We start from the raw sequence: 57,671 nt of genomic DNA on the forward strand, positions 1-57,671 counted from the left end.
ATCAAGCTGCGGAGAATGTCCTGCGACATCCACCGCAATTCGTTTGGCGCGGATTCGCTCTTTTTTACAGCGACGGAGTAGCGCTTCGATTGATGTGACATCGCCGGAAACCACGGTTGATGACGGGCTGTTGAAAACAGCGAGGGTAATTTTCGCATCATCTGCAGTGAGGAAGGCGCGAGTCTTTTCTTCGGAAAGACCGAGTGTGGCCATGGCGCCGTGTCCTGACTGGCTTAGCATAAGCCTTGAGCGTAACGCCACGATCCTGATCGTATCTTGTAGCGACAAAGCGCCTGCGATGTAGGCGGCAGCGATTTCACCCTGAGAGTGCCCCACGACGGCGTACGGCGTAAATCCGAAAGATTGCCAGAGGCGAGCCAGCGCGGTCATCACCGCGAAAAGTGCTGGCTGTACTACGTCAACTCGGTCTAAAGGTGGAGTGTCTGGGCTACCACGCAGCACGTCAATCAGCGACCAGTCGACATACGTACGCAGCGCGTCATTAACCTCGTCGATAGCCTGCCGATAAACGGCAAAGGCGTTATACAGCTCCATTCCCATTTCAGGCCATTGCGATCCTTGGCCGGGGAAGATGAATAACAGTTTTCCTGATTCGCCAACGGGTGAGGCACCGACGGTGAGCGTCGGGTGATCCTGCCCATTTTCAAGCGATTGTAGCCCTTTTAACAGCGCTTCTTTTGATTGGCCTCTGACGGCGGCGCGGAAGGGAAATTGACTACGTGAGATACCGAGTGAGTAACCTACGTTAATGGGATCAATGGCTTGTTGGGTAGTCAGATACTCCCGCAGTTTCGCAGCTTTTTTACGCAGCGCTGTATCGGTTTTTGCGGCAATTGGCCAGAGCATTTCCTGTGGCGCAGTGGCAGCCTCGGTCTGCATGTGGCTATTCGACATCGATACCGGAGGTTGTTCCACGATAAGGTGACTATTAGTGCCTGAGACGCCAAATGAAGAGATTGCCGCACGATAGGGCCGATCGCCGACCTGCGGCCAAGGTCGCGAAGCTGAGAGTAGCTGTATCGCGCCGCTTGACCAGTCGACTTCGTGAGAAGGTTCCGTAATGTGCAGACTGCGCGGCAACATATTGTGACGGAAAGCCATCAGCATCTTGATCAGCCCGGCAACACCAGCGGCAGCTTGCGTGTGTCCGATGTTGGATTTGATTGATCCCAGAAGCAACGGTTGTTCGGCCGAACGGTGCCGGCCATAGGTTGCCATCAGTGCATTCGCTTCGATAGGATCGCCAAGACGAGTACCGGTGCCGTGCGCTTCTACTACATCGACATCCTGAGGCGTCAGGCCGGCGTTAACCAGCGCGTGTCGAATCACCTGTTGTTGCGCGGAGCCGTTGGGCGCGGTCAGTCCGTTAGACGCGCCATCCTGATTGACTGCGCTACCGCGGATGACGCCCAGAACCGTATGCCCGTTGGCCTGTGCCTGAGACAGCGGCTCTAGTAATAGCATGCCGATGCCTTCCGAGAGCCCCACGCCGTCCGCTGATGCAGAAAAGGCTTTGCATCGCCCATCCGGTGCAAGCACGCGCTGTTGAGAGAAATCGATAAGTACGCCTGGTGTAGGCATAATCGTGATACCGCCCGCTAATGCAAGTTTACAGTCATTGCTGCGTAGCGCTTCACAGGCTGTATGGATAGCAACTAACGAGGAGGAACAGGCGGTGTCAATTGTGACCGCAGGTCCATGCATGCCAAGGCTATAGGCTACCCTGCCAGAGGCGACGCAAGTGGCGGTTCCCATATAGCCGTAGCCTGAAACGTCTTCTGAGGCATGCTGAATCTGGGAACCATACTCTGTAGCCATGATGCCAGCATATACGCCGGTATTGGAGCCATATAAGCTCGACGGCTCGATCCCCGCCCGTTCAATGGCTTCCCACGAGACTTCAAGCAGCAGCCGTTGTTGAGGTTCCAGCGTCAGGGCTTCACGTGGTGAGATGCCGAAAAATCCGGCGTCAAACAGCGGAGCGTCATATAAAAATCCACTGGTGCGTGTGGATATCTTACCTAGTCGGCCCGGTTCAGGATCATACAACCTGGTGATATTCCATCCACGATCCGACGGGTAATCACCGATTGCATCTCGCTCATTAACGAGTAAATCCCATAGTGCTTCTGGGCTGTCTACGTTGCCGGGATAACGACATGCCATACCGATGATGGCAATAGGTTCATCGTGGTTACGTGTCTCTAGGATTTCCTGCTCGTCATCGGATGATGAGAGGCCAAGCGCTTGTCTCAGGTATTCGCTTAATGCACGCGGTGTCGGGTGGTCGTAAACTAGCGTGGAGGGGAGTTCTATCCCTGTGGCGACGGAGAGTCCACGTGAGAACTCCACAACAGTCAATGAGGTAAATCCAATATCACGAAACGCCTGCATGTCTGAGGAAAAGGTTTCGCCCAGTAGCGCGCTGATTTCTCGTGATACGAGCCCCAGCAGGATGTCGTATTGTTCCGATGGGCTACGATCTTGCAGCGTTAACCGATCGATATCGTCGTCTGGCGCCGTATTAAATGAATTAGCAGAAACCAAAGATGGCTCATCGGCCATTGATGCTGTTTCATTTGCGTATGCTAGCGCAGTGCGATAGTACTCCGCATGTTCAGGAAGAAGTTGATTGAATACGCTTGACCAATCAACCGATGCACCGTTGATAAACGCGTGAGTCAACGATTGAAGGAAACTCTCCCGATCGTTTTTCCGGCGATCGAGTGTGGAGATGGCTGCGCCTTTAACGCCGGCGTCGCGCAGATGTTCTTCTATGATGGAGGTCAGAACGGGGTGCGGGCTGACTTCAATAAAAAGACGATGCCCGTCGTTGATCAATGCCCGGATGCTGTTTTCGAACAAAACAGGCTCCCGCAGGATACGATACCAGTAGTCTGGCTGAAAATCTTCCTTGCTGTAGCGCACGCCGGAAACGGAAGAATAGTATGCCGCATGTGCTGAAGAGAGAATATCGCGCGGCGCGTGCGCTATTACCTCTGCTTTCAGTATATCCACCTGAGGGGAATGCCCAGCAACCTCTCCTCCAGGCACTTTCCAGGCCCAAAATCCCGCTTTAGTTAATTTGTTGAGTAGGGCGTCGGTGTCTGCTGTGCCGCCACTTAATGTAACGCTTTTATTGCTGTTGATAGCGGCAATAGTCAGCCTGCCATCCCACTCTTTGAGTAATGGCGTAACATCTTCAACGGATGCTGCGACCGATACCATCGCACCTTGTCCTTCAATGTTTGAGAGCGCTTTTCCCCACAGTGTCACCAGTTTGGTGGCCTCCTCTTGGCTTAAATAGCCAGAGGAATAGGCTGCCGATGCTTCGCCGACAGAATGTCCGACCACGGCTGCTTCACGGATGCCAAAAGCTCTCCATGCATCCGCGAGCGCGGAGGATATTGTGAACTGTATTGGTTGGATTTGTTTCAGACGTGAGAAAGGCTCACCCGCTGCCAGTGCATCTGCTGGGTTCCAGTTCAGATTGTCCTGAAATAGCGCGCCGTTTTTATCCGCGCTTTGACGATAAGCGGGCAGTGCGTTGAGTAATTCTGAAGTCATTCCTGGCCACAGCGGCCCTTGCCCAGAGAAAACCAGCACCGGGTTTTGCCCCGCAGCAGCATTCCCTGTTAAAACGTTGCGCGCTGCGCGGCCCTGCGCAAGTGACGTCAACCCTTTGATCAACCCGGCTTTATCCGTCGCGAAGATGGCGCTACGAATTTCCTCATGCGGAACGGCGAATTGATTCAGACAAAACATCGCTAATTCAGCGTCTGATAGGGATTCAATCTTGGTTCGCCAATGTTCGGCTACGCTGGCGAGCGCCGACGCTGATTCGCCAGAAAGTATAAGTGGCAGGTTTAAGGTATCCATACGTGAACTCCTATTATTGGGTAGCGACGTTTTGACGAGCGGTTTTTCTCCACCCTATGTCTGAAGAGGAATACAGCGTGATAATTTTCGGCTGTTCACTACGGAGCAGAATTTTTCCGAGCTGGCGCCGAATCTCTCCTTCGCTCAGAGCGTTGTCTTGACAATAGACATCCAGCGTGAATTCCACTCCGTTGGTCTCGGCGGCGTCGTTATGTACCCAGGCTTCCGCATGAGAAACTCCCGCAATGGTTTCGGCTATTTCACTGATCGATTTCAAACACACTTTTTCGCCGCGGCTCATGACATAGGTTGGATTACGCTGTTTAAAGAAAAGATAACCGTCCTCATCAATGGTGAAACGATCGCCGGTATGGATGATGCGACGCTCTCCATTGCGTGGTGTATCCATCCCTTCATCCAGACTGCGGATTCGTCGAATCATGCCGGTATAGGTTTCAACGATAAGTTCGCCATCCTTGTCTTCAGGGTTGTCCTTGCCTAGGTAAACGTTAACTTCAGGGAAAGGCTTACCGACGGACGCATATTTATCAGGCGATGCGCGATGCGCAGCCAGTGTTGCAACTCGGGGGCCAGCCTGAGTCAAACCATAGGTGAGATACAGTTCGAGCCCAGGATTACGAGATAGAATCGCTTCAACTGAGCTGGCTGAAAGAGCGTCTCCACCGATGGTCAGACGTCGTAGCGGAGCTGGAAGCTGTTCGGAACCGGATTGTAGCCAGGCATTAACCATTGTCGGCGTAATGGATGACTGGGTAATTTGATAGGTTTCAATCGTTCGCTCGTAGTTGCCCGGCGTGAACGGGGGGCCGGCAATAATAGCCGTATTTCCTAGCGCAAAAGAGGAGAGTAGTTGTGCGACGAAAGCATAGGAGTAGTACATCGGTAGGTTGATCAATATCCGATCTTCCGTACGCTGTTCAACGGCTTGCGCATGATTTCTCGCATTACGAAATAAATCATTGATATGAAATAAGCAGCCGCTGAAGATTCCGGACGTTCCTGATGTGAGAAGAATGATCTCCCCCGGCTGATAACTGTGTTCACGGGATATATCCACGCGAATCAACTGACCCGATTGCGGCAGAGGCTGCACAGGTTGTGCTTGCGCCAGCCCTGGGGGAAGGTGTAATGCGATCAGGTTTCTGGCGCCAACTACCTGCGCGATACGATAAATACGAGACGCTGGTGCAGAAGACGGTAGTAGAACGGGAACCGCGCCAATGGTCAGCAGAGCAAAAATGATTACAGCGAATTGCACGCTATTCGGAATTGCTACCATTACGGGATTGCCGGGTTCAATCCCTTGTTCACGAAGATGTTTTACCAAATCGACGAAAATAAACGATGGTGCATCATGCGGATTGGCATCGACCTGAATAAGCCCATCCAGAAAGTGCTGAGCAGAACTGGGCGTGATTGTGGGTTGGGACGTCATTGGTGTTCCCCTCCGCTCTGAGTGACGACAATACTGCGAATGTGGTGGCCTGATTCGTCGACACGATGATCGGTAATAATGACGTGAGTTGCCGACCCCTCATCCAGCCAGAGTTGCGCTAATGCTGTGGCATAGGGCTGCATGTTGTCCGGTGGCATACTCCATACGATACTCGGACCACTAAATCGTAGAAATTGCGATGGAAGTCCGATGATCATCCCAGGACACGCACCGGAAAAACGCAGTGGTGAAAGGTGTCCTGAGGAAAGTGTTTCTGAGATATCGTGTATGGTCTTGAGCGTACATTGGTCGCTAATCGCGATATGCCCCACAGAAGAACAAGCCGATGTGATGACATCTCGATACTCGTTGATAGCCTGCTCAACGGCTTCAAGAACAAGCCATGACAAAGGGTCCGCATAAAGCGATGCTTTTTGTGCAGGTTTGTACGTACATAAATCAGGCGTACTTGCTATCCCATGACCCAGTATGTTGAGTGATTTCATGGTTAAGGTTTCGACATTGGTCATCGTGCTGCGCTCCCTGCACTTTGGAAAACCAGACAGGTGTTAAATCCGCCAAATCCAAGCGTTATGCTCAGCCCGGCTGTTGCCGTGCAGGGCATGCTTTTTTGATTGGCGATAGGTAAATTGGAGGGTGTTATGGGATCGTACAATCCATGAATGGGGGGAAGCCGTTGTGTTTTTAATGCCTGTAGCACTGCAATGGCTTCAATGGCTCCCGTTGCGCCAAGTGTATGCCCAAATGCACCTTTTGTTGCGAATAATGTCGGCAGGTGTGGTAAGGGTGAAAAAAAAGCTGAATAAGCTTTTGCCTCTACACTGTCGTTAACCTGTGTTCCTGTACCATGAGCGTTTATAATGGAAATATCTTCCGGTTTTAAGCCTGCGCTATTCAGCGCTCGTTCTACGGTAAGCATCACATTTTGCCCTGATAAATCGGGCGAAACTGCACTGGCGGCGTCGTTTGCGGAGCCCGCTCCTGCAAGGATTCCATAAGGCTTAGCACCACGACGTTTAGCATGTTCTTCGGATTCAAGTATCAGAAATGCAGCGCCTTCGCCGAGTACAGTGCCGTTGTGGCTGACATCGAACGCACGTAAACCATCGGTAGACATTGTGCCTAGCCGTGAATGGCTGAGTCGTTTCCCCAGAGTCAGTACATCGGCCCCCCCGCATACACATATTTCGGTAAGACCCGCCTTGATAAAGCTCAGTCCCGTTAAAATTGCATCGGAGCCAGCTGAACAGGCTGTACTTACTGTGATAGGAGGCTTAACACAACCGACTGCTTTGACCGCTTGTGTTGACCATTCCGATAACGACAAAGTATCGGCTGAGTCTAAATGATGACCGTAGCTGGTTCCTAAAACTGGGAGAATATCTGGGTCATCCTCAGGAATAGAAGCATCCTCAAGTGCCTTGCGTAAGGTTTTTACCGTTAATGTATGTTGACGTCTTGCCCCCTCCCATTCTAAGGGGATATCTGGTATGGGGGCAGCAAGGTTACTGCGTAGCGATAATGCCGAGTCCAGTTCGGTTATACCAGAGATACCCTCTAGCAGGTATTGCCAGACCGTGGGTATTTCATCACCTAACGCTGTAGACCAAGCCATACCTGTAACCCAAACAGGGGAGTGATGATTTACCATAACTGCTCTCCTAGCGTGGATATATTCTCGCGCACTAGTGAGCCTTTTAGCATTCCGACCGTTTGACCGGAGACTTCTGCTTTACAGGAAAAGGTCAGGAATTTATCTCGCAAACTTTCGCAATTGAGATTAAAAATAATTTGATCTCCGGGCACAACTACTCGTGTAAATCGAGATTTGATTGAGCCCACTAGCGTGATTTCATCATCAGCTAGTGGTGATGTTGAAAGCTGAAATAAAATAATTGCCGATTGTGATATGGCCTGCACCATATGGCTTGCAGGAAAAATAGCGCGTTCGGGAAAATGGCCAGCGATAGCATCTGTCTGACCCGAAACAGCCATAAGTGTTTTAATATATTTCCCTGGCTCGTAATCAAGAACTCGATCGAGGTAAACCATAGGATGCCTGTGTCTTAGCCATCCTTTAAGCTCCGTAAATCCCATTAAACGTGGCTGACGGTCATCTTTATCTTGGGATTGAACATTCATTGGTTTTCTCCCTGGTTATTTGATTTTAGGATTAGCTCTGAAATCAATTTCGTGAGCGTTTGAATTGAGTCGAAATATTGAGGAGTAAAGTATTCATCTTCAATTTTGATATTAAAGGCATATTCACACTGGGCTCGTAGTTCACTAAACCCTAAGGAATCTAGACCAAGACCATCGCGCATATTGATGTCTGTTTCAATTTCTGAACGAGGGATGCCAATAAATAGATCATCGATTAGGATTCCGATAATGATATTTTCTATGTTTTTCAAGGTTATGATTCCTTTAGGTTGATAAGAGTTTTTAATGCACTAGATGCCATTAGTGTTATCTATTCATGGTTTGTGAATAGATTTCATAAATTCTTTGATGTTTACTGTTTTCTTTTAACATCAAAAACCATTTCTGCCTGATTCTTTAATGAATGGTATTCATTTGATAGTTTCCTACGGCTGATTTTTCCCGTTGTGTTGACTGGTATTTCTTTAATGAAAATGTATTCGGATGGATGTTTGTAATGAGCAAGGTTATCGGATAAGTAGGATGCTATTTTTTCTGCATTAAGTGAGTGGTCTTTTTTGGGGGTAATTAATGCGATAATACGTTCGCCAGCGAAGTTATCTGGGACGCTAAACACTACTGAGGCGGCGATGTCTTCGTGTTGAACAAGGGCATGCTCAATTTCTATTGGGTATACTGGATAGCCCTCTATTTTTATTTGATCTTTTTCTCTCCCAAGAAAAATCAAGTTGCTATTATTTTCCTGTCGAACAAGGTCACCGGTAGCGATCCATCGATCAGAGGGAAATAGCTCAATATCATGTCCATTCCAAATTCCTATGGTTTTCGCCGGAGAGCGAATGAAAAGTTCTCCATTACTTGATTGAGTATTCTTTATTTGAATTTCTACGCCGGGTAGGGGCCAACCAATAGAGGGTTCGTTTGTAGCATAGATATCGTGATGGTATATTACTGGTCCCCCTAGTTCTGTTTGACCATAAGAGCTTTGAAGATGAGAACCAAAACACTCAAAAAATTTCTGGCTTAATTCTGTTGCGCAGGAATCTCCTCCCGCGACACAAACTGTTTCACTAAGATCGAGTGAATTTTTTTTATTCTCTTCTTTTTTAATGATTTTATTAAAGTTTGAAGGTGTTCCTGCAATCCATGCTGGCTTTGTTTCTTTTAATGTTTCTGTAATGTTTTCTATGTCGACTTCTGAAAGTAATAGTACTGGATACCCTTTGTGAAGAGCTGAAAAAGTAATAAGTATACTCCATGGGCTAATGAGATCGACTAAGCTAAGAATAGCTAGTTTATCGACATCTGATTTGGTGGGTTTGGGGTTTATAGTTGCTTTTGTTAAATTTATTGCATCAATTAGCGTTTTTTGTGAATAAACAATCCCTTTGGGATGCCCTGTCGTCCCAGATGTATAAAATATAGATGCAATTTCGTTCGTGTAAGTATTATCTTCTGCATCATCAAAAGGTTGTGATATGATGTCTTCCCAATCAGATGTATTATTTTTTTTGTCTTCACTTTTGAGGCCTACAACCCATTTTTTTTCCAGGATTGTGCATGATTCAATTTCTTTTTTTGCCTCATAGAATCTTTTTTTGTCACCGATGTATGCACAGGATGAGCTATGTTGAATTAGATTTTTTACTTCTTTAGTTGACAGTTTTAGGCTGAGAGGGACAAAGATAGCTCCAATTTTTAGGCAGGCATAATATGTGGCTACAAGTTCAAAGCAGTTTCCCATGTGGATTGAAACTCGGTCTCCTTTTTTTATATTAGCATTCTTCAATCCTGCAGCTATTCCTTGGATTAGAAGAAGTAAATCATAAAAAGATATATTGTTATCAATTGACTTTAATGCTGTTTCCTTTGAATGCAAAAGAGCGTGCTTTCTAAAAGATGAAAAGATATCCATAGTTGCTCCCATTGTTCCATATAAAACTTAATAAAAGTAAGCTAAGTAATTGGGGGGCGATATTTGTGAACTAACATTCAATTTTTATAGATGATACTCATCGGATTAAAAAATGGAAAATAGTCATTGTTATTATTATTTTTTCTCATGATTTATTTTATGGTTTTTTGAGATTATTCTCATAGTTAATGGATCTGAAGTGAGAGATAGCTAATGCGCGTTTATTGGGATGTTTTATATAATGGAGATGAATAAATGGACTGGACTAAGATTCCCCCTCTTTACGCATTAAAAGCTTTTGAATCAGCAGCCAAGCATCAATCCTTCACTTTGGCCGCAAGTGAGTTATTTATTTCACAAAGTGCCATTAGTAAGCATATAAATACTATAGAGATTTTTTTTGAAAGAAAGCTTTTCTATCGTAATGGACCAAAGGTTTTTTTAACTAAAGAAGGTGAGTCTTTTGCTACCGAGCTTAGTCATGCATTCGAAATACTAAGCAAGGCATGCGAAAACATTCACCGTGCTGGAACAGTATTAACTATAAGCAGTCCATATACTTTCTCTATACGCCAGTTCATTCCTGTTTTAAGGAAATACAAAAATCAAGATGGCTTCCCAATAGTCACTGTCGAAACTATAAATGATGAATGTTCTTACCCCCCAGCCAATTCAAAGCATCATGACGCAACAGTAAAATATGGAAATGGTAAGTTTTCTAATGAATGGGATTGTACTTTGCTTTCACCAGAATGTTTAATTGTAGTGGTTTCTCCAAAATTGTTACATCTTTTTGAAAAAGATAATAGAATCCTAATTGATCTTGTCTATGTTAAATCAAGAGAATTAGACTGGTCTTTTTGGTGTGAAGAAGCAAGGTTGAAAGAGCGGTTTCAAGTTATCAATAAGTATGAGTTTGAGTCGATGGATTCAGCTATCAATGCTGTTATAAAAGGATTGGGGATAGCAGTTGTTGATATTGGTATGGTTTATGATGAGTTAATGGATGGTGTTTTGTTAACACCATTTAAATGTGCTTTTTATTCAGGTAAAGGATATTATTTCTTAAGGCAGGTTGATTGTGTTAATAATTATTCTTCCTTGCTAGATTCCGTGAAGTTAGATTTATCTAGTAGAAGGCTTTCTGAGTTGTGTTTTAATGATGGATGTACTGTGAGTAACCATAATTGTCGATTGATGGCGACAGAGGATATTAATAAATAGCCTTGCGTAATCGCGATAAACTTACCACAAGTGGCACTCCGTCAAAACTGAGTTCGCTTGATGGTGGCGTGGTTTAGGTTAATGATATTTTCTATCGAAAAATTATTTATCTGATAAAAATAATCTTTTTTTATTTTTTTAAATTTGGTTAGCAGTTGAATATTTTATCTCTAAAAATTTCCAAAATGAGGAATTAGTTTTTCATGGCGAAAATACGCACTTTCCCGCACTGTGCCAGCAGTATTTTTCACCATGGAGTACAGGCATGGCTTACTCAGATACGCCAGAACAATCGGCTGTCATCAACTGGAAAGGGCGGCATCTGGTCGTTAATGCTTTTACTGGAACGGGTAAAACGACAACACTGGTTCGCTACGCACAGGCCAACCCGGATCAAAGGATGCTCTACCTTGCGTATAATCGAGCCGTTCGTGACGAAGCTGAACGTAAATTTCCCTTCAACGGCGAATGTAAGACCTCTCATCAGCTGGCATGGATGAAATTTGGCAAGCATCTAAAACCGAGATTAACACCCAATCTGCGTGTAAGTAGACCGCTAAACCGAACCATTCACTTTTAGAGATCTTCCGACATACTGAGCATGTTCCCTGAGGAGATCGTCATGCGTAAAGCCCGATTCACTGAACACCAGATCATTGCCGTTTTGAAGTCTGTCGAAGCTGGACGTACCGTCAAGGATGTCTGCCGCGAAGCCGGCATTTCCGAAGCCAGCTATTACAACTGGAAAGCGAGGTTTGGCGGTATGGAAGCCTCTGATATCAAAAAGATGAAAGATCTGGAGGACGAAAATCGTCGTCTCAAACAGATGTTTGCCGATCTGAGTCTTGAGTGTCGTGCTCTGAAAGATGTCATCGAAAAAAAGCTTTAAAACCAGCGATAAAGCGTGAGCTCGTCAGTTACCTGACCGCGCAGTTTACGATGAGCATACGCCAGGCATGCAGGACGTTATCGCTGAGCAGGACGGTGTATTTTTATCAGCCGGACACCTGTCGTGATGAACCGGTGATCCAGGCTCTGTCGGAGGTGGCTGAACGCTACCCCCGTTACGGCTTCAAGAAGCTGTTTCAGGTGCTGCGCAGGCAAGGCAATGCCTGGAATCATAAACGCGTTCACAGGATTTACTGCCTGCTTAAACTGAATTTTCGTCGTAAGGGAAAGCAACGTCTGCCGGTGCGCAATCCTACTCCGTTGGCGACGCCGGAAGCACTTAACCAGAGCCGGTCGATAGATTTTATGCATGATGCGCTGGTCTGCGGCAGACGCTTTCGGACCTTCAATGTAGTAGATGATTTTAACCGCGAGGCTCTCGCAATAGAAATCGATCTGAATATCCCAGCGCAGCGGATGGTCAGAGTACTGGACAGGATCGTGGCAAACCGTGGTTATCCGCTGAAACTGCGGATGGACAATGGCCCGGAGCTAATCTCGCTGACGTTGGCGCAGTGGGCTGAAGAGCATGGCGTGGTGCTGGAATTTATTAAACCGGGAAAACCCACGCAGAATGCCTTTATCGAACGTTTTAACCGAACGTACCGGACAGAAATACTGGATTTTTACCTGTTCAGAACACTGAATGAAGCGAGGGAAATCACAGAGCGCTGGCTGACGGAATACAACAGCGAACGGCCTCATGAATCCCTGAATAACCTGACGCCGGAAGAATACCGGCTGATGACCGAGGAACCGGAAATCTCAAAAAGTGTGTGGAACTAAAAGCGGTCTACTTACACGACCACCATTGCATCATTTCGATTCTGGCCTCCAGATGCTCCGCCTTATGCACATACGCCGCCCGCACGCCGTTGCGCTCTTTGTGGCTCATCTGCCGCTCAATGGCATCCTTTGACCAGCGTCCGGACTCGTTCAGGGCGCTACAGGCCATGGTTCTGAAACCATGCCCACAGACTTCGGTTTTGGTGTCATAGCCAATCACGCGCAACTCCTTGTTGATGGTGTTCTCACTCATCGGCTTGTTCAGGGTATGTGCGCCGGGAAAAACGAAGACCGATTCGCCAGAAATCGCCTGAATCTGTTTCAGCAGGGTGACCGCCTGCCGTGACAGCGGCACCAGATGTTCATCCTTCATCTTGGCGCCACGCTCTGAGAACCGCACGCCGTCTACCGCTTCGCGCTGGGCGGGCACGCTCCAGATATGCGCTTTCAGATTGAATTCATCCCAGCGGGCAAACCGCAGTTCACTGGAGCGCAGGAAAACATGCAGATTCAGCTCCAGCGCCAGACGGGTGAGCATCCGGCCTTTGTAGTTCTCCATCTTCGCCAGCAGTTCAGGCAGGCGTTTCAGCGGCAGAGCGGGGTGATGTTGGGTCACAACCGGGGTCACGACGCCGTCCAAATCGTAAGCCGGATTGTATTTGATGATGCCCTGCTGGACGGCGTGGCGCATGATTTTAGTCAGATGCTGGCGCACCCGTCCGGCGACGTCATGCACGCCTTTATCGTCAATCGCCTTAACCAACTGCGCCAGATGGCGGGTTTCAACCTGTGCGATATCCATCGCGCCAATCGCGGGGAAAACGTAGCGTTTCAGGCAGGTGAGAATTTTATCGGCGTGCGCGTCCGACCAGAGTTTCAGGCTGCTGGTGTGCCACGCCTGAGCGACATACTGAAAGGTGCGGGATTCATCAACGGCGGGCTTGTTCGATTTACGAAGTTGAGAAGGGCTGATATCGGACGCCAATAGCTTACGCGCTGCATCGCGCTTTTCGCGGGCTTCTGCCAGTGTAGTTTGAGGGTAGGGTCCAAAGGCCTGACGGTTTTCTTTACCGCCGAAGCGATAGCGGAAATACCATAGCTTAGCGCCGCTGGGGGATACCGTGAGGTACAGGCCTTGCGAGTCTGTGAGCTTATAAGATTTTGCGAGAGGTTTCGCGGATCGGACTTTGCTGTCAGTTAACATATGAGGGTCACTCCCGTTCATCGAACTGAATGACCCGCAATCTGACCCACAAATTCCCCGATACGAAGGGATAAATCAAAACGCATCGGAAAAGATTTTCACGCCAACTTATTGAATCGCAACAATATAGGGATTGATAAGGAAGCATAAAAAAGGAAAGGTGGTGCCCGGACTCGGAATCGAACCAAGGACACGAGGATTTTCAATCCTCTGCTCTACCGACTGAGCTATCCGGGCAACGGGGCGCATTAAACCGTATTGGCCGCGTGGCGTCAACGGGTTTCTGTCACAAAGCGGAGCGCCTGCGCTATTTTCAGGCAATTGTATTATTTGCTAGCCAGTTTCTGGCGATCCTTTCAGCACGCTTAGCGTGTTAACGTTTCTTCCTAATGCGTGCAGCATGTTTCGTTGCACTTTTTACCGCGTTGAGTCGGGCTGGATTGTTGAATTTGATGGAGAATAATGCCACTATTGCGCTGTTTTTTAACGTCTCGTTCACCTGAACGCCCCTTTAAGCGTAGTTAGCGTTAGTTAAAGAGGATCGCCGATATGTCAGATTCATTGCTCATGGTGCAGCACGCTCGCGCCAGTTCGTTGATGACGTCACTGCGTGTATCTTCTTATCACCCCTGCGCGGTTTACTTTTCTCCCCGTCGATTATCCCCCTTCACCATGCGGTGAGGCGTTCGTTCGCTCACTGTTAGGCATGAGTAAAAATAGAGTACGCCTCTGCTTTTACTGATGTCTATCGGATGGTGCTGGCTCCAGTTTTTCCATTCTTAGCCTACAGTTTACCTGTAGGGATCATGCGCTTGTCGTTATTGATTGGCATTGTGATTGGTCGGGATTGTTATCCCTGAACGGTGTCTTCCAGGCACGTACACTTACCTTTAACCGTTTGGGTTTGGTTACATGAAACAGTTAAAAATTGCGGCGAATGCAGCGGTTGCCACCCGTTTAATCACAACGCGCGAGATTGTCGCGTTGAGCCAGACTGACTTCACGGATGTGGCGGCGGTCGTGGTTTCTATTGAGGAAGCCCGTAGCGGCATTCTGTCGATATTGCAGCACTCCGGTTTTAGCATTCCGGCGTTTGTCGAAGAGCCTGATGAAGATAAAGAGTTAGATGCTCTGCCTGCTGGCAGCGAATGGCTGATTCTCGATGACGAAGGTGAGCACGCGAACGTGCTGGAACGTGCAGCGAAAGCCTATCAGGATGCGCTACTGCCGCCGTTTTTCGATACGCTGACCAAGTACGTTAACATGAAAAACACGACGTTTGCCTGCCCGGGGCATCAGGGCGGTCAGTTCTTCCGCAAGCACCCGGCGGGGCGTCAGTTTTTTGAATTTTACGGTGAGAACGTTTTTCGTTCGGACATCTGTAACGCTGACGTCAAGCTGGGCGATTTGCTGATCCATGAAGGCGCGGCGAAGAAGGCGCAAAAGCACGCTGCGCGCGTGTTTAACGCCGATAAAACCTATTTCGTGTTGAATGGTACCTCTTCTGCGAACAAAGTGGTGACGAACGCGCTGCTGGCGCGCGGCGATCTGGTGCTGTTTGATCGTAACAACCATAAATCTAACCATCACGGTGCGCTGATTCAGGCGGGCGCGACGCCGGTCTATCTGGAAACTGTACGTAATCCGTTCGGCTTTATCGGTGGCATGGATGCGCACTGTTTTGATGAGGCCTACCTGCGCAAGCTGATTGCGGAAGTCGCGCCAGAACGCGCCAACGAGGCACGCCCGTTCCGTCTGGCCGTTATCCAGCTTGGCACTTATGACGGCACCATTTATAACGCGCGTCAGGTAGTCGATAGCATCGGGCACCTGTGTGACTACATTCTGTTTGACTCCGCCTGGGTCGGCTACGAGCAGTTTATCCCGATGATGGAGCAGTGTTCGCCATTGTTGCTGGATCTGAATGAAAACGATCCGGGGATTTTCGTCACTCAGTCGGTGCATAAGCAGCAGGCGGGCTTCTCCCAGACTTCGCAGATCCACAAAAAAGATACGCATATCAAAGGTCAGCGTCGTTTCTGCAACCATAAGCAACTGAATAACGCCTTTATGCTGCATGCTTCAACCAGCCCGTTCTATCCGCTGTTCGCCGCGCTAGACGTCAATGCCAAAATGCACGAAGGGGCAAGTGGGCGTCGGATGTGGATGGACTGCGTTAAGCTGGGCATTGAGGCACGTAAGCAGCTGTTGACGCGCTGTTCGCTCATCAAACCGTTCGTGCCTGCGACGGTGGGCGGTGTGCTCTGGCAGGATCACGATACGGAGACGATCGCGCGGGACGTGCGCTTCTTCAACTTTGAGCCGGGCGAGAAATGGCACGCGTTTGAAGGGTACGCGGAGGATCAGTATTTTATCGATCCTTGCAAGTTACTGCTGACGACGCCGGGTATTGATGCAATTAGCGGCGACTATACCGAATTTGGTATTCCGGCGACGATCCTCGCCAACTATCTGCGCGAGCACGGCATCATCCCTGAAAAATGTGACATGAACTCGATTCTGTTCCTGTTAACGCCAGCGGAAGATGCTGCCAAAATGCAGGAACTGGTGAATGCGCTGGTGCATTTTGAAACGCTGATCGCCCGTGATGCGCCGCTGAGTGAAGTGTTGCCCAGTTTGTATCAGAAATACAAAGAGCGTTATCGCGGCTACCGACTGCGTCGGCTGTGTCAGGAAATGCATGATTTTTACGCGCAGCACAACGTGAAAGATCTGCAAAAAGCGATGTTCCGCAAAACCGAGTTTCCGTCCGTGGTGATGTTGCCACAAGATGCTAATAGAGAATTCGTGCGCGGAAATATTGAACTGATTCCTATCGACGAAGCGGAAGGGCGTATCGCGGCAGAAGGCGCATTGCCGTATCCGCCGGGCGTGCTGTGTGTCGTGCCGGGTGAAACCTGGGGCGGGGCGGTACAGCGCTATTTTCTGGCGCTGGAAGCGGGAATTAACCTGCTGCCCGGCTTCTCCCCGGAATTGCAGGGTGTCTATAGCGTCGCGGAAGACGATGGCCGCAAGCGTCTGTACGGTTACGTAGTAGAACAGTAATTACGGAGCTAGGTAGACTAAGAAACGCAGGCTCGGAGCGAGCCTGCGTTTTTTCTGCCCTAAGATGTTAGTCTCTTAACGCAAATTAGATTCCTGCTGATTGGCGAGTTTCACCGCTTCACGCTGCTTTTTCAGCCCGCGCCAGCCGATCATCAACATGATTGCCAGCACTGGAACTGTCGCAATCGTCCAGGTGCCGTTCGGGTAATCAAACGCCATTAGTCCCAATACGCTCACCAGAAAAGCCAGCGTTAGCCATGATGTCACGGGCGCACCGGGCATTCTGAACGCTACCGGTTTGGTTTTCCCCTGGCGAATCGCTTTACGCAGCTGCATCTGACAGAGAATGATGAACGCCCAGGAGCAGATAATGCCGAGCGAGGCGATATTCAGGACGATCTCGAACACCTGCGATGGCACCACGTAGTTCAGCACCACGCCGATAATGTGGATGCCGACCGTGACCAAAATGCCGGTATAGGGTACGGACTGGCCGCTCATTTTTGACAGGAAAGCGGGCGCTGAGCCACCCAGCGACAGTGAGCGCAGAATGCGTCCCGTCGAGTACAGACCGGAGTTCAGGCTGGACAGCGCGGCGGACAGCACCACGATATTCATGATCGTCCCGATATAGGGAACGCCCAGCTTGCTGAAGAAGGTCACGAACGGGCTTTGTCCGGCCTGATAGGCGTTCCACGGCAGCAGGCAGACTAACAGCGCGACAGAACCGACGTAGAACAGGCCGATACGCCAGATGACGCTGTTGACCGCTTTCGGCAGCACCTGCTCTGGGTTTTTACATTCACCTGCCGTCGTCCCGATGATCTCGATACCAGCAAAGGCAAATATCACCCCTTGAACCAGCACCAGCGCAGGCAGAATACCGTGTGGGAACAGGCCGCCGTTGTCGGTAATCAGGTGCAGACCGGGCGTGTTGCCGTCCAGCGGGCTGCCCGTGCCGAGGTAGACCGTGCCGACCACCAGAAAAATGGTGATAGCCGCGACCTTAATCAGCGCAAACCAGAACTCCATTTCAGCAAACCACTTCACGCCGATCAGGTTCATCAGCGTGACGATGGACAGTGCACCCAGCGCGAACAGCCACTGTGGGACATCGGCAAAGGTGCCCCAGTAGTGCATGTAGAGTGCGACGGCGGTGATGTCGACAATCCCGGTCATTGCCCAGTTGAGGAAGTACATCCAGCCCGCCACGTAGGAGGCCTTTTCACCCAGAAACTCACGCGAGTACGACACGAAGCTACCGCTGGTGGGGCGATGGACAATCAATTCGCCCAGCGCGCGCAGGATGAAAAAAGAGAAGATCCCGCAAACCAGATAGACCAGTGCCAGGGCTGGGCCTGCCATTTGCAGACGAGCCCCCGCACCAAGAAACAGCCCAGTGCCGATGGAACCGCCAATTGCGATCATCTGCACATGGCGATTGCCGAGACTTTGGTGATAACCCTTTTCGTGTAGACGTTGCGCGGCGGCATGATGCTCGTCATGAGGAGAGGAATGTTGTGTCATTGATGTCGGTGTTTTCCTGTCTGTCACGCATCTCTTGGCGACGCGCTCGCTATTATTATTTCGAATTCAGTTGGTTATGTTTTCGCCTGTGACATTTTTATGTCGTACATCCCTGTACGCCACCCTTCGGGCCGTTGCTACGCAACGTTGAAAAACGCTCCCGGCGTTTTTTTATAGTGCGCTGAGTGCGGTTGGCCGCATGGCAGAAAACAACGGCAGCGATGCTACCTTTTCCTGTGTGCTGTGGCAAAAAATGGATAGAAGGAAAGTGTGTCAGAGCATGATGCGTGGGGGAACGCGGTGTGTCAGGTGGGGAACACCCTTCACCGCTCCGGTTAATCGATCAAGACCGGGACGGGATGAAAAGCAAGATGTGATGGGTTACACGCCGATATCTGCGCGCGTCGGACCTTGAAAATGGATGGCGTTGATATGGCAACTGCGCGGCTGGGTGAGCACGAAACGCATGGTTTCCCATATCGAGCGGGCGTTTAGCAGATGCTCGCCCATTTTTTCTCCGCTAGCGGGGCTGCCATCCAAGCCAGTGACCTCAAAATCTGGCGGATAAAATCCCGTCACGCGGATATTTTCCTGTGCGACATGATGCGCCAGACTCAGGCTAAAACCGCTCATGCCGTGCTTGGCGGCGAAGAACGCGGGGTGGGCGATAGAGTCGTGGAACTGTGGTACGCCGCAGACGGAAACCATCGCCAGAATATCGGCACCCTGTGAACGGCGTAAACTCGGCAATAGCGCTTTGGTGAGCAGGATAGAACCGGTCAGGCCAGAGTTGATGGTGCTGACGATATCCGCATCGGTGTCTTCTTCCCCCAATGCGCCTTCCAGCCATTGGGCGGCGCTGAGTACCAGAATATCGACGGGTGTGCTGTCTTCAAGCAGTTGTGCGGAAAAATTGCTGACCGAATCGGGATTGGCAATATCGCACTGATACGCACGCGCCGTGCCGCCTTCCTGATGAATGATGTCGATGCTGGCCTGTGCATCGGCCAGTTTACGGGCGCAAAGATCGACTTTCACGCCTTCGCGAGCCAGCCAGACGGAGACTGCTTGTCCAAAGTCGCGGCCACCGCCGGTGACAACCGCGCGTTTACCTTTCAGCATCATGTGTTCCCTTGGTAAAGAATGTGCTTCCGTTGCTGCGTATCCGGTGACAGGGCGGGAGGCAGCATGAATGCATTCGTTAGGTTTTCTGTGAATCGGCCTGCGCGGCGTCCTCTTCCGCCTGCCGTAAAATGGCTTTGGCAACCCACTGCGTAACATCCTGAATGCTGTCTTCTTCCAAATGCCAGATATCTTTCAGCACCAGAAAAACCTCGGAACCGTAAATGAGCGATAAGGCATAAATCACCCGCTGTTGTGCTTCCGGCGTGATTTTCCCTTCCAGCGGTTCGGTGGCAATCTTGAGCAGGCGTTTACGATTGCCGCGCGTCAGCGTATCTGTATGGAGGCGGTTGGAGCGGCGATCGGCCCATTGTTGAAGCGAAAGATGTAACGCTGCACGCAGCGCACCTTCATGCTCCAGCATTCTTGGGTAGGCAAAGTTCAGCAGTTCAGACACGCGTTCACTGGCATCCGGCTGTGTCGGATGCCACGCTAGAATCGGGCCAAGGCTTTCGCCAACAACTGCGGAGACTAATGCACTTTGCGTCGGAAAATAACGGTAGGCCGTCGCACGCGAAAGTTGAGCCGCAGCTGCAACATCCGTAATGGAAGGGAATATGCCTTGATCGAACATATTCATGGCGGTATCAATTAATAAACGACGGGTTTTCGCCCGTGTTGATGTCAGTTTTTCATCCCGTTCAATCACATAGACCTCATTGAATTTTCGGGCCGGACGCTCTCGGGCAGCACGGCGTTGTCGCCTGAACTATAGCAAATTGCGTGATTCTTGTGCCACGTCAAGCTTTCTTACTGTTAATGTAATGCCATACATAACATTTTGAGACTTTTGTCTCATTTGGGTATTTAATGATTTGTCTTTCTGATACTCAAGTCTCAATATGGCGATAAATTAATCTTATCTGTTTTTGTTTTCTTGTAATTACTATCTATATCAATCTGTTAATTGTTTCACTAACGGTGGGAGGGATACCAGATGGGAAGTGAGGTGGGCAGCGTTTATATTGCAAGTACCGCTGATACTAAAGGAAAAGAGCAGGTTTACGTCCGCGATCTGATTGCCGCGACAGGCTTGAAAACCGTCACGATCGATCTGTCAACGACACCGCCATCAACGGATTCACAGGTGTCACATGCGGCAGATATCAGTGCAGCAACGGTGGCATCTTACCATCCGCAGGGCGCATCGGCGGTGTTTTGCCATGACAGAGGGCAGGCGATTAGCGCCATGGCCGTTGCGTTTGAATACTTCATGCTATCCCGCGAGGATATTGCCGGGGTGCTCGGCCTTGGCGGCTCCGGCGGAACGGCACTGATTACGCCCGCGATGCAGGCGTTACCGATTGGTATGCCGAAACTGATGGTGTCGACGATGGCCTCCGGCGATATCTCCGGTTACATCGGTGCCAGCGATATCAGCATGATGTATTCCGTTACCGACGTGGCGGGCCTGAACCGCATTTCTCGTCAGGTTCTCGGCAACGCCGCGCACCAGATCGCCGGTGCCGTGAAGTTTCATATCCAGGAACATCATGACGATAAGCCCGCGATTGGCCTGACCATGTTTGGGGTTACGACGCCGTGCATTCAGGAAGCCAGTAAATTGCTGGAAGCGGAGTTTGATTGTCTGGTCTTTCACGCGACGGGCAGCGGTGGGAAAGCGATGGAAAAGCTGGTGGATAGCCATTTGCTCACTGGCGTGCTTGATCTCACCACGACGGAGGTGTGCGATTTACTGTTTGATGGCGTGCTGGCCTGCGGGCCGGAACGGTTTGATGCGATAGCCAAGACGCAGGTGCCTTATGTGGCGTCCTGTGGCGCGCTGGACATGGTGAATTTTGGCGCTCCCGCCAGTGTGCCGGAGAAATATGCGCATCGCCTGTTCTACAACCACAACGCACAGGTCACCCTGATGCGAACCACAATAGATGAAAATATTGCGATGGCGCACTGGATTGGGGAAAAGCTTAACCGCTGTGAAGGCGAAGTGCGTTTTCTGATCCCGGAAGGCGGCTTCTCCGCGCTGGATGCGCCTGATCAGGCATTCTGGCACCCAGAAGCACGCGAGGCGTTTATCGGCACGCTGGAGAGCGTCGTTCAGCAAACGGCAAGACGACAGATTATTCGTCTGCCTTTCCATATTAACGATCCTTTATTTGCCCAGGCCGCTGTCGATGCGTTTCGGGCGTTAGTGAAATAAGAAGGGAGAAGCATAATGTCAGGCATGAATCGCCAGGAACTGCTGGCAAAATTCCGCGAAATGATCGCGCGCCGCGAGCCGATTATCGGCGGTGGCGCGGGAACAGGGCTTTCCGCGAAATGTGAAGAAGCGGGCGGCATCGATCTGATCGTGATCTACAACTCCGGGCGCTATCGCATGGCAGGGAGAGGTTCGCTGGCTGGCCTATTGGCTTACGGCAACGCGAATGAGATCGTCGTGGATATGGCGAAAGAAGTGCTGCCGGTTGTGAAGCATACGCCTGTGCTGGCGGGCGTAAACGGGACCGATCCTTTCTGTCAGTTTGATAAATTTCTGGATGACCTGAAAGCGCTGGGGTTCTCTGGTGTGCAGAACTTCCCAACCGTTGGGCTGATTGACGGTAATTTCCGTGCCAACCTCGAAGAAACCGGGATGGGGTATGCGCTGGAAGTGGACATGATTCGTCTGGCGCACGAAAAAGACATGCTGACAACGCCTTATGTGTTCAGTGCGGCAGATGCGGTCGCGATGACGAAAGCGGGCGCGGACATCATTGTCCCGCACATGGGGTTAACCACTGGCGGCAATATTGGGGCGGAAACGGCGCTGAATCTTGCAGACTGTGTGCCGTTGATTAATCACTGGGCGGATGAGGCGAAGGCGATACGTAAGGATGTGATTGTACTGTGTCACGGCGGACCGATTTCAACACCGCAGGATGCCCAGTTCATTATGGATCACTGCCCGCAATGTGATGGTTTTTACGGTGCCAGCTCTATGGAGCGGCTGCCGACAGAAACCGCATTAACGGCTACTACACAGCAATTTAAAAAAATTAAGCGTTAATACACTTATTTGGTTCTATATCCGCTGATGTCCTAAAGCAGGAAGAAGGTGGGTAAATTTTGCGCCAATATCAGGGAATACGGCCAGCTTATGCTGGCCGCAGTTTTTTGGGAATCAGGGAGGTACTACATAGCGTTTTAGGTCGCGTGGGCAATAAAGTCATTGTTATAAATGCTATTTTTCACAGTGCGAAAACTTCGGAGAAATAGATATGACATGGCGTATCACGATAGGATTGATAACGAATTTACTACTCAGCTTTGCCGTTATGGCGGATATGGGGATTGGGTTTCAACAAATAACGCTGGCGGATGGAGCCAATAATAGGCCGCTAGACGTCGCCGTATTTTATCCGGTTTCGTCATCCTCACAGACCACGACCATTGGTGACAATGCCGTCTTTCCCGGCATAGTGGTAAGTAAAAATGCCGTGCCTGAATCTGGTGAGCATCCCTTGATTGTGGTTTCACACGGTTACGGTGGGAGTTGGTTTAATCAGCTCTGGCTGGCACAGGCGTTGGTGAAGCAAGGCTATATTGTTGCTGCACCTAATCACCCAGGAACGACCACTAAAGATATGCGGGTTGAGAAGGCTCAGGAATTATGGCTACGGCCCAACGATATTAGCCGCGTTATTACCGCTTTACTCGCTGCCCCAGAAAAAACGGGGCGTGTTGATGCGCAGCGTATTGCCGCAGTTGGTCATTCGCTGGGGGGATGGACGGTATTGGCGTTAGCGGGTGGGCGTTTTAGCACGCAGCAATTTGAGCGTGATTGTCTGACGCATGCTGCGCTGGCGTCCTGCAAGGCTTATGAAAAGATGCATATCGCAAAGAATGCGTCACTACTTGCGCAGCTTGATAAGCCATTGGCGGATCCGCGTGTCAGTGCGGTGGTCTCGCTGGATATGGGGCTAGCGCGAGGGTTTACTGCGGAGAGTCTCGCGGCAATCAACATTCCCGTTTTGATCGTTGCGGCTGGCTATCCCAATGAGGAACTGCCTGCCGAGCTGGAATCTCACGATTTGGCACAGAAGCTGTCACCAGCGTATTCAGCCTACAAGGAAATTGCCGATGCGACGCATTTTAGTTTCATGCAGCTTTGTAAGCCGGGTGCCATTGAGATCATTAATGCCGAGAATCCGGGAGATGGCATGATTTGTCTCGATGGCGGCGCACGTTCGCGTGAGCAGATTCAACAAGAGGTTGTGAAAGACGTTAGCGATTTTCTTCAGGCGGCGTGGCGGAAGCCGTAGCCTGTTCCCGAAGTGGGTGCTGACTACGCCAGACGCTCGGGCTCATCCCCGTGAGTCGCAAAAACTCGCGGTTGAAGTTTGATTTAGTCTGAAATCCGCTTTCCAGCATGATATCCGTGATTCGTGCATCCGTTTGGCTGAGGAGGCGTTTCGCCTCCTCGATACGGTATTCGTTCATCACCTGCGAGAAATTACGGCCGTGAACGCGATTAATGGTTTCGGACAGGCGTCTTAGCGGTATTCCCATGCGTCTGCTCAGGCGCTGAAGCGTCATGCTGGGGTCGGTGTATAACGCTTGAGTACGAATGAAGTCATCTAACGTTTTCGCCAACTGGTGTTCATCATCGGTAGCGGGTAGCGCTTCCGGCTTCTGGTCATGAGTAACGATAAGCTCAGCCTGTGGGTGTTGTGCAGAGTGCGTGACGATAAGCAGGGTCAAGATTGCCAGCATGATGATGTGGAATACGGTGATAATGGTCGCCGCGCTATTCCCGCTGTAGAACGCGATATCCAGCGCAATGACGATATCGATAGCGCCGGAGATAAGCACATACAGCCCGGCGATAAACGGCGCGCTTTTCCACAGGGGAGAGGGTGTTTGACGATGACGAGCGCTGTAAATCAGCATTGCCCCATAGCCGAAGTAAACACTCACCAGCATCAGATCGATAAGTGGCACGGTTGTTTGGCTCTGGACGGTACTTGCGCCAAGGATGAGTAAGGGCGGTAACAGATGCCGGAGAGAGCGTCGACGTCTGTGGTTTAAAGCATCAGATGTCTTTCCTCGATAGGGGAACAGGCAAAGCCATAACAGCGGCGGAATGGATGCGGCAATGGCGGGTTGGATAAATGAGGGGAAGGCAGCATGGCCGCCCCAGCGTAGCGCCACGACTGTCAGGGCAAGACAGCTGACGACGATGAGTATCGCCTCTGCTTTGGTATTACGCCTGTTAGTCGCTTGATTTTGAATATCCAGAAACTGGATGCGAAAAAACAAAATAACCAGCAGAAGTGCAGTAATAAACGGTAAGGGAATCGCGGTCATCGTGTTTATCAGAAGCGTTTTTTAGCAATCTATCCTGATGAAACCGCACTACCGGAGTAAACCCGGTAGTGCGGCGTTCTGTGGTGCGCGTGAATTAGCGGCGGTAATTTTTCTGTGCCGTATTCACTTTGTACAGGTAACGGCGTGATTCGCCAGACGGATGCTTCGTCGTCAGCGTTTGGTAGACATCACTCGGTGACATGTTGTTGATAATGCCCACGGCGCGCTCGCGATCGCTGGAGAAGACGCGCAACACGCTGCCTGCGCCACCGTTATACGCGGTGATGACGGCGTAGCGTTTAGACGTCGGGTTTTCAATGCCGGCCAGATAGCTGTTCTTCAGAATCGACAGATAGGCGGTACCGGCATCGATATTTTGTTCTGGATCGAACAGATAGCTGCGGCTTGGCTGTCCCCATTTCCCTTTCATCTTGAAGACGTCGCGCCCTGCGCTGTGCTGCACGACCTGCATTAGACCCAGCGCATCAGAACGGCTGACGGCGTAAGGGTTGAAGCTGGACTCTGTCTGCATAATCGCCAGAATCAGCGATTCTTCAATGCCGTAACGCTCGGAGGCCTTACGCACCAGCGGCAGATATTTGTGCGCACGCTTATCCAGATGGTTAGGGACGAGCTGGATCGTGACCGACCAGATAACGTGCAGGCCGGAGGTGCGTTTTTGCAGACGGTTCTGGAGCAGATAATCCGCGAAGCTGGCGGCTCGGCCTTCCCAGCGGATCGGCTGTCCGGTGTTATCCAGCACCTGCCCATACAGCAGCGGCTCGCGGCTGATCTGAATATCGTTAGCGTCGGAATACAGGTCGGTATTACTGGCGTCATCACCCATCAGCAGGGTGGTGATAATCGCCTGGCGCAGGCTGGCAACGGAGTTGGTTGCCGAAATGGTTTCGATAGTGATTGAACCGGCATCAAAGTTGATGTGGCTACGCGTCTGATATTGATCGGTGTATTTGACGTAGTCTTTTGGGCCCGCGATCAGAACTTCATTCATCCCCCAGATATTTTCGATGTTGTGGGCAAATTGCCCCATCAAAATATCGAAGGCGTTGGTATCCTTGAGAAACTCTTCGTTGTCGGCATTCCCTTTGTTTCCTGAACAGGAAACCAGCAGTGGTGCAATCACCAGCAGCGCTAACATTTTCTTCATATAACAAGCCGTGTCGGAATGGGGACGTAAGCGGGCCCGAAAGCCCGCCATCTCAGTGGCTCGGAGGCGTATAACCTTCGATGTGTACGTCCTTCCCTTCAAACAGGAATTTGATCATTTCCTGTTCCAGCAGTTTACGGTCGTCAACATTCATCATGCTGAGCTTTTTCTCGTTGATCAGCATGGTTTGCTTGGTTTGCCATTGCGCCCAGGCTTCTTTAGAGATGTCGTTATAGATGCGCTTGCCCAGATCGCCCGGATAGAGCTGGAAATCCTGCCCTTCGGCGTCACGTTGTAAAAAAGTACAAAAAATCGTTCTGCTCATGCTTCTTCCTCATCAATTGCGCAGGCATTCAAATGTGTAGACTGCGGGTGAGCCAATTCCCTCAGCAGGCGTTCTACCGGGGCGGCCAGTCCGACAGATGGCGGCTGCGCTAAGTTATACCAGAGACCTGCATCGTCATCCATGCAGGACCTGTTTTGTGAGCGATCGGTCTGTGATACGTCCAGCCAGAGCGGAACGATATCCAGATGAAAATGGCTGAATGTATGGCGGAACGCGACAAGCTGTTGCAATCCATCAGGATTCAGACCACGTTGTTGCAGCCAGAGTTCCAATTCCCGACGTTCGCTGAACTGCGGGAAGCAAAATAGCCCGCCCCACAGGCCCACGGCGGGGCGCTGTTGCAGCCAGACTTGGGAACCCTGTTGCATCAGCAGGAACCAGCCTGTTCTCTCCGGCAGCGTCTGCTTCGGTTTCTTGCCGGGGTATTGCGCCCAACTGTGGTTGGCGTAGGCAATACAGCCAGTGTTCAACGGACACAGCTCGCACTTGGGGCGGCTGCGGGTGCAGACCATCGCACCGAGATCCATCATCGCCTGATTAAACTGGCTGACGCCTTCGGCTGGTGTGACGTCTTCACTCCGCGCCCACAGTTTCTTTTCGACATCTTTCTTGCCCGGCCAGCCGTCCACGGCGTAGCAGCGGGCTAGCACGCGCTTCACGTTACCGTCGAGAATCGGGTAATGCTGGCCGAGAGCGAGCGACAGCACCGCGCCTGCGGTGGAACGCCCGACGCCCGGCAACGCTGCGACTTCATCAAAGGTGGTGGGGAATTCGCCGCCGTGACGTGACACGATGGTCTGTGCCGCTTTGTGTAAATTACGCGCACGGGCGTAGTAGCCCAAGCCGGTCCACAAGTGGAGCACTTCGTCGAGCGGGGCTGCCGCCAGTGCGCTGACGTTCGGAAAGCGTTCCATAAAGCGCTGGAAATAGGGGATAACCGTGGTGACCTGCGTTTGTTGCAACATCACTTCGGATAGCCATACTTTATAGGGATTTTTCTCAAGCTGCCACGGCAGGGTTTTGCGGCCATAGCGTTGGTACCAGTCCAGCACCTGATGGGCGAACTGTTGCGCTTGCATCATAAAATGGGGTCACTATCCGGCAGGTAAAAAGTTTGATAGCGATTCCAGCACAGAGTGAATGTGCTGTAAACCGGAACTTTCCGAGGCAGTGGGCTTGCTAAACCACGGTATCCTTGCATAATGCGCGTTTCCTTAACGAAATCGGACAGCAAGTAAGCACTCTTTATGATTAATAACGTCATTTCACCGGAATTTGATGAAAATGGGCGCCCGATGCGTCGTATCCGTAGCTTTGTCCGCCGTCAGGGGCGTTTGACCAATGGGCAACAGCTGGCGCTGGATAACTACTGGCCGGTGATGGGCGTGGAATATCAGACCGAGCAGGTAGATTTTAACGCGCTATTTGGCCGTGACGCCCCTGTGGTGCTGGAGATTGGTTTTGGGATGGGCGCATCGCTGGTGACGATGGCAGCACAGCATCCCGAGCAGAATTTCCTCGGTATAGAAGTTCACCTGCCGGGCGTAGGGGCGTGTCTCGCGTCTGCACAAGAGGCGGGAATCAGCAATTTGCGCGTGATGTGTCACGATGCGGTCGACGTGCTGATGAACATGATACCGGATGGTTCGCTGTCCATGGTTCAACTCTTCTTCCCCGACCCGTGGCACAAAGCCCGTCATAATAAACGCCGTATCGTCCAGGTGCCTTTCGTCCAACTGGTACAGAGTAAGCTGAAAGTCGGCGGCGTGTTCCACATGGCAACAGACTGGGAACCTTACGCGCAACATATGCTCGAAGTGATGACCTCTGTCACCGAGTACCGTAATCTTTCCGATAATAATGAGTACGTTGAGCGGCCGGAATCCCGTCCGCTGACGAAATTTGAAGCACGCGGCCAGCGTTTGGGGCATGGCGTGTGGGATCTGATGTTTGAGAGGATAAAATAAAATGGCACAAGCTCGTAGCCGTCGTTTACGTAAAAAACTGCACATTGATGAGTTTCAGGAATTAGGTTTTTCTGTCAGCTTTCGCTTTCCAGAAGGCACTAGCGTCGAAGATATCGATAAGCTGATGGATAAGTTCGTTGACGACGTCATTGAACCACAGGGACTGGCATTCGAAGGCAGCGGTTATTTGCTCTGGGAAGGCCTGATCTGTCTGCAAAAAATCGGTCACTGCACCGAAGAGCATCGCCAACTGGTTAGCCGCTGGTTGGAAGAGCAGAAACTGACGGACGTTAAAGTCAGCAACCTGTTCGATATCTGGTGGGATCTGCCAGAACACCTGCTGTAACATCGATTGAAATAAAAGCGTTGGTTTAAGCACACGCTTTAATCTAAGCAAACATGCCTGAGCTGATTCTGGCTCAGGCGTTATCCGCCTCATCAACGGGCGGATTGCCGTTCTCCCGCCACTGCCGTTGTTTTCTTCAGGAGAAAATATGTCGCGTAAAATAACCTTGGGTTTATTGATGTTGTTGTCCTGGCAAGCGCAGGCGGCCTACCAGTGCAACGTGAACCCGCAGGACGACATCATTATCAGTCCGCAACACGTACAGGTCGTGGGTGCCAGCGGCAATTTACAGCTTTCCCCGCAGGGCGACATTGTCCGTAACGGGACGCCACTGACCCTGAACGCCGAACAACGCCAGAAAGCCAAAGCTTATCAGGCAGATTTACGCCAGCAGCTGCCGTGGATCGACCAGGGTGCGCAACAGCATCTTGAAAAAGCGCGAGTCGCGCTGGATAACGTCATCGTGCAAGAGCTTGGCAGCGACAGCAATGTGCGCAATCGTCTGACTACGCTGGATAAACAGCTCAAGCAGCAGATGAATCGTATTATCGAACACCGTAGCGATGGCCTGACGTTCCACCATCAGGCGATTAAACAAGTTGAGCAAGATGGCAAGCAGCTCGTACAGCAAAGTATGGGCGGCGTCTTGCAGGACAGCCTGAACGAGATGGGCGTAAAACAGATGTCCAGCGGCGGTAACCCGCTACAGGCGATGATGGGTAACCTCGGTGGCTTGCAGAAAGCGATTCAGGCCGAGTGGAATAATCAGGAACTGGCGTTCCAGCGCTTCGGCAATGACGTATGTAGCCGCGTCACATCGCTGGAAAATCAGCGCAAGAGCCTGTTGCAGACGCTGAAATAAGCGTTCTGCGCTTGTTGACAGATTAAAGAAAACCGGGCGATGTCCTAACACTGGCTACTTAAGCCCGTTGTTAGGGGAAACACAGGGGGAGGTTCCCGCAGGGATGCCTCACTCCTGTGGTCGCCCCGTGTATCTCGATGTTTAAACGATCGACATTAGGCGATGCCCGGTTTTTTGCGTTTATGGTGCCGGGAATGTGAAGCGGCGGTGGATCGCTTCCAGCTCGTCAAGGATCTCTCCGTCCAGCGTCAGATTCTGGCTGTCGAGGTTGATTTGCAACTGTTCGAGTGTCGTCGCGCCCAGCAGTGTACTGGCGACGAACGGCTGCTGACGCACAAACGCCAATGCCATTTGCGCCGGATTCAGACCGTGCTTTTGCGCCAGCGCTACGTACTCGGCAACCGCTGCCTGAGCCTGTGGGCCGGTATAACGGGTGAAGCGGCTAAACAGCGTGTTACGCGCATCGGCAGGTTTCGCGCCATTCAGGTATTTCCCCGTCAGCGTACCGAACGCCAGTGACGAATAGGCGAGAAGTTCCACACCTTCATGCTGGCTGATTTCCGCTAAGCCGACTTCAAAACTGCGGTTCAGCAGGCTATAGGGATTCTGAATCGACACGATACGCGGCAGGTCGTGTTTTTCCGCCAGATGCAGGTAGCGCATCACACCCCACGGGGTTTCGTTGGAAACGCCGACGTAGCGGATTTTACCAGCACGTACCTGCTCATTCAGTGCTTCCAGCGTTTCCAGCAGCGTTACTACCGGTTTGTCGTCAGTATACTGATAGTTCAGTTTGCCAAAGCAGTTAGTCTGGCGCTGTGGCCAATGCAACTGATAGAGATCGATATAGTCGGTGTTCAGGCGTTGCAGGCTGGCATCCAGTGCGGCACGGATGTTTTTTCTGTCCAACGCCTGCTGTGGCCGAATGCTGTGATCGTTTCCGCGCACAGGGCCAGAGACTTTACTGGCCACAATCAGTTTTTCACGTCCGCCACGGGATTTCAGCCAGGAACCGATATAGCTCTCGGTTAGCCCCTGTGTTTCCGGACGCGGAGGAACGGCGTACATTTCTGCTGTGTCAATCAGGTTAACACCTGCGGCAATGGCGTGATCTAACTGGGCATGAGCGTCTGCTTCGCTGTTCTGTTCGCCAAAGGTCATCGTACCAAGACCCAGCACGCTCACTTCTAAAGAACTATGGGGAATACGGTGATATTGCATTGCCAGCTTCCTTATGTCTGAAAATAGCAGGCGCATTTCCCGTCATTTCCGCATGATTTGCTGCGATTCCAATGAGTTTGGGAAAACACACCTGAATTCGACTATAAACGAAGCCGTGGCGAGTGGGGAAGTCTCTTCTGTTGCCCTGCGGCAGGATTTTGCCGGAGAGCGTGGCTCGATGGAGGAAATATCGGGCGGAAACTGTGGCTAACGCTGCACGATCTGGGAGACTTGATCGCTGTTGATTTGTTTCTGATTACCTTGCTCATCGGTATAGCTGAGCAGTCCGGTATCTTTATCCAGTACGGGTTTTCCCTGCGTCAGGAGCATTTGCCCCTCTTTTGTCGCCATCACGTAGTCACTGGAACAGCCTGCCAGAGTGAATAATAACGCCAGTGTGATTGCCATTTTAATCCGTACTTTCATCATATTAACCCGTTCATAAATGCCAAAACCTAAAGTGAGTCTAGCAAATGGTTGCGGGGAATAACGTAGGAATAATGGAAAAAATGTGTTTGGAGGGAATTAATATTGTGTAATCAGGCGGCGGGTCGCCGCCTGATTAGGGCGCCTTTATCGTGAACGCTTGTTATACGGCGATCAGTGCGCTGTTTTTTCTTTTTTACTGCGCAGCAGGTTCAACGCCTCGACGGACATCGAGAAGAACATGGCGAAGTAGATGTAGCCTTTCGGTACGTGAACGTCGAAGCTTTCCAAAATCAGGGTGAACCCGACCAGGATCAGGAACGACAAGGCCAGCATTTTGACTGATGGATGGCGTTCGACAAACTCGCCGATAGGGCGCGCAGAGAACATCATCACGAGAACGGCGATAATGACCGCTGCCATCATAATAAACAGGTGATCAGACAGGCCGACGGCGGTGATAACCGAATCCAGACTGAAGATGATATCCAGCATCATGATCTGCACAATCGCGCCAAAGAAAGAGTACACCTTGGAAGTATGATCTTCTGAACCGCCTTCGACGGTCTCGTGAATTTCCATACTCGACTTCCAGATCAGGAAGAGCCCCCCGAAGAACAGGATCAGGTCACGTGTGGAAATTTCATTACCTGCGACGGTAAACAGTGGGTCAGTCAGACGCATAACCCAGGCAATAGAAGCGAGCAGCCCCAAACGCATTAACATCGCACCCATCAGCCCGATGCGGCGAGCTTTGTTTTGTTGGGCTTTAGGCAGTTTGGCGACAACCAGAGACAGGAAGATAATGTTATCGATACCAAGAACGATTTCCAGAATAGTCAGCGTTCCCAATGCTAACCATGCGTTCGGATCAACAATCCAATCAAACATTATATCAATACACCTTAAACGAAACGTAAACGATATTATACTCTGCCAGCTTGGGGCGTAGGCAAGCGAAAGTATGACGTCATAGAGATATAACTGTCATGCTTCACATTGCTGCCGTGTGCTGGCGTCCCTTTTGCTCTGGGTCGGCGTCAGGCTTTTCCCAGATCGCTTCCCTTGTCACACGATTGTTGCGTAATAGCGCGCGACATATAAAGCTAGTGTACGATGAAGCGGGGCGCTGATGAAGCATAGCGCTAATAGAACATCACGCTAATGAAATTCACCTGCTGAGCTGCATAAAGTGGCGAGCCAATAGCGGCGCGGTAAAGGTTTTTTTCAGGTAGAACCCGCGCGGTAAGGTCAGAATTGGTTGGCCAAATTCGCCAATCGCCTCGGTTAATGCCCGGCTATTTGCCGCTTTGGGGCGTAGTTGCAGCACTTCTCCATGTCGGGCGGTTATACTTTCTACCCGGCCAAGCACGATCAAATCCATCAACTCTTCCCAATCGCAGCGCAGCTGTTCCTCTTCCTCTTCATTGGGGCTCCAGATCAGCGGCGTGCCAATACGGCGTTCCCCCAGCGGAATGTGCCGCGATCCTTCCACCGGAATCCACAGCACCCGAGCGAGCTTGTGTCGTACGTGACTGCTTTCCCACGTTACGCCGCTGTTGCCTGTCAACGGTGCGACACAGACGAAGGTGGTTTCCAGCGGTTTGCCCTGTTCATCAATAGGAATGGTTTTTAGCTCGACGCCGATGTCGGGGAAATCTTGCTCGGGTTTGCTGCCTGCGCTTGCGCCCAGAAAACGCTCCAGCAAGATACCAATCCAGCCTTTATCACGTTTTAGGTTGGCTGGGAGGGGCAGGCGGGCGATATCCGCTAATTCCGCGAGATTATAACCCGCGAGGGATTGCGCGCGCTCCAGCAACGTGTGCTCGCTTGGCGGCGCAGTCGTGTGAACTGTGGGTGAATTCATAGCGTATAGCCCGATATTTTTCCGCTCAAAAAAAACACAATAGGTGGAGAATACCAATGTACAACCTGGAAGACTGTGGAGAAAAACAATAATAGCATGATTCGTAGCGCTTTTTTTTAGTGTGATGACGATCACCTAACGCTGTTTTGCAAACTGTGCACGTATAGCCACCGACAATAAACAGGATCTTACACTAGGTTATCCACAGATTTCTTGGATAACCCACATAAATATGAATTACTGGTTCGATTTACAGCCTTGACGCCCGGCCTTTTTGCTGTTTTCGTCTATTTATTGCCTGAGTTTGAGGCATTCCCTGTGGATAAAATCGGCATAGTGCGATCTTTCGCCAATCTTATGATGTATGCCATTTGAACAAAAAGTAGGGGTTCGCCATTTCAAGTGAAATGGTTTGTAATTTACTGAATAAAAATAACTATTTTTTAATTCATAGTAATATTTTTTCTTCATGAAAAATGAGTTTTACTCACTTCTTCATGGGTTCTGCACAAAGATGTCCACAGAAAAAGTGAATAAATTGCGGATTCTGGTCTTCACATGTTTATAACTTTGATCTTATCTGTGGGTTATCTTACTTTTATTCGTATCACATGCTTTCTAAGCAGTGGTTTACCGCCTGACGGGAGTGTGAAACAATCAGGTCATCTTTGCATTGATGTTTATCGAGGTAGTCCGGTGATCGATGATGATGGCTACCGCCCAAACGTTGGTATTGTAATTTGTAATCGGCAGGGGCAGGTGATGTGGGCCCGGCGCTATGGTCAGCACTCCTGGCAGTTTCCGCAGGGGGGGATTAACCCCGGTGAAAGTGCTGAGCAGGCGATGTACCGCGAACTGTTTGAAGAAGTCGGGTTAAGAAAAAAGGATGTGCGCGTATTGGCATCTACCCGTAACTGGTTACGCTATAAATTACCAAAGCGTTTGGTGCGTTGGGATACAAAACCGGTCTGTATCGGCCAAAAGCAGAAATGGTTTTTGCTCCAGTTGATGTGTAATGAGTCGGATATCAATATGCAGAGCAGCGGCACGCCAGAATTTGATGGCTGGCGCTGGGTGAGTTACTGGTATCCGGTACGTCAGGTCGTCTCTTTTAAGCGAGATGTGTATCGTCGCGTGATGAAGGAATTTATCAACCCGGTGATACTGCTTCAGGAGAGTGTTGCGGCTCGGGCGGTGACCCCGTCCGGTCCTCGGCGAAAAAGAGGGTAATTCAGGCACATTATGCTCACGCGCTTGCGAGAAATTGTCGAAAACGTTGCGGCAACGGCCCGACTTAGTGATGCGCTGGACATTCTGGTCAATGAGACCTGTCAGGCTATGGACACGGAAGTCTGTTCCATTTATCTGGCCGATCACGATCGTCAATGCTATTACCTGATGGCAACGCGTGGCTTGAAAAAGCCGCGTGGGCGTACGGTCACGCTGGCGTTTGGGCAAGGCATTGTCGGGTTGGTCGGTCAACGTGCTGAGCCCATCAATCTGGCCGATGCGCGTGCGCATCCCAGCTTCAAATATATCCCCGCGGTGAAAGAGCAACATTTCCGCTCTTTCCTTGGCGTTCCTATCATCCACCGTCGCCATCTGCTGGGCGTTCTGGTGGTGCAGCAGCGTGAACATCGTCAGTTTGATAAAAACGAAGAATCGTTCATGGTGACGCTGGCCACGCAGATGGCCGCGATTCTTTCCCTTTCGCAGATCAAAACGCTCTTCGGTCAATACCGCCAGACGCGCGTTAAGGCGCTGGTGGCTGCACCCGGTGTGGCGATTGCTCCCGGCTGGCAGGATTGTACTCAGCCTTCTCTGGAACAGGTTTTCCCCGCATCGAGTCTGGACAGCGAGCGTGAGCGCTCCCGTTTAACGCAGGCATTGGAAGATGCCACGGCGGAATTCCGTCGCTTCAGCAAGCGGTTTAACGCCAGCGCGCAGAAAGAGAGTGCGGCGATTTTCGATTTGTATTCACACTTGCTGAATGATGCGCGGCTTAAGCGAGAACTCTTTCAGGAAGTGGATGCGGGCAATGCCGCCGAGTGGGCTGTGAAGCTGGTAATCGAGCGTTTTGCCGCGCAGTTCACCAATTTGCAGGACACTTATTTACGTGAGCGTGCGGGCGATCTGCGTGCGTTGGGGCAACGACTGCTGTTTCACCTCGACGATAATGCGCAAATTATGGGGCAGTGGCCTGAGCGCTTTATTCTCGTGGCGGACGAATTAACGGCCACGCTGCTGGCAGAACTACCGCCGGAGCGGTTGGCGGGTGTTGTCGTGTATGACGGTGCCGCCAATTCGCATGCGGCGATTCTGGTGCGTGCGATGGGCATTCCGACGCTGGTGGGCGCGGACATTCAGCCTGATATGCTGCATCAGCGCCTGCTGATCATTGACGGCTATCGCGGTGAGCTGCTGGTCGATCCTGAACCCGTTCTGGTTCAGGAATACCAGCGCCTATTAACGGAAGAAAATGAGCTGACCCGCCTGGCCGAAGGCGAAATGGAGCAGCCTGCCGTGCTGAAAAGCGGCGAGCGCATTCAGGTTATGCTGAATGCGGGGCTAAGTGCTGAACACGAAAAACGCTTTATCAATCAGGTCGATGGCGTGGGGCTATACCGCACGGAAATACCTTTTATGCTGCAAAACGGTTTTCCGTCCGAAGATGAGCAGATGGCGCAATATCAAGGTATGTTAGCGCTTTATCCTACGCGCCCCGTGATGCTACGCACGCTGGATATTGGCGCGGATAAGCCGCTGCCTTATCTGCCTATCAGCGAAGAGAACCCGTGTCTTGGCTGGCGCGGCATTCGTATTACGCTCGATCAGCCTGAAATCTTTCTGATTCAGGTGCGCGCCATGCTGCGTGCCAACGCACACATTGGCAATCTCAACATCCTGCTGCCGATGATCAGCAGTCTGGATGAAATCAGTGAAGCGCGTCGCCTTATCGATCAGGCGGCGGGCGAAGTGGAAGAGTTACTGGGCTTCCCGCAGCCCAAGCCGCGCATTGGGATCATGATTGAAGTCCCGTCGATGCTGTTCCTGATCCCCCATCTGGCTTCTCGCATCGATTTTGTTTCGGTTGGCACCAACGATCTGACGCAGTATCTGCTGGCGGTAGATCGTAACAACGCTCACGTGGCATCGCTGTATGACAGCCTACATCCTTCCATGTTGCAGGCGTTGAATGTGATCGCCGTCGAGTGCGAACGACATAATATTCCGCTTTCCGTGTGCGGTGAAATGGCGGGAGAAGCGCTCGGCGCACTGTTGTTGACCGGACTAGGTTATCGCTCGTTCAGTATGAACGGGCGCAGCGTTGCGCGAATTAAATATCTGCTGCGCCAAATTACGCTGGCTGAATCGCAGTCGTTGGTGCAGCAATTGCTGAATGCAAAGAGCGCGACGGAAGTCCGACAGTGGGCGGCGATATTCATGGAAGAGCGCGGATTGGGCGGTTTGATTCGCGGCGGGCGTTAAGCGTTAGCGTAGCCAACGCCCAGGCAACTTGAAGTATGACGAGTATAAATGTTTTACAGAACTTTTCCCCTGCGTCAGCAACGAGTGCGGGTGCGTATGCTATGATTCGCCACCGCGGTTCGCAGGAACGGATTCGTTCTCCTGCCTTTTGCCTATCAATGACGATCCCGAAAGCAGGGATAACACAATAAAATATGTGGTGAATGATGACGACAAGCTATCTGGCGTTTCCTCAGTTTGATCCAGTGATTTTCTCAATTGGCCCGCTGGCGCTGCACTGGTATGGGCTGATGTATCTGGTGGGTTTTATATTTGCCATGTGGCTGGCGGTGCGTCGGGCGAACAAACCGGGTAGTGGCTGGACCAAAGATGAAGTCGAAAACCTGTTGTATATGGGGTTCCTTGGGGTCTTTGTTGGCGGGCGTCTGGGCTATGTTCTGTTTTATGCCTTCCCGTCATTTCTTGAAAACCCGCTCTACCTGTTCAAAGTCTGGGATGGCGGCATGTCGTTCCACGGCGGCTTAATGGGCGTGATCTGTGTCATGTTGTGGTTTGCTCATCGTACCAAACGTCATTTCTTCCAGGTCGCTGATTTTATTGCTCCTTTGATTCCTTTCGGGCTTGGTGCTGGCCGGTTGGGCAACTTCATCAACGGTGAATTGTGGGGACGCGTAACGACGGATACGCCGTGGGCGATGCTGTTTCCAGGCTCGCGTGGCGAAGATATGATGTTGGCCGTCAGCAATCCTCAGTGGCAGGCTATTTTCAATCAGTATGGCATGTTGCCGCGTCATCCTTCCCAGCTGTATCAAATGATGCTGGAAGGTGTGGCACTGTTTATCATTCTGAATCTCTTTATCCGTAAATCTCGGCCGATGGGTAGCGTCTCAGGGCTTTTCTTGATCGGTTACGGTTCGTTCCGAATTATTACCGAATTCTTCCGCCAGCCGGATGCGCAACTGGGGCTGTTCGGCGACCTTTTCAGCATGGGGCAAATCCTGTCATTGCCGATGGTGATCGCTGGTATTCTGATGATGGTTTGGGCCTATCGCCGTCAGCCTGCACAGCAATAATCCGCTGTCCTTCTTTAATTTTTGTGGTGAGGTAGTATGAAACAGTATCTGGATCTGATGAAGAAAGTGCTTGAAGAAGGCACGTCGAAAGCCGACCGCACCGGCACGGGCACGCGTTCTATTTTCGGCCATCAGATGCGTTTCAACTTGCAGGACGGGTTTCCGCTGGTTACCACCAAAAAATGCCACCTGCGTTCGATTATCCATGAACTGCTCTGGTTCCTGAACGGCGATACCAATGTTGCTTATCTGCATGAAAACAAAGTCAGTATTTGGGATGAATGGGCGGATGAGAACGGTAATTTGGGGCCGGTTTACGGTAAACAGTGGCGTTCATGGGGAGCCGCAGACGGTCGTGAGATTGACCAGTTGAAGAATGTTCTGACCCAGTTGAGACAGGATCCAGATTCTCGCCGTATTATCGTGTCTGCCTGGAATGTGGGTGAACTGGACAAAATGGCGCTGGCACCGTGCCACGCATTTTTCCAGTTCTACGTGGCAGATGGCAAACTCTCTTGCCAGCTTTATCAGCGCTCGTGCGATATCTTCCTCGGCCTGCCGTTCAACATTGCCAGCTATGCGCTGCTGGTACATATGGTGGCGCAGCAGTGCGATCTGGAAGTCGGTGATTTTGTCTGGACTGGCGGCGACACGCATCTGTACAACAACCATTTGGAACAGACGAATTTACAGTTGAGCCGTGAACCGCGCGCACTGCCGAAACTGGTGATTAAGCGTCGCCCGGATACGTTGTTCGACTACCGTTTCGAGGACTTTGAGATTGAGGGATACGATCCGCATCCCGCCATCAAAGCACCAGTTGCGATCTAAATCCTCCCCATGTTTTCCAGGGCCGCGTAACGCGGCCTTTTTTTGTTATTTCTCTTCGTGCAACGGACCTATCGCCTCCTGAGCCTATTGTGTGTGAAAATTAATCGTTTCGAATATTGCGATTTTCGTTTATTTCGATTAATGTCATTCTTGAGTGTTAGCTTCTAATGTGACGTGATTACTCTGACAAACTGACAAACTGACAAACTGACAAACTGACAAACAAATATATAAATATATTGGAATACTCGATGAAACATACTCCTCTAAATAGTTTGAGCCTTCCGGCTCCAAAAGAAATGGAGGCCGCTATCCGTGGACAAAGGCAGCTTGCAACCTACCTGTCCACGAAGCTGGAAACACAGGAAATTTTGATTCAGGATGCGCATGACATTGCCCATCGGATCGAATTGCCTACCTCGGCACTCACGCTTCTGATGAGCATTCTTGGTGAACTGGCGGCAGGTAATGCTGTCCAGATTGTCCCCGTGCAGGCTGAGTTAACGACACAAGAAGCGGCAAATATTCTGAATGTTTCACGGCCACATATGGTGAAGCTTTTGGAAGAAGGCCATCTTCCTTTCCATAAAACAGGTCGTCATCGCCGCGTGCTTTTTGCTGATTTGATGCAATACAAAGAACAGCGTGAAAATGAAAGTATGCAAGCCATGCAGGAACTGACAGACCGAAGTCAGGAACTCGGGTTTTACTAATGAATCACTCCCCCTATCCCGTGGTACTTGATGCGTGTGTCATTTATCCATCTTTGCTACGGGATTTGCTCATGCATCTTGGTTTAACAGGGCTATATCAGCCAAAGTGGACGGTACTAATTCAGGAAGAATGGCAGCGAAATTTGTTGCTAAATAATGCAGACGTAACGATGGATAAGCTCAGGAACATTGAGCATTTGATGAATAAGGCATTACCTGATGCCAATGTGACGGGGTTCGAACAACTTATCCCTGCTCTGGTTTTACCTGATGCGGATGATCGACATGTATTGGCAGCGGCAATACGCGCTAATGCAGAAGTTATCGTCACGGCAAATCTGAAAGATTTTCCAGCAACGGCACTTTCCGAGTTTGCGGTGGAAGCCATGCACCCAGACGAATTCATTGCCGATTTATTTGATCTTAATTCTGCGCTGGTGCTTAAAGCGGTTCGAACTTCTCGTACCGCTTTCAGAAAGCCTCCGTTTGATGTAGACGAATATCTGGATTGTCTCCTTCGTCAGGGGTTACCTATGACGGTAAAAGAACTGGATGCGTATCGATCGCTGATTTAACGACCTACTCCACCAGACGGCGTCTTCCATACAGGCAGGCGCCGTTTTTTCATTGTGCTTTCCCCATCTCCCCGCACGCTTTTTCTGCTGTTACATCGTTGCAGTAAAACATTGCGAGTCGCCGCGTATAACGTCGTTAACACGCTGTTTTTTCTGATAAGACTCACTATCCTGACGCTATGAAAACAGGGGGTCGACAACGGCGAGGGTTTACCTTGCTTGAATTACTCGTGGTGCTGACGATTGTGGCGCTGATGGCGGGTGGCGGTTTGCATGGCTGGATTCAGTATCAGCAGGCCATTCGTTTGGAGCAGAGTGCGCAACAACTGCTGGACTTTTTGAGCCGGGTTCAGGCGAATGCCTACTGGCATAACGAAACCCGCACGGCGAAGCTCATACAGCAGGGAGAGCGATGGTGCATGGTGGCGGGACAGAATGAGAAGCAGACAGAGGAAACGTGCCGTGAGAACCATCCGGGACAGTTCGTTCGCCGCACGCAGGATGTTGTGCTGGCAACGTTCACAAGCAACGCTTTTACGTTCTTTGGTTTGCGTAACGCGGCACAGGCTGGACATATTTCATTGTCGAATGCCGCGGGTCAGGTGCGTCTCATCATCTCGGTGAGAGGGCGCATGCGTCTGTGCAGCGAGTCTCAAGTTGTTCTGGCGATTCCCCTATGCTGAAACCGATGATGTGGGGACAAACAGAATTGAGGCAACCAAGGCTGAGGTGCAAGCAGAGTGGATTCACTCTGCCGGAAATCCTGTTAGCGCTGAGCTTAGGTAGCCTGATTATGCTGTCGGCGGCACAGTTGTACCCTCTGCTGCGTAGTCAAAGTCAGGACAGCGCACAGCTTTTCCGGCTGGAACAGCTCTTCAGTCAGGTCGCCATGGGAATTGAGAAAGACATCCGGCGGGCAGGTTTTTGTTCTGGAACCTGTCAGGGAAAGGCGATCAGCACGGGGAATTATCCAGGAGAGGCAGAAAACAGCTGTCTGAATGTTTCTTACGATCTCAACCGAAATGGTATTTGGGACGGTGGGGAACAGCAAGATGCTGAATCTTTTGGCTATCGTCTGCGTGCTCGGTCATTGGAAATTCAAAGCGGGGCGCATAACTGTCAGGGCGACAGGTGGGAGAAGCTGTTTGATCCGCAGGAGGTGGTGCTCACGGTGTTCCGGTTACAGCGCCTGTCTGCGAAAAATAATGCGGCGTTGTATGAATTACAACTAGCCGGTTATTGGGCCAAGCGTCCTGCCGTTCGGCAGCATATCACTCGACTTATTCTTGGTCGTAACCAATGAAAAAAGGACATCAGGAAGGAAGTGGAACACTGGCTATGGTAATGCTCATCGCGATTATCGGCCTACTGTTGATGTCCGGTTTGCAACGCCAGCTTGATACTGCCATTCAGGTGGGGAACGATGAGCGACATTACCTGCGAGCGTTCAATCAGGCATTGTCTTCACTGAACTGGGGAAGAGGGCAGCATTGGAATACGCTAACGGAAAACTGGCAATGCCAGCAGTTGTCGGCAGAACCGCTCGTGGTGTGCCTGCGTGCGGCCTCGGATGGGGAGCAAGGATTACTGCGTGGCGAAGGAATGCTTCCTGCTTCGACGCGACCGTTGAGGCTGTACCAGCGAGTGTCATTTTCGCTACTGTCCTCGGGCCAGATAGCGATTCAACCATTGGGTAACGGCTGGCTAGACTTTTGTCCGGATAAAGATGTCGCACGCTGTGATGCAACGGAGTAGCGCAATGAACAACAGGATCAGGCGTCGTCAATCTGGTTTTAGCCTACCGGAGACGCTGGTGGCGGCGCTGCTGTTCGCCGTATCGCTGATGGGGTTACTGCAATATCACCAGATTTTGCAACAATCATTCCAGCACCAGTTGCAGCAGCGTCAGGCCTGGCGGTTTGCGATGCAACAGTTGGAGGCCTATGAAGCGGGTATGCCATATCACCCGTCCGATCAGGATAATATCGCGTCTCTTGCGAGTAAAAATTGGCAGTTTAGTGTGTCAGAGCAGCTACAGAATGGAGAATGCTGTCAGGTAACGGCAAGAGTCATGACGCCACGCCGCTATCAGGCTACACTAAACCGTTGGTTTTGCCAGTCATCGCCTGTTGGGTAGGCATACTAGGATAAACCATGAGTCATCAACCGTAAGCAGTGGCAGCAGGAGCCAGAATGTTTAGAATCTATCACTCCAATCAGTTGGATATCTTGAAAAGACTGATGGTTGAGCTGATAAAACGTCAGCCGCTTGCGGATCCTTTCCAACAGGAAGTGATTTTGGTGCAAAGTCCGGGGATGGCGCAGTGGCTGCAAATTGAACTGGCTGGACACTTCGGCATTGCTGCCAATATTCAATTCCCGCTGCCCGGTGTTTTTTTGTGGAATATGTGTCGCCATGTGCTGCCGGATATTCCAAAAGAAAGCGCCTTCAGCAAGGATGCGATGACGTGGAAGCTCATGCATTTACTGCCCGATTTGTTGGCACAGCCTGATTTTTCGGCTCTGAACCACTATTTGCAGGATGATGATAACCAGCGCAAGCTGCATCAGCTTGCCGGACGCGTAGCGGATCTTTTCGATCAATACCTGATTTATCGCCCGGAGTGGATCAAGGCATGGCAAGAAGGGAAACAGGTTGACGATCTCGGTGGGAACCAGCTGTGGCAATCGGCGCTGTGGCGTGCGTTGGTGGACTATACTCGCGAACTGGCTCAGCCCGAATGGCACCACGCGATTCTGTATCAACGCTTTATTACTGCGTTGGAGCAGGCAAAAGCGTGTCCGAAAGGTCTGCCGCCACGCGTTTTTATCTGCGGTATTTCCGCGTTACCCCCTATCTATTTACAGGCGTTGAACGCGCTTGCTCAGCATATTGATGTGCATCTGCTATTTACCAATCCCTGCCGCCATTACTGGAGTGACATTCAGGATTATAAATTTCTGGCGAAGCTAAAAGCCCGCCACCGTCGCTTACATCGCTTTGACGGCGAGCAGCCTGATGAAACCCGCTCTCTCTTTCGCGATCCCTCACAGATAGAAACATTGTTCAACGACGACGGTAAGCAGTCGATTAATAATCCGCTGCTGGCATCGTGGGGAAAGCTGGGGCGCGATAACCTTTATCTGCTCGCTGAATTGGATAACGTGCAGGAAATCGACGCTTTTGTTGAGTCGGATGGTGAAAATCTGCTGCAAACCTTGCAGCGCGACATTCTTGAACTGGAAGACCACGCAGTGGTGGCCGTCAGCCACGAAACGCAGAACACCAGCATGCAAAAACGCCTGCTGGCACTCGACGATCGCTCGATTGATTTTCACGCCTGCCATAGTCCGCAGCGTGAGGTTGAAGTACTTCACGATCGGCTGCTGGGCATGATGGCCGACGATCCTGAGCTGATGCCGCGCGATGTGATTGTGATGATGGCAGACATCGACAGCTACACGCCGTTTATTCAGGCAGTGTTTGGTAATGCGCCGGATAACCGCTACCTGCCTTTTGCTATCTCCGATCAGCGTGCGCGGCACGCGCATCCCGCATTGCAGGCGGTAATCAGCCTGCTGGATTTACCGACAAGCCGTTTTACGGCTGAACAGGTTTTGGCGTTGCTTGAGGTGCCCGCGCTGGCTGCGCGTTTCGGCATTCAGGAAGAAGGGCTACGCCGTCTGCGCCTGTGGGTCGTGGAATCAGGTGTGCGTTGGGGATTGGATGACGACAACGTGCGCGATCTGATGCTGCCGCCAACGGGGCAGCATACGTGGCGTTTCGGTCTGACAAGGATGCTGCTGGGCTATGCGATGGATAGCCAGATCGGAGACTGGCAGGGGGTGTTGCCTTATGATGAATCCAGCGGCCTGATTGCCGAACTGGCTGGTCAACTGGCCGAACTCCTGATGCAGATTCACCACTGGCGTCAGCGCCTGTCTCAGCCACGTGTGCTTGTTGACTGGCTACCGCTGTGTCGAGAGCTGATCGAAACCTTCTTTGAGGCTGATAGCGAGACCGAAGCGGCGCTGGCGTTAGTTGAAAAACAGTGGCAGTACGTAATTGGTATGGGCACGATGGCGCATTATCCGCAACAGGTGCCGATCTCCCGGTTACGCGATGAACTGTCGCGGCGTCTCGATCAGGAGCGACTCAGCCAGCGTTTTCTGGCCGGTTCGATCAACTTTTGTACGCTGATGCCCATGCGTTCCATCCCGTTCAAGGTCGTGTGTTTATTGGGTATGAATGACGGCGTCTATCCCCGAACGCTGCCGCCACTCGGGTTCGATCTGATGGGGCGTAAAATCAAGCGCGGCGATCGTAGCCGACGTGATGATGACCGCTATCTGTTTCTTGAGGCGCTCCTGTCGGCGCAGCACAAACTCTATATCAGCTATATCGGGCGATCGATCCAGGATAATACGCGTCGCTATCCTTCCGTATTGGTCAGCGAACTGACGGAATACATTGCACAAAGTTACGTCCTGCCGGGTGATGAAGCGCTGGATATCGATAGCAGCGCGGAGCGCGTGGTGAAGCACCTCTGCCGCGAACATAGCCGTATGCCTTTTGATGCGCATAACTTCCTGTCTGCACCACAGCCGCTGAGCTTTGCAGCAGAGTGGCTGGCGGCGGCAAACCAAACAGGGGAAGCTCAACCTGATTTCGATCGTGAAGCCTTGTCCGAAAGAGCGAATGATAGGGATGTGAGTCTGGACGATCTGAAGCGTTTTTATCGTCATCCTGTGCGAGCCTTTTTTCAACTGCGACTCGGCGTGAGTTTTATGCTGCACAGCGATGAGCTGTTGGATGAAGAGCCCTTTGTGGTTGATAGCCTTAACCGCTATCAGTTGAATAGCGAATTGCTTAATACCTTGATTAATGAAGGCGATACGGAAAAACTGTATCGCCGTGCCAGAGCCGCGGGTGAACTGCCCTATGGCGCGTTCGGCGAAATTTACTGGCAGGAACAGCAGCAGGAGATGGCGCAGTTGGCTGCGCGTGTGCGCGATGAATTAACGCCTTCGCAGTCGGTGAGTCGGGAAGTGGATATCCTCCTTGACGGCGTGCGCGTCAGCGGTTGGTTGAATCAGGTTCAACCAGATGGTTTGCTGCGCTGGCGTCCAGGCACGCTTTCTATGAAGGATGGTATTACGCTGTGGTTGGAGCATCTGGCCTACTGCGCAACGGGCGGACAGGGCGAAAGCCGACTGTATGGGCGGGAAGACACGGCGTGGCGCTTTGCTGCTTTGTCGGAAGCGCAGGCCAGAGAACATCTGGCTGTCATGCTGGATGGATATCGTCAGGGAATGAGCAAACCGCTGTTATTGCTAAATAAAGCGGGAAGTGCCTGGCTGGCTGAATGTTATGATCGTGAAAGCGATAGCCTGCGGGCGGATGAGGAAACGCAGAACAAAGCGCGTGCCCGTTTACTGCAAGCCTGGCAGGGCAACATGGGAATGCGGGGGGAAGGTGAGGATTATTACCTGCAACGCATTATTCGTGAGTTGGATGAAAAGCGAATGAATGAGGTGATTGAAGCGGCGCAAATCTGGCTACTGCCGCCGTTCCGTTTTAATCTGGCTTGATAGGCTTGTTTTGATGATGCCCGAATAGATTTCAAGGTGCGAGAAGATAACGCACTGCAACGTGAAAAGTGATGGATATGAGGTTGGAGAATTGCATGCGTAAACAGTGGGTCTGGATTACCGGGTGGTTTCTTTTATTCACATTCTGGCTTCCGGCGAGTTGGGCTGAGACGGGCTGGCAGCCGCTGGCTCAGACGATTCGAAAAAGCGAAAAAGATCCGCGGCAATATCAGGCGATCAAACTGGATAACGGAATGACCGTTCTGCTGGTTTCCGATCCGCAGGCACCCAAATCGTTAGCATCACTGGCGCTGCCTATTGGCTCGCTGGACGATCCCAATAATCAACTGGGATTAGCGCATTACCTCGAACATATGGTGCTGATGGGATCGAAACGTTACCCAGAGCCTGAGGCGCTGTCCGAGTTTTTGAAAAAACATGGCGGTAGCCACAATGCCAGCACGGCGTCTTACCGCACGGCGTTTTATCTGGAAGTGGAAAATGATGCGCTGCGACCCGCCGTCGATCGGATGGCGGATGCGATTGCAGAGCCGCTGCTCGATCCGGTGAATGCCGATCGCGAACGTAATGCGGTCAATGCGGAATTAACCATGGCGCGTTCACGCGACGGTCATCGTATGGCGCAGGTAGGGGCAGAGACGCTGAACCCAGCGCACCCGAGCGCGCGTTTTTCGGGGGGCAATCTTGAGACCCTGAGCGATAAACCCGGCAGTAAACTGCATGATGAACTGGTTAAATTCTATCAGAAATACTACTCAGCCAACCTGATGAAAGGGGTGATTTACAGCAATCAACCCCTGCCTGAACTGGCGACGCTGGCGGTCGATACATTTGGACGCATTCCCAATCACAACGCCAGCGTTCCAGCGGTTACCGTCCCTGTGACGACGGAAAAGCAGCGTGGTGTGATGATTCACTATGTTCCTGCTCAGCCGAGAAAACAGCTGCGCATTGAGTTTCGCGTTAGTGACATTAGCCAGGCATTTCGCAGTAAGACGGATACCTACATTAGCTATCTGCTTGGGAACCGCAGTCAGAATACGCTCTCTGACTGGTTGCAAAAGGAAGGGCTGGTTGAGTCTATCGGTGCAGGTTCTTCGCCGATCATCGACCGAAACGGCGGCATGTTCGCTATTTCAGCCTCGCTGACCGATAAAGGGTTGGCACAGCGTGATGAAGTGATTGCAGCCATATTCCGTTATCTGCAACAAATCCGTACCGAAGGGATTCAGCAGCGTTATTTTGATGAGATCGCGCATGTTCTGGATCTGGATTTCCGCTATCCGTCTATCAGCCGTGATATGGACTATATCGAATGGTTGGTTGATACCATGCTGCGCGTGCCGGTCGAACATACGCTGGATGCCCAGTATGTTGCCGATCGCTATGATCCGAAGGCTATCGCTGCACGACTGGACGAGATGACGCCGCAGAACGCGCGCGTTTGGGTCATCAGCCCGAATGAGCCGCATAATAAAGTGGCCTATTTTGTCGATGCGCCGTACGAGATGAATAAAATCCCGTCAGCAACATTTGCAAAATGGAAAACGCTGGGGCAGAAAATGTCACTGTCGTTGCCGACGATCAACCCCTATATTCCAGATGATTTCTCCCTAATTAAAGCCGATAAGGCGATGACGAAACCGACGCTCCTGCTCAATCAGCCAGGGCTGCGCGTGCTGTATATGCCAAGCCACTACTTCGCTGATGAGCCGAAAGCGGAAATCACGCTGTTCCTGCGCAATCAGGAAGCGCGGAGTACTGCCCGTAATCAGGTGCTGTTTGCGTTAAACGATTATCTGGCGGGTCTGGCGCTGGATGAACTGAGCTATCAAGCGTCGATCGGCGGCATCAGTTTTTCCACCCGCAGCAATGATGGTCTGGTGATTAGCGCCGATGGTTATACCCAGCATTTGCCACGGTTGCTACTGGCGTTGGCGGATGGCTACGCCGCCTTTACCTCGACGGAAGCACAGCTGGAGCAGGCGAAATCCTGGTACATACAGCAGTTAGATGCGGTTGAGAAATCAAAAGCCTTTGAACAGGCGTTACAGCCCGTTCAGGCGATATCGCAATTGCCTTACTTTGAGCGTGCAGAACGTCGTAACCTGCTGAAGGATATCCGTTTACAGGATGTCGTTAACTACCGCAAAGACCTGCTGCAAAAAGCCACGCCGGAAATGCTGGTCGTCGGCAATCTGGCTCCAGAGCGAGTCACCGAGCTGGCGAACACGCTGAAAACGCATCTGAAGGCAGGTGGCGAAAATCTGTCGCGCAGCGATGATGTCAAAGTCAGTAAGCCGCAGCTTGCTAATTTGCAGCGTCCGGGAAGCAGCACGGATTCTGCATTAGCGGCGGTATATGTACCGACGGGGTATTCGGAAACGGAAAGTATGGCGTATAGCTCGGTGCTGGGGCAGATCGTTCAGCCTTGGTTCTATAGCCAACTGAGAACGGAAGAACAACTGGGCTACGCGGTATTTGCCTTCCCAACGACGGTCGGTCGACAGATGGGTATCGGCTTCCTGTTGCAAAGCAACAGCAAACAGCCTGCTTACCTGTATCAGCGCTATGAAGATTTTTACCTGAAAGCGCAAAAGCGACTGCGTGAAATGAGTGAAGAAGAGTTCACGCAGTATAAGCAAGGCGTGATGAATGAACTGAGCCAGCGTCCGCAAACATTGGGCGAAGAGGCCAGCCGACTGCGTCGCGATCTGGATCAGGAGAACTTTGCTTTTGACTCGCGAGAGAAACTGCTTGAACAAATCAAACCGCTGACGGTGGCGCAACTGGCAGACTTCTTCCAGCAGGCGCTGAAGCCTGAAGGTCTGGCTATTCTGTCGCAGGTTTCCGGTAGCCACCATGGTAAAGCCGACTATGCCGCACCGAAAGGATGGCATACCTACGCAGATGCGTCTTCATTGCAGAAAACGTTACCGCGCGAGAAAGCGCCCACGATGATCCCCGCGCCAGCAGCATCGAAAACTTCCGGTAAGGTTGCAGCAGAATGAAAAATGCCGCGCCGCAATCATTAGACGTCATGACGTTGCCGCTCCAGGGGGAGCGGTTGATTGAGGCGTCGGCCGGAACGGGGAAAACCTATACGCTGGCTGCGCTTTACCTGCGCCTGTTGCTAGGGCTGGGTAAGCAAGCCGCGTATCCACGTCCGCTGCTGGTCGAGGAAATTCTGGTTGTGACCTTTACGGAAGCCGCGACCGAAGAACTGCGGGAGCGTATTCGTGCCAGAATCCATGCCTTGCGCATCGCCTGCTTGCGTAAAAGTGCGCAGGGTGAAGAGGCGGAGAAGCCTAAAGATACTTCTCTAGGGCTGCTGCTAGCCGAGATTTCGGATCACCGCGATGCGGCGGATGTCTTGCTGGCGGCTGAACGACAAATGGACGAAGCGGCGATCTACACGATCCACGGCTTCTGCCAGCGTATGCTTAGTACCAATGCGTTTGAATCTGGTGTCCTTTTCGAACAGGTGCTGATAGAAGATGAACAGCCACTGCGCCGGCAAGCCTGTGCAGATTTCTGGCGTCGTTATTGCTATCCGCTGCCGGTAGAGGTGGCGCGGATTGTCGGTCTGGAGTGGAAAGGGCCGGAAAACCTGCTGGCCGATCTGGCTCCTTATCTGCATGGTGAAGCACCTGCGTTTCGTTTGTCGCCAGAAGAAGATGAAACGCTGGTGAGTCGACATGAGAATATCGTGGCGACGATCGATGCATACAAACAAAGTTGGCTGGCGTCAGCAGCGGAGCTGGAAGCGTTGATTAGCGCTTCTGGTGTCGATAAACGCAGCTACAGCAGTAAGCATCTTCCCAACTGGCTACAGAAAGTTACGCTGTGGGCAGAGCAGCCGACGCTGGATTATCAACTGCCGAAAGATCTAGTGAGATTTGCCCAGCAGACGCTAATCGAGAAGACAAAGAAAGGCGAGCCGCCTGTTCATGCCCTCTTTGAGGAGACCGAACGGCTGCTTGAAGCGCCGCTGTCGCTGCGTGATTTAGTCATTGTCCGTGCGCTGTCGGCGATCCGCGAGTCGGTAAGTGAGGAAAAACGGCAGCGTGCGGAGCTGGGGTTCGACGATTTGCTAAGCCGTCTGGATGTGGCGTTGCAACAGCCGGGTGGGGAACAGCTTGCCAGCGCCATTCGCGAACGCTATCCGGTGGCGATGATCGATGAATTTCAGGATACCGACCCCCAACAGTACCGTATTTTCCGAACACTGTATGTCGGGCAGCCGCAGTGTGGGCTGTTGTTGATCGGTGACCCTAAGCAGGCTATTTATGCGTTTCGCGGTGCGGATATTTTTACCTATATGCATGCACGCGGAGAAGTGGCCGCACACTATACACTGGGCACGAATTGGCGCTCGTCGCACCAGATGGTACGCGGCGTTAACCGCTTGTTTGAACGTCTGGAAAATCCTTTTATTTTCCAAAATATCCCTTTTCTCCCAGTCAAACCTGCTGAATCTAAGCGCGGTTTGGTATTTGACGTCGCGGGGCAGCCGCAGCCTGCGCTTCAATTCTGGCTAACGGGTTCGGAACCGATTGGCGTAGGAGATTACCAGCAGCGGATGGCACGCCAGTGTGCGGCGCAGATTCGTGACTGGCTGGCGGCCAGCCAACGCAATGACGCCTGGCTGGTCACCGACGATTCTCGCCGTTTGGTCAGAGCATCTGACATGAGCGTGCTGGTGCGTAGCCGACGTGAAGCCTCGCTGATTCGTGATGCGCTGAGCCGTTTGTCCATTCCCTCGGTGTACCTATCCAATCGAGATAGTGTTTTCAGTACGCCGGAAGCCAGCGATATGTTGTGGCTGTTGCAGGCGGTGCTGGCACCCGAGCAAGAGCGCACGTTACGCAGCGCTATGGCGACGGCTCTGATGGGGCTGGATGCCGAGCAGGTTGATGCATTAGGGCAAAGCGAAGCCGCCTGGGATGCGCTGGTGGATGAATTTGCGGGCTACCGTGCTCTGTGGCGTCAGCGTGGCGTGCTGCCGATGCTGCGGGCGTTGATGAGTCAACATCAACTGGCGGAAAACCTGCTGGCGAGTGCAGAGGGGGAACGCCGCATTACCGATATTCTGCATATCGGTGAATTATTGCAGGATGCCTCGGCAACGCTTGATAGCGAACATGCTCTGGTGCGCTGGCTATCACAACAGATTGTCCAACCTAATCCGCAAGCAGAGAATCAACAGTTACGCCTGGAAAGCGATCGTCACTTAGTGCAGATCGTGACGATCCACAAATCGAAAGGGTTGGAATACCCGCTGGTGTGGCTGCCTTTCATCAGTAACTTCCGCGTGCAGGATCAGGGCGTTTATCACGATCGCGAGAGCTATCAGGCCGTGTTGGATCTGCAAAATAATGAAGAAAGCCAGACGCTGGCGGAAGAAGAGCGGCTGGCAGAAGATCTCCGTTTGCTGTATGTCGCGCTGACCCGTTCTATCTACCACTGTAGCGTGGGCGTCGCGCCGGTTCAGCGGTCGCGTAAGAAAGACGGCAGCAGCGATATGCACCAGAGCGCGCTGGGCTATTTACTCCAGCGCGGTAAAGAAGCTGAGGCTGCCACGCTAGTCAGCGAGCTGGAAGGCATGGTTGGCGACGGTGTCGAATTAACACGGCTACAGGCAACGGAAGAACAGCGCTGGCAGCCGGATAGACCAGAATTGGTAGAGTTACGGGCTCGCCACATTGAACGTCAACTGCGCGACGGCTGGCGAGTAACCAGCTATTCGGGGCTTCAGCAACATGGTTCTGCAAACGCACAGGATCTGGTGCCGCGTCTGGATATTGAAGCGATAGGCGAGCGTCAGGAAGCGGATGAAACTCAGCTGACGCCGCATACGTTTCCACGCGGTGCGAGCCCAGGAACGTTTTTGCATAGCCTGTTTGAAACGCTGGATTTCACTCAACCTGTTGGGGATGACTGGCTGGCCGAGCAGTTGCAGCTACAGGGATTTGAAGCGCACTGGCATCCGGTATTGAAGACGTGGATGGATACGCTGTTGCATACGCCGCTTAACGAGCAAGGGATTATGCTGTCAGCGCTGGATAACGCCGATAAGCAGGCCGAATTACAGTTCTATATACCGATTGACGCGCCAATACAGGCGGCGCAGCTCGATCGGCTGGCAAAGCATCACGATCCGCTCTCTGCAAGGTGTCCGACGCTCTCTTTTCAGCAGGTTAAAGGCATGCTGAAAGGGTTTATCGATCTGGTATTCCGCTGGGAAGGACGCTATTACCTGCTGGACTATAAGTCCAACTGGCTCGGCCCTGATGCCAGTGCGTACACCCAAGCGGCCATGATGCAGTCGATGGCCGAACATCGCTACGACTTGCAATACCAGCTCTACACGCTGGCTTTGCACCGCTATCTGCGTCATCGCATTGCGGATTATGACTATGAGCGCCATTTTGGCGGGGTGTTTTATCTGTTTTTACGCGGTGTTGAGGATTCTCACCCCGGTAATGGCATCTTTGCTTGTCGTCCTTCCGCTGAATTTGTTTTCGGGCTGGATGCGCTTTTTAAGGGAAAGACGCCTGACGATGCTGATACAGGAATTCCCTCATGATTGCGTTGCTTGAAACGGCACTGGCTCGGCGGTTGCTGCGCCCTCTGGATGTACAGTTCGCCAGAATGCTGGCGGATGAGACACAGCCCGATCTGTTGTTGGCTGCCGCCTGCCTGAGTGCGCACTCGGGGGCAGGACACGTGTGTTTACCGCTGGAGAACTTGCAGGCGCAGACGCTGTTTGACGGTCGTGAGCCTGAACTGGCGCAACAGCTGCTTGCGGGGACAGGACTAAACACGGTTGCCGCGTGGCAGCAGCGCTTACGGGCGTCCGATGCCGTCAGCGACGGTAGCAAGCCGACGCCGCTGGTGCTGCAAGGAGAAAAGCTGTATTTACAGCGCAGCTGGCAGAGTGAAGGCCGCGTGGCGCGTTTTATCGCCAGCGAGCGCGATACGATCTCCGTCGATGAATCTGCAATTCGGGCGGTTTTGGAGCGGCTCTTTCCTGACTCGGGCGAAGAGATTAACTGGCAGAAGGTGGCCGCGGCTGTTGCGTTGACGCGCCGCATTGCGGTTATTTCTGGCGGGCCAGGAACGGGGAAAACCACGACGGTGGCGAAGTTGTTAGCGGCACTGATTGAGCTGAATACGGGAGATGCGTTACGTATTCAACTGGCTGCGCCGACCGGGAAAGCGGCTGCGCGGCTAACGGAGTCGCTGGGGCTGGCCCTGCACCGTCTGGCGGTAGATCCTCGGTTGCGGGAAGCGTTTCCGCAGGAAGCGACAACGCTGCATCGTCTTTTGGGGGCGGTGACGGACAGCCTGCGCCTGCGTCACCATCAGGACAACCCGCTGCATTTGGATGTGCTGATTGTGGATGAGGCATCGATGGTCGATCTGCCGATGATGGCGAATGTGATTGCTGCGCTTCCGCCACAGGCCAGAATTATTTTTCTGGGCGATCGCGATCAATTGGCGTCCGTCGAGGCGGGAGCGGTGTTGGGCGATATCTGTCGTTTTGCCGAAGCTGGCTATAGCCGTGCACGAGCACAACAGTTGCAACGATTGACGGGCTGTACGCTGGATGAAAGTGGTCCTGAAGGGCAGTCGACGGTTAGCGACAGTATTTGTCTGTTACGCCGGAGCTACCGTTTCGATCCGCATTCCGGTATTGGGCAACTGGCGCTGGCGGTCAACGGTGGCGATGATAATCGCGTGCGTGAGGTGCTAACTGGAAAATTTGCCGACATTACCTGTAGTCCGTTAACCGAAGCTGAAGAGTATCAGGCCATGTTGGCGCAGTGTGTCGAAGGGTATCGTGATTATCTACAGCATGTTGCAGCAGGCGCAACGCCGGATGCCGTGCTGCTTGCCTTCCAGCGTTATCGCCAACTGTGCGCGTTGCGTGAAGGGCCGTTTGGCGTAGCAGGACTGAATCAGCGCATCGAGCAGGCTTTGCATCAGGCAGGGCTGATTCAGCGCAGTCGTAATCCGCTTAACCGCTGGTATCCCGGCCGACCGGTCATGATTGAACGCAACGATGCCGCATTGGGGCTGTTCAATGGTGATATCGGTATCGCCATGATAGGAGAAAGCGGGGAGCTGCGCGTATTTTTCCCCTTGCCAAATGGCGAAACCAAAGACGTTACGCCAAGCCGCCTGCCGCCGCATGAAACCGCTTATGCGATGACGGTGCATAAATCGCAGGGCTCGGAGTTCGATCATACGGCGCTGGTGCTGCCGAACCACTATTTACCGGTGCTAACGCGGGAGCTGGTGTATACCGCTATCACGCGTGCGCGCCAGCGTTTGTCACTCTATACCGATGTTCGCATTCTCTGCTGGGCGGTGAAAACGCCAACGCAGCGCTATAGCGGCTTGGAAGAGAGAATTAGCGCACTAATGGTGAGTCCTTGATAGGGTAGTTATTAACGTCAGGCGGACTCACGCTCAATCAGCGAAAAACCGATATCTACGATGGGGGAAGGCACATTTTTCCCCTCAATTTTTTCTGTCAGCATGGCCGCTGCATCGGTGCCGATCTTCCAGCGATCGATCCTGACTGTTGTAATTGTTGGTGTGCTGTGTGCAGCGAAATCGAGATCGCCAAACCCCATCACGGCCAGTTTCTTCGGCACCGCTAATCCTCTGGCGGCAGCTTCGATCATCACACCTTGTGCCAGCGTATCGGAACTGCAAATGATGGCATCAAAAACGTCGCCATCGGCGAGAAGTTCGATCAGCCCTTGCCGCCCCAACGCCAGCGTCGCAGGCCATGGGGCGGGGGTTTCACGTACGTAAGTTCCCGGCTGTTTTTGTATGACGTCGTAAATGCCTTTCTTACGCAGCCCGGCACGCGTGTCTTCGGTCCAGACAAGGCCGAAGCGCGAGTGTTCTTTACCCAGCAAATAGTGTCCGATGGCGTTCCCGATGCTTTCATGGGAAAAACCGACCAGCATATCGAGCGGCGTCGGGGTGAGATCCCAGATTTCGACGACGGGGATTGTGGCGTTGAGCAGGAGACGTTTGAGTTCGGGCGTATGGTGGATACCGGTGAGGACGATACCGTCTGGGCGACGAGAAAGCAGGGTGGCGACAATCTCTGCCTCGGATTCATTGGTATAGCCAGCGACGCACAGCAGCATGTGGTAACCGCGTGCGGCCAGCTCATCGCTGATCGCCTGAACGGTATCAACGAACATATTGTTATTGATTTGCGGCACAACGACGGCAATCAGCTTGCTGCGTCGGGAGGCGAGCCCACCTGCTAACATATTGGGGATATAACCGGTCGCGCGAACCGCTTCCATCACCTTATTCACGGTTTCCGCACGAACAATCTTCGGATTGTTCAACGCGCGGCTGACGGTCATGGGCGAAATGCCTGCGGCACGCGCGACATCTTCAAGCGTGGGAGCGCGCGGCGGCATGCTGCTGGCGTTTTTATCGCGTTTCAATCACGGGTTCCCTTCTGAGGCTGCGCGCACATTTACATGTCGCTGGATTATCGTTGATGGCACTTCGGTTTACCAGTCGCCAGCGTTTCTACAGCCTGCCGAATTATCTCTTTTTTTCCGGCTGGCTCCGGGGCTGGTTATGCGGTATTCCCGCTGTATCCTCTTACTTTTTGTGGTGATTGCGCAATCATTAATTCTGTCTCTCGATGAACGATTTTATCGTGATAATGATTGTTATGTGATCTGTATTGCATGTTTTTTCTTCATTTATCGCTATCTTCCTTCTGTTTATGAATGTTAGCGCAATCATTTTACGAGGTGAGACATGACAATCAGTGCAAATTCAGCGGCAGTTAGCTATGCAAAAGTCACGAACGTCAGAACGGCTGCCGAGTCGGGCGATCGAATTGAATGGGTAAAACTCTCTCTGGTGTTTTTGCCGCTGGCAACGCCAGTTAGCGATGCGAAGGTCCTGACCGGAAGGCAAAAACCGCTGACCGAAGTCGCCATTATTTTTGCCGAAATCCGCAGTCGTGATGGGTTTGAAGGCGTGGGGTTCAGCTACTCCAAGCGGGCGGGTGGACAGGGTATTTATGCCCACGCGAAAGAGATTGCCGATAACCTGCTGGGCGAAGATCCGAACGATATCGATAAGATCTATACCAAGCTGCTGTGGGCTGGTGCATCGGTTGGCCGCAGTGGAATGGCGGTGCAGGCGATTTCTCCGCTCGATATTGCGCTGTGGGACATGAAAGCCAAGCGTGCAGGCCTGCCCCTGTCTAAGCTGTTGGGCTCACACCGTGATTCTGTGCAATGTTACAACACCTCCGGTGGCTTCCTGCATACGCCATTGGATCAGGTATTAAAAAATGTCGTGATCTCCCGTGAAAGCGGTATCGGTGGGATCAAACTAAAAGTCGGACAGCCGAATACGGCGGAAGATATCCGTCGTCTCACGGCGGTGCGCGAAGCACTGGGAGAGGATTTCCCGCTGATGGTGGATGCCAATCAGCAGTGGGATCGCGAAACGGCGATTCGGATGGGGAGAAAGATGGAAGCCTTTAACCTGATCTGGATTGAAGAGCCGCTGGATGCCTACGATGTGGAAGGCCACGCGGCGCTGACGGCCGCGCTGGATACGCCGATTGCCACTGGCGAGATGCTGACCAGTTTTCGCGAGCATGAACAGCTCATCCTCGGTAACGCCAGTGATTTCGTCCAGCCGGATGCGCCGCGCGTGGGCGGGATTTCACCTTTCCTGAAAATTATGGATTTGGCCGCGAAGCATGGCCGTAAACTGGCACCGCATTTTGCGATGGAAGTACATTTGCATCTGGCTGCGGCCTATCCGATTGAACCCTGGCTGGAACATTTCGAGTGGCTGAATCCGCTGTTCAACGAGCAGCTAGAACTGCGTGATGGGCGCATGTGGGTATCCGATCGTCTGGGGCTAGGATTTACGCTGAGCGAACAGGCAAGGAAGTGGACAATATTAAGCTGTGAATTTGGCAAGCAGCCATAAGCGGATGAAAGATTGTGGCCGACTTTAGGGTCGGCCACGAGAAGCGTTATCGAGTGGAATAACTCAGAGGTCTAGCACCAGAATCTTCGATCGACGCTGGTAGTTGTACAGCGCCTGCTTTTTCTTCGGCAGCATTTCCACTTCGGCGGGTAAAAAGCCGCGCTCCTGGAACCAGTGGATGCTGTGCGTCGTCAGTACAAACAGCTTTTGCAAACCCTGCTGACGAGCCTGAGCAGCAACGCGTAGTAACAGCATATCGCCGCGTGATGAGCTGCGGTAATCCGGGTGAACCGCGACGCAGGCCATTTCGCCAATGCTCTCTTCCGGGAACGGATAAAGCGCAGCGCAGGCGATAGTCAGGTTATCGCGTACCACAACAGTGAATTTGTCGATCTCCATTTCCAACTGCTCGCGCGAGCGTCTGACCAGAATGCCTTGTTCTTCCAGCGGGCGAATCAGCTCCAGAATACCACCAATGTCATTGATGGTCGCACGGCGAACCTGCTCGGCGCTTTCCATCACGATCTGCGTACCGATTCCGTCGCGTGAGAACAGTTCTTGCAACAGCGCGCCGTCGTCCTGATAGCTGATCAGGTGGCTACGGCGCACGCCACTACGGCAGGCCTTGACCGCACCGCGCAGGAATCGGACGGTACCCGAATGGTAATCACCAGACTGTTCCAGAGCATCAATACGCTGCTGTGCATCGTCAGGGAACAGCTCGGAAATGATGTTGCCATCTTCATTGGTCACGCCCTGTGAGGAGCAGAAACCGATCATCTTCTCTGCTTTCAGCTTAATCGCGAGCTGGGTCGCGACTTCTTCCGAGGTTAAATTGAAACTTTCACCGGTGACTGAAACTGCAACCGGACCGAGCAGCACAATCGCACCGCTATTCAGCTGGCGGTGAACGGCTTCTTCATCAATACGGCGGATACGGCCGCTGTGGCAGTAGTCCACACCGTCATCAACGCCAAGCGGCTGCGCGATAATAAAGTTACCGCTGACGACATTAATGTGGGCACCTTGCAGCGGCGTGTTGTTCAGGCTCATCGACAGCCGAGCGGTGATGTCCAGCTGTAGCATTCCCGCCGCCTGCTTGACTAGCTCCAGCGTGGCGCTGTCGGTGATACGGGTGTTTTTATGGTAGTGAGGCTCGTAGTGATGTGTTGTCAGGTTGGCATCGATCTGAGGACGAGCGCCATAAACGACCACCAGCTTGATCCCCAGACTGTGCAGCAGCCCGATATCATTTACGATGCTAGAGAAGTTGGCATGTTCAATGGCTTCGCCACCCAACATGATGACAAACGTTTTGCCACGGTGGGCATTGATATAGGGAACTGAATGGCGGAAGCCCTGAACCAGTTCTGTACTCCGTTCCTTCACTGCGAGCCCTCTTTGCATTTTTATTCGTAATTTATGTATTTTTATTCTTTATGGCGTAAAAGGCAAGAGGAAGTATTAA

Annotated in this window: 45 protein-coding genes, 1 tRNA gene and 1 pseudogene (1 of these 47 cut by a window edge); 25 read left to right on the top strand and 22 right to left on the bottom strand. The window is 51.9% G+C overall.

Annotated features, from left to right (window positions below; genetic code table 11):
• The 7 genes from KKH3_RS03365 to KKH3_RS03395 all read right to left on the bottom strand — a co-directional run.
• Positions 1-3,900, bottom strand: partial view of a type I polyketide synthase gene (locus KKH3_RS03365; RefSeq protein WP_039355760.1) — the 5' end (the start) only. It extends 4,233 nt beyond the left edge of the window; the window shows 3,900 of its 8,133 coding nt (coding positions 1-3,900); it begins with the start codon at positions 3,898-3,900; its stop codon lies beyond the left edge, outside the window.
• A 13-nt stretch (positions 3,901-3,913) separates the two neighbouring features.
• Positions 3,914-5,356 carry a class I adenylate-forming enzyme family protein gene (locus tag KKH3_RS03370; RefSeq protein WP_039355763.1) on the bottom strand — a complete coding sequence of 481 codons (1,443 nt, stop codon included), beginning with the start codon at positions 5,354-5,356 and terminating at the stop codon, positions 3,914-3,916.
• Positions 5,353-5,886, bottom strand: coding sequence for a hypothetical protein (locus KKH3_RS03375; RefSeq protein WP_039355766.1), 534 nt, complete (start codon positions 5,884-5,886; stop codon positions 5,353-5,355). Before KKH3_RS03375 ends, KKH3_RS03370 begins: the two co-directional genes overlap by 4 nt.
• Entirely contained in the window at positions 5,883-7,028 is a 1,146-nt protein-coding gene (locus KKH3_RS03380; RefSeq protein ID WP_039355769.1) for a beta-ketoacyl-[acyl-carrier-protein] synthase family protein, read from the bottom strand. Before KKH3_RS03380 ends, KKH3_RS03375 begins: the two co-directional genes overlap by 4 nt.
• The gene (locus tag KKH3_RS03385; RefSeq protein WP_039355773.1) at positions 7,022-7,519 is read right to left on the bottom strand and encodes a 3-hydroxyacyl-ACP dehydratase FabZ family protein; all 498 of its coding nucleotides are present in this window, start codon (positions 7,517-7,519) and stop codon (positions 7,022-7,024) included. Before KKH3_RS03385 ends, KKH3_RS03380 begins: the two co-directional genes overlap by 7 nt.
• Positions 7,516-7,791: an acyl carrier protein gene (locus KKH3_RS03390; RefSeq protein ID WP_039355776.1), complete on the bottom strand. Its 276-nt coding sequence runs from the start codon at positions 7,789-7,791 to the stop codon at positions 7,516-7,518. The genes KKH3_RS03385 and KKH3_RS03390 overlap by 4 nt, the downstream gene beginning before the upstream one ends.
• A 101-nt stretch (positions 7,792-7,892) precedes the next feature.
• Positions 7,893-9,455, bottom strand: coding sequence for a class I adenylate-forming enzyme family protein (locus tag KKH3_RS03395; protein ID WP_039355778.1), 1,563 nt, complete (start codon positions 9,453-9,455; stop codon positions 7,893-7,895).
• Between the two features lie 255 nt (positions 9,456-9,710).
• Here KKH3_RS03395 and KKH3_RS03400 point away from each other — a divergent pair, with 255 nt between their 5' ends.
• From KKH3_RS03400 to KKH3_RS03415, 3 genes and pseudogenes are all read left to right on the top strand, one after another.
• A complete protein-coding gene (locus KKH3_RS03400) occupies positions 9,711-10,679 on the top strand; it encodes a LysR family transcriptional regulator (RefSeq protein WP_039355779.1) in 969 nt (322 codons plus the stop codon).
• Positions 10,680-10,944: 265 nt separating this feature from the next.
• Positions 10,945-11,241: pseudogene (locus tag KKH3_RS03405) on the top strand (DNA helicase); the annotation flags it as partial.
• Positions 11,242-11,301: 60 nt separating this feature from the next.
• Positions 11,302-12,413 (top strand): IS3 family transposase gene (locus KKH3_RS03415; RefSeq protein ID WP_181939645.1). Its coding sequence is split into 2 segments (ribosomal slippage): positions 11,302-11,563 and positions 11,563-12,413, totalling 1,113 coding nucleotides; the frame shifts between segments, so codons are not numbered across the junction.
• 7 nt (positions 12,414-12,420) lie between these two features.
• Here KKH3_RS03415 and KKH3_RS03420 read toward each other — a convergent pair.
• Together KKH3_RS03420 and KKH3_RS03425 are read right to left on the bottom strand one after the other, a co-directional pair.
• Positions 12,421-13,617, bottom strand: a complete 1,197-nt coding sequence (locus KKH3_RS03420; protein ID WP_052201287.1) for a tyrosine-type recombinase/integrase — start codon at positions 13,615-13,617, stop codon at positions 12,421-12,423.
• 161 nt (positions 13,618-13,778) lie between these two features.
• Positions 13,779-13,854: transfer RNA gene (locus KKH3_RS03425), tRNA-Phe, on the bottom strand.
• Positions 13,855-14,529: 675 nt separating this feature from the next.
• Here KKH3_RS03425 and KKH3_RS03430 point away from each other — a divergent pair.
• A complete protein-coding gene (locus KKH3_RS03430) occupies positions 14,530-16,683 on the top strand; it encodes an ornithine decarboxylase (RefSeq protein WP_039355789.1) in 2,154 nt (717 codons plus the stop codon).
• A gap of 75 nt (positions 16,684-16,758) precedes the next feature.
• On the opposite strand, the gene ansP is transcribed toward KKH3_RS03430, so the two are convergent.
• From ansP to KKH3_RS03445, 3 genes are all read right to left on the bottom strand, one after another.
• Positions 16,759-18,210, bottom strand: coding sequence for an L-asparagine permease (gene ansP / locus KKH3_RS03435; RefSeq protein ID WP_039355792.1), 1,452 nt, complete (start codon positions 18,208-18,210; stop codon positions 16,759-16,761).
• Positions 18,211-18,591: 381 nt separating this feature from the next.
• Positions 18,592-19,332, bottom strand: a complete 741-nt coding sequence (locus KKH3_RS03440) for an SDR family oxidoreductase (protein WP_039355795.1) — start codon at positions 19,330-19,332, stop codon at positions 18,592-18,594.
• A gap of 79 nt (positions 19,333-19,411) precedes the next feature.
• Complete coding sequence (locus KKH3_RS03445) at positions 19,412-20,041, bottom strand: TetR/AcrR family transcriptional regulator (RefSeq protein WP_039355798.1); 630 nt, start codon at positions 20,039-20,041, stop codon at positions 19,412-19,414.
• Between the two features lie 288 nt (positions 20,042-20,329).
• Here KKH3_RS03445 and KKH3_RS03450 point away from each other — a divergent pair, with 288 nt between their 5' ends.
• From KKH3_RS03450 to KKH3_RS03460, 3 genes are all read left to right on the top strand, one after another.
• On the top strand, positions 20,330-21,553 hold the full coding sequence (locus KKH3_RS03450; RefSeq protein ID WP_039355801.1) for a Tm-1-like ATP-binding domain-containing protein: 1,224 nt from the start codon (positions 20,330-20,332) through the stop codon (positions 21,551-21,553).
• Between the two features lie 15 nt (positions 21,554-21,568).
• Positions 21,569-22,399 carry a phosphoenolpyruvate hydrolase family protein gene (locus tag KKH3_RS03455; protein ID WP_039355804.1) on the top strand — a complete coding sequence of 277 codons (831 nt, stop codon included), beginning with the start codon at positions 21,569-21,571 and terminating at the stop codon, positions 22,397-22,399.
• A gap of 211 nt (positions 22,400-22,610) precedes the next feature.
• The gene (locus KKH3_RS03460; RefSeq protein ID WP_039355807.1) at positions 22,611-23,654 is read left to right on the top strand and encodes an alpha/beta hydrolase family protein; all 1,044 of its coding nucleotides are present in this window, start codon (positions 22,611-22,613) and stop codon (positions 23,652-23,654) included.
• On the opposite strand, the gene KKH3_RS03465 is transcribed toward KKH3_RS03460, so the two are convergent.
• The 4 genes from KKH3_RS03465 to mutY all read right to left on the bottom strand — a co-directional run bounded on the left by KKH3_RS03465 (position 23,617) and on the right by mutY (position 27,295).
• Complete coding sequence (locus KKH3_RS03465) at positions 23,617-24,699, bottom strand: helix-turn-helix domain-containing protein (RefSeq protein WP_039355810.1); 1,083 nt, start codon at positions 24,697-24,699, stop codon at positions 23,617-23,619. The genes KKH3_RS03460 and KKH3_RS03465 overlap by 38 nt on opposite strands.
• Positions 24,700-24,793: 94 nt before the next feature.
• Positions 24,794-25,867, bottom strand: a complete 1,074-nt coding sequence (gene mltC, locus KKH3_RS03470) for a membrane-bound lytic murein transglycosylase MltC (RefSeq protein WP_039355813.1) — start codon at positions 25,865-25,867, stop codon at positions 24,794-24,796.
• A 52-nt stretch (positions 25,868-25,919) separates the two neighbouring features.
• On the bottom strand, positions 25,920-26,192 hold the full coding sequence (locus KKH3_RS03475) for an oxidative damage protection protein (protein WP_014700955.1): 273 nt from the start codon (positions 26,190-26,192) through the stop codon (positions 25,920-25,922).
• Positions 26,189-27,295, bottom strand: a complete 1,107-nt coding sequence (gene mutY, locus KKH3_RS03480; protein WP_039355817.1) for an A/G-specific adenine glycosylase — start codon at positions 27,293-27,295, stop codon at positions 26,189-26,191. Before mutY ends, KKH3_RS03475 begins: the two co-directional genes overlap by 4 nt.
• A 165-nt stretch (positions 27,296-27,460) precedes the next feature.
• Between mutY and trmB the strand changes: the two genes are divergently transcribed.
• From trmB to KKH3_RS03495, 3 genes are all read left to right on the top strand, one after another.
• On the top strand, positions 27,461-28,180 hold the full coding sequence (gene trmB / locus KKH3_RS03485) for a tRNA (guanosine(46)-N7)-methyltransferase TrmB (RefSeq protein ID WP_039355820.1): 720 nt from the start codon (positions 27,461-27,463) through the stop codon (positions 28,178-28,180).
• A gap of 1 nt (position 28,181) precedes the next feature.
• Complete coding sequence (locus KKH3_RS03490; protein WP_010299679.1) at positions 28,182-28,526, top strand: YggL family protein; 345 nt, start codon at positions 28,182-28,184, stop codon at positions 28,524-28,526.
• Positions 28,527-28,674: 148 nt separating this feature from the next.
• Complete coding sequence (locus KKH3_RS03495; protein WP_039355823.1) at positions 28,675-29,388, top strand: YggN family protein; 714 nt, start codon at positions 28,675-28,677, stop codon at positions 29,386-29,388.
• A gap of 180 nt (positions 29,389-29,568) precedes the next feature.
• Here the strand turns inward: KKH3_RS03495 and KKH3_RS03500 are convergent, their stop codons facing one another.
• The 4 genes from KKH3_RS03500 to mutH form a co-directional block, all read right to left on the bottom strand.
• Positions 29,569-30,609 (bottom strand): NADP(H)-dependent aldo-keto reductase, encoded by a 1,041-nt coding sequence (locus KKH3_RS03500; protein WP_039355826.1) that lies wholly within the window; start codon positions 30,607-30,609, stop codon positions 29,569-29,571.
• A 207-nt stretch (positions 30,610-30,816) separates the two neighbouring features.
• The gene (locus tag KKH3_RS03505; RefSeq protein WP_039362088.1) at positions 30,817-31,035 is read right to left on the bottom strand and encodes a YgdI/YgdR family lipoprotein; all 219 of its coding nucleotides are present in this window, start codon (positions 31,033-31,035) and stop codon (positions 30,817-30,819) included.
• A 174-nt stretch (positions 31,036-31,209) separates the two neighbouring features.
• Positions 31,210-31,926: a TerC family protein gene (locus KKH3_RS03510; protein WP_039355828.1), complete on the bottom strand. Its 717-nt coding sequence runs from the start codon at positions 31,924-31,926 to the stop codon at positions 31,210-31,212.
• A 280-nt stretch (positions 31,927-32,206) separates the two neighbouring features.
• Positions 32,207-32,902 carry a DNA mismatch repair endonuclease MutH gene (gene mutH, locus KKH3_RS03515; RefSeq protein ID WP_014914405.1) on the bottom strand — a complete coding sequence of 232 codons (696 nt, stop codon included), beginning with the start codon at positions 32,900-32,902 and terminating at the stop codon, positions 32,207-32,209.
• Between the two features lie 696 nt (positions 32,903-33,598).
• Between mutH and rppH the strand changes: the two genes are divergently transcribed.
• The 14 genes from rppH to recD all read left to right on the top strand — a co-directional run bounded on the left by rppH (position 33,599) and on the right by recD (position 53,641).
• A complete protein-coding gene (gene rppH, locus KKH3_RS03520; protein ID WP_039355831.1) occupies positions 33,599-34,132 on the top strand; it encodes an RNA pyrophosphohydrolase in 534 nt (177 codons plus the stop codon).
• 12 nt (positions 34,133-34,144) lie between these two features.
• A complete protein-coding gene (gene ptsP, locus KKH3_RS03525; RefSeq protein WP_039355835.1) occupies positions 34,145-36,391 on the top strand; it encodes a phosphoenolpyruvate--protein phosphotransferase in 2,247 nt (748 codons plus the stop codon).
• Positions 36,392-36,597: 206 nt separating this feature from the next.
• On the top strand, positions 36,598-37,464 hold the full coding sequence (gene lgt / locus KKH3_RS03530; RefSeq protein WP_039362090.1) for a prolipoprotein diacylglyceryl transferase: 867 nt from the start codon (positions 36,598-36,600) through the stop codon (positions 37,462-37,464).
• A gap of 36 nt (positions 37,465-37,500) precedes the next feature.
• Positions 37,501-38,295 carry a thymidylate synthase gene (thyA, locus tag KKH3_RS03535; protein ID WP_039355838.1) on the top strand — a complete coding sequence of 265 codons (795 nt, stop codon included), beginning with the start codon at positions 37,501-37,503 and terminating at the stop codon, positions 38,293-38,295.
• A gap of 251 nt (positions 38,296-38,546) precedes the next feature.
• The gene (locus KKH3_RS03540) at positions 38,547-39,008 is read left to right on the top strand and encodes a helix-turn-helix domain-containing protein (RefSeq protein ID WP_039355841.1); all 462 of its coding nucleotides are present in this window, start codon (positions 38,547-38,549) and stop codon (positions 39,006-39,008) included.
• Positions 39,008-39,583: a PIN domain-containing protein gene (locus KKH3_RS03545; RefSeq protein ID WP_039355844.1), complete on the top strand. Its 576-nt coding sequence runs from the start codon at positions 39,008-39,010 to the stop codon at positions 39,581-39,583. Before KKH3_RS03540 ends, KKH3_RS03545 begins: the two co-directional genes overlap by 1 nt.
• A 179-nt stretch (positions 39,584-39,762) precedes the next feature.
• Entirely contained in the window at positions 39,763-40,266 is a 504-nt protein-coding gene (locus tag KKH3_RS03550; protein WP_039355847.1) for a prepilin peptidase-dependent protein, read from the top strand.
• A gap of 8 nt (positions 40,267-40,274) precedes the next feature.
• Complete coding sequence (locus KKH3_RS03555; RefSeq protein ID WP_052201361.1) at positions 40,275-40,886, top strand: prepilin peptidase-dependent protein; 612 nt, start codon at positions 40,275-40,277, stop codon at positions 40,884-40,886.
• Complete coding sequence (locus KKH3_RS03560; RefSeq protein ID WP_234991557.1) at positions 40,883-41,338, top strand: YgdB family protein; 456 nt, start codon at positions 40,883-40,885, stop codon at positions 41,336-41,338. Before KKH3_RS03555 ends, KKH3_RS03560 begins: the two co-directional genes overlap by 4 nt.
• The gene (locus KKH3_RS03565; RefSeq protein WP_039355855.1) at positions 41,325-41,720 is read left to right on the top strand and encodes a prepilin-type N-terminal cleavage/methylation domain-containing protein; all 396 of its coding nucleotides are present in this window, start codon (positions 41,325-41,327) and stop codon (positions 41,718-41,720) included. The genes KKH3_RS03560 and KKH3_RS03565 overlap by 14 nt, the downstream gene beginning before the upstream one ends.
• A 56-nt stretch (positions 41,721-41,776) precedes the next feature.
• The gene (recC, locus tag KKH3_RS03570) at positions 41,777-45,175 is read left to right on the top strand and encodes an exodeoxyribonuclease V subunit gamma (RefSeq protein ID WP_039355858.1); all 3,399 of its coding nucleotides are present in this window, start codon (positions 41,777-41,779) and stop codon (positions 45,173-45,175) included.
• 95 nt (positions 45,176-45,270) lie between these two features.
• Positions 45,271-48,207, top strand: a complete 2,937-nt coding sequence (gene ptrA, locus KKH3_RS03575; protein WP_039355861.1) for a pitrilysin — start codon at positions 45,271-45,273, stop codon at positions 48,205-48,207.
• Positions 48,204-51,785, top strand: coding sequence for an exodeoxyribonuclease V subunit beta (recB, locus tag KKH3_RS03580; protein WP_039355864.1), 3,582 nt, complete (start codon positions 48,204-48,206; stop codon positions 51,783-51,785). The genes ptrA and recB overlap by 4 nt, the downstream gene beginning before the upstream one ends.
• Positions 51,782-53,641, top strand: coding sequence for an exodeoxyribonuclease V subunit alpha (gene recD, locus KKH3_RS03585; protein ID WP_039355866.1), 1,860 nt, complete (start codon positions 51,782-51,784; stop codon positions 53,639-53,641). Before recB ends, recD begins: the two co-directional genes overlap by 4 nt.
• Positions 53,642-53,658: 17 nt before the next feature.
• Here recD and KKH3_RS03590 read toward each other — a convergent pair whose 3' ends face one another.
• On the bottom strand, positions 53,659-54,681 hold the full coding sequence (locus KKH3_RS03590) for a LacI family DNA-binding transcriptional regulator (protein ID WP_039355870.1): 1,023 nt from the start codon (positions 54,679-54,681) through the stop codon (positions 53,659-53,661).
• Positions 54,682-55,006: 325 nt separating this feature from the next.
• On the opposite strand from KKH3_RS03590, the gene KKH3_RS03600 reads away from it, so the two are divergent.
• A complete protein-coding gene (locus tag KKH3_RS03600; protein WP_039355876.1) occupies positions 55,007-56,203 on the top strand; it encodes an L-talarate/galactarate dehydratase in 1,197 nt (398 codons plus the stop codon).
• A 63-nt stretch (positions 56,204-56,266) separates the two neighbouring features.
• On the opposite strand, the gene argA is transcribed toward KKH3_RS03600, so the two are convergent.
• Positions 56,267-57,610 (bottom strand): amino-acid N-acetyltransferase, encoded by a 1,344-nt coding sequence (gene argA, locus KKH3_RS03605; RefSeq protein ID WP_181939646.1) that lies wholly within the window; start codon positions 57,608-57,610, stop codon positions 56,267-56,269.
• Between the last annotated feature and the right edge of the window lie 61 nt (positions 57,611-57,671).

The sequence above is a fragment of the Pectobacterium actinidiae genome (assembly GCF_000803315.1).
Taxonomy (GTDB): Bacteria; Pseudomonadota; Gammaproteobacteria; order Enterobacterales; family Enterobacteriaceae; genus Pectobacterium; species Pectobacterium actinidiae.

Excerpts from the sequence above, each read along its gene's own strand:
- KKH3_RS03550 (WP_039355847.1), top strand. The coding sequence starts at position 39,763 with ATGAAAACAGGGGGTCGACAACGGCGAGGGTTTACCTTGCTTGAATTA.
- KKH3_RS03380 (WP_039355769.1), bottom strand. The coding sequence starts at position 7,028 with ATGGTAAATCATCACTCCCCTGTTTGGGTTACAGGTATGGCTTGGTCT.
- KKH3_RS03475 (WP_014700955.1), bottom strand. The coding sequence starts at position 26,192 with ATGAGCAGAACGATTTTTTGTACTTTTTTACAACGTGACGCCGAAGGG.
- KKH3_RS03600 (WP_039355876.1), top strand. The coding sequence starts at position 55,007 with ATGACAATCAGTGCAAATTCAGCGGCAGTTAGCTATGCAAAAGTCACG.
- lgt (WP_039362090.1), top strand. The coding sequence starts at position 36,598 with ATGACGACAAGCTATCTGGCGTTTCCTCAGTTTGATCCAGTGATTTTC.
- KKH3_RS03505 (WP_039362088.1), bottom strand. The coding sequence starts at position 31,035 with ATGAAAGTACGGATTAAAATGGCAATCACACTGGCGTTATTATTCACT.
- KKH3_RS03455 (WP_039355804.1), top strand. The coding sequence starts at position 21,569 with ATGTCAGGCATGAATCGCCAGGAACTGCTGGCAAAATTCCGCGAAATG.
- mutY (WP_039355817.1), bottom strand. The coding sequence starts at position 27,295 with ATGATGCAAGCGCAACAGTTCGCCCATCAGGTGCTGGACTGGTACCAA.
- recB (WP_039355864.1), top strand. The coding sequence starts at position 48,204 with ATGAAAAATGCCGCGCCGCAATCATTAGACGTCATGACGTTGCCGCTC.
- KKH3_RS03540 (WP_039355841.1), top strand. The coding sequence starts at position 38,547 with ATGAAACATACTCCTCTAAATAGTTTGAGCCTTCCGGCTCCAAAAGAA.
- trmB (WP_039355820.1), top strand. The coding sequence starts at position 27,461 with ATGATTAATAACGTCATTTCACCGGAATTTGATGAAAATGGGCGCCCG.
- KKH3_RS03565 (WP_039355855.1), top strand. The coding sequence starts at position 41,325 with ATGCAACGGAGTAGCGCAATGAACAACAGGATCAGGCGTCGTCAATCT.
- ansP (WP_039355792.1), bottom strand. The coding sequence starts at position 18,210 with ATGACACAACATTCCTCTCCTCATGACGAGCATCATGCCGCCGCGCAA.
- KKH3_RS03490 (WP_010299679.1), top strand. The coding sequence starts at position 28,182 with ATGGCACAAGCTCGTAGCCGTCGTTTACGTAAAAAACTGCACATTGAT.
- argA (WP_181939646.1), bottom strand. The coding sequence starts at position 57,610 with ATGCAAAGAGGGCTCGCAGTGAAGGAACGGAGTACAGAACTGGTTCAG.
- KKH3_RS03450 (WP_039355801.1), top strand. The coding sequence starts at position 20,330 with ATGGGAAGTGAGGTGGGCAGCGTTTATATTGCAAGTACCGCTGATACT.
- mutH (WP_014914405.1), bottom strand. The coding sequence starts at position 32,902 with ATGAATTCACCCACAGTTCACACGACTGCGCCGCCAAGCGAGCACACG.
- recC (WP_039355858.1), top strand. The coding sequence starts at position 41,777 with ATGTTTAGAATCTATCACTCCAATCAGTTGGATATCTTGAAAAGACTG.
- thyA (WP_039355838.1), top strand. The coding sequence starts at position 37,501 with ATGAAACAGTATCTGGATCTGATGAAGAAAGTGCTTGAAGAAGGCACG.
- KKH3_RS03495 (WP_039355823.1), top strand. The coding sequence starts at position 28,675 with ATGTCGCGTAAAATAACCTTGGGTTTATTGATGTTGTTGTCCTGGCAA.
- KKH3_RS03465 (WP_039355810.1), bottom strand. The coding sequence starts at position 24,699 with ATGACCGCGATTCCCTTACCGTTTATTACTGCACTTCTGCTGGTTATT.
- KKH3_RS03375 (WP_039355766.1), bottom strand. The coding sequence starts at position 5,886 with ATGACCAATGTCGAAACCTTAACCATGAAATCACTCAACATACTGGGT.
- KKH3_RS03555 (WP_052201361.1), top strand. The coding sequence starts at position 40,275 with ATGTGGGGACAAACAGAATTGAGGCAACCAAGGCTGAGGTGCAAGCAG.
- KKH3_RS03560 (WP_234991557.1), top strand. The coding sequence starts at position 40,883 with ATGAAAAAAGGACATCAGGAAGGAAGTGGAACACTGGCTATGGTAATG.
- KKH3_RS03400 (WP_039355779.1), top strand. The coding sequence starts at position 9,711 with ATGGACTGGACTAAGATTCCCCCTCTTTACGCATTAAAAGCTTTTGAA.
- ptsP (WP_039355835.1), top strand. The coding sequence starts at position 34,145 with ATGCTCACGCGCTTGCGAGAAATTGTCGAAAACGTTGCGGCAACGGCC.
- recD (WP_039355866.1), top strand. The coding sequence starts at position 51,782 with ATGATTGCGTTGCTTGAAACGGCACTGGCTCGGCGGTTGCTGCGCCCT.
- KKH3_RS03500 (WP_039355826.1), bottom strand. The coding sequence starts at position 30,609 with ATGCAATATCACCGTATTCCCCATAGTTCTTTAGAAGTGAGCGTGCTG.
- KKH3_RS03545 (WP_039355844.1), top strand. The coding sequence starts at position 39,008 with ATGAATCACTCCCCCTATCCCGTGGTACTTGATGCGTGTGTCATTTAT.
- KKH3_RS03385 (WP_039355773.1), bottom strand. The coding sequence starts at position 7,519 with ATGAATGTTCAATCCCAAGATAAAGATGACCGTCAGCCACGTTTAATG.
- ptrA (WP_039355861.1), top strand. The coding sequence starts at position 45,271 with ATGCGTAAACAGTGGGTCTGGATTACCGGGTGGTTTCTTTTATTCACA.
- KKH3_RS03440 (WP_039355795.1), bottom strand. The coding sequence starts at position 19,332 with ATGCTGAAAGGTAAACGCGCGGTTGTCACCGGCGGTGGCCGCGACTTT.
- mltC (WP_039355813.1), bottom strand. The coding sequence starts at position 25,867 with ATGAAGAAAATGTTAGCGCTGCTGGTGATTGCACCACTGCTGGTTTCC.
- KKH3_RS03395 (WP_039355778.1), bottom strand. The coding sequence starts at position 9,455 with ATGGATATCTTTTCATCTTTTAGAAAGCACGCTCTTTTGCATTCAAAG.
- KKH3_RS03420 (WP_052201287.1), bottom strand. The coding sequence starts at position 13,617 with ATGTTAACTGACAGCAAAGTCCGATCCGCGAAACCTCTCGCAAAATCT.
- KKH3_RS03430 (WP_039355789.1), top strand. The coding sequence starts at position 14,530 with ATGAAACAGTTAAAAATTGCGGCGAATGCAGCGGTTGCCACCCGTTTA.
- KKH3_RS03510 (WP_039355828.1), bottom strand. The coding sequence starts at position 31,926 with ATGTTTGATTGGATTGTTGATCCGAACGCATGGTTAGCATTGGGAACG.
- KKH3_RS03370 (WP_039355763.1), bottom strand. The coding sequence starts at position 5,356 with ATGACGTCCCAACCCACAATCACGCCCAGTTCTGCTCAGCACTTTCTG.
- KKH3_RS03460 (WP_039355807.1), top strand. The coding sequence starts at position 22,611 with ATGACATGGCGTATCACGATAGGATTGATAACGAATTTACTACTCAGC.